This is a genomic window from Mesorhizobium sp. P3_A10 (assembly GCF_056403175.1).
In genome coordinates this window covers 448,322-504,469 of record NZ_JBFUFZ010000001.1, presented here as the reverse complement: position 1 = coordinate 504,469, position 56,148 = coordinate 448,322, and the positions used below count along the sequence as shown (strand labels likewise).

Genomic DNA, 56,148 nt, shown 5'->3' with positions numbered 1-56,148 from the left:
GTTCGACGAAGCAACCGGCGAGGTGGCCGCGGTGATCACCGATCTGGTGCAGCCGAACGGGCTGGCCTTTTCGCCCGACGAGAGCATCCTCTACGTGTCGGATACCGGCGCAAGCCATGTTCAGGGCCTGCCGCGGGCGATCAAGACCTATGATGTCGACGCGGACGGCCGCTCGCTGCGGTCGCGGGGCACCCTGGCCGAATGCGAGGCAGGATTGTTCGACGGATTCCGCGTTGATCGCGATGGCAACATCTGGGCCTCGAGCGCCGACGCGGTTCGCGTCTACGCGCCGGATGGGGCGCTGATCGGGCGCATCCTGGTTCCCGAAATCGTCTCCAATTTGTGCTTCGGCGGACCGAAGCGCAACCGGCTCTACATCACCGCCCAGACGTCGCTTTTTTCCATCTATGTCAACGCGCATCCTGCCGGTTTGGGCCCGGTGGCTGGGCACATCAGCCAGTGACCTGGCGCCCGAAGTCGAGTTCCGGAAGACCAGACAATTTTTTTGAAACCAAGGGAGGTACCAACATGCAACGCAGAACATTTTTGAAATCATCCGTCGCCTTGATGGCCATGACCATCGCTGCTCCAGTCCTGTTCGCCGGCCAGGCACGGGCCGACGCGATGGCCGACGCCATGGCGGTGGTCGAAAAATATGCGCAGAAAGTCACCGCCTGGGACGGCCCGACCACCGGCCCCAAAGCGCAGCCGGGCAAGACCATCGTCGTGCTCGCCGGTGACCTCAAGAACGGCGGCATTCTGGGCGTCACCACCGGCGTCGAGGAAGCGGCCAAGGCGATCGGCTGGGAGGTCAAGGTGATCGACGGCGCCGGTTCGATCGGCGGCCGCACCGCCGCCTTCGGCCAGGCGATGGCGCTGAAGCCGAATGGCATCGTCATCAACGGTTTCGACGCCATCGAGCAGGCGCCGGCGCTTGAACAGGCGAAGGCTGCCGGCATCCCGCTGGTTTCCTGGCATGCCGGACCTGTGATCGGACCTGACGAAAAGAGCGGCGTCTTCGCCAATGTCTCCACGGACGCCATGCAGGTCTCCACGGCTGCGGCCGACTGGGCCTATGCCGATGCCAAGGGCAAACCCGGCGTCGTCATCTTCACCGATTCGACCTACGCCATCGCCATCGCCAAGGCCGACAAGATGAAGGCGGAGATCGAGCGGCTGGGCGGCAAGGTGCTCGAATATGTCGACACACCGATCGCCGAGACCTCGCAGCGCATGCCGCAACTCACCACCTCGCTGCTGCAGAAATACGGCGATGCCTGGACGCATTCGCTGGCGATCAACGACCTCTATTTCGACTTCATGGGACCCTCGCTTGCCGCGGCAGGCAAGGTCGGCACCGACGCGCCGATTAATGTCGCCGCCGGCGACGGTTCGGAATCGGCCTATCAGCGCATCCGCGCCGGCCAGTTTCAGAAGGTAACGGTCGCCGAACCGCTCAACCTGCAGGGCTGGCAACTGGTCGACGAATTGAACCGCGCCATCGCCGGTGAAAAATGGTCGGGCTATCTGTCGCCGCTGCATGTGGTGACGGCCGACAATGTCGAGTTCGACGGTGGTCCGAAGAATGCCTTCGACCCCGAGAATGGCTACCGCGACCAGTACAAGAAAATCTGGGGCAAATAAGCACGCACGGAGGCGGGCGCATCACCCGATGCGCCCGCAAAGCCGACAGACGTCTCAAGCGCACAAAGTCAGGACAGCCTCGCCATGATCATTCGCTACGCCCTCTTCGAAGGTGAAATCCATCCCGGACAAGAGAGCGAATTCCGGCGCTTCGTCAGGGACAGGCTGGTGCCGCTATGGACACAGTTTCCCGGCGCCGAGGAAGTGCGCGTTCTCGACGGCACGACGCGCGACGAAGGTGCGCCCGCCTACGCGATGGCGCTGGCCATTCGCTATCCCGATATGGACGCCTGCAACCGGGCGCTTCAATCCGACGTAAGATTCCAAAGTCGGGAGGTGACCGGTGAACTGCTGAAGATGTTCACCGGCCGTGTGCATCACCATGTTTTCGAGGCCAACGAATACGCACCAGCCTGATCGCAGCCGGCTCTAAATATTTGTTTTTACGCAATTCCCTAGGGAAAGCGCTAAGCGCTTTTCCCGGGAAAACCGCTGCGCACTTTTCGTGGAATTGCTCTGGTATCATCGTTAATTGCCGGATACCCGTCACTGCGGCTAAGGTGGCCGGCCGAGACGGCGCGAGGACGTGATGATGCTCAACGTGGCAGACTATGGCGGCAAGGAAGCCGATGTCGTGCGCGCGCTGGAGGAAGACATCATCTTCGGCCAGCTGGAGCCCGGCGCGCGGCTGGTCGAGGATGTGCTGCTTTCCCGGTTTCCGGTGTCGCGCCACACCATTCGCCAGGCGCTCTATCAGCTCGAAAAGCTCGGTGTCGTCACGCGGGAGCGCAACAAGGGTGCGATGGTGCGGCGGCTGACGCCCGACGAGGTGCGGCAGATCTACGAAGTGCGCGAACTGCTGCAGCGCCAGGCGGCGCTGATGATCCCGCTGCCGGCAAGCCAGTCATTGATCGAGGAGCTGGTGGAGATCAACCGGGTCTACAACGCCCATGTCGACGCTCACTATCTGCGAGGCATCCACGAGGCCAATGACCGCTTTCACATGACCATTTTCGCGGCCTGCGGCAACGATTATCTGGTGTCGTCGATCGATCACTATATGCGGCTGAGCCTGCCGATCCGGGCCAATTCGCTGGCCGACCGCGAGAAACTGGAAGTGTCGCGCCAGCATCACGGGTTCATGATCGAGGCGCTGAAGCGGAAGGACAACTGGGTTCTGGCCCAGCTTTGCGTCGACCATCTGCAACCCAGCAAAATCTACTACCTCAAGGAGGTCGAGAAGGCGGGATCGTGACACAAGCCGCAAGCGCCAGCAGCGACTGCCGGGCCGAGGTCCGTAGCTGACGAGGGGGCTAATTCATGCGAATTTCTGATCCGCCAGTAGCGGCATTTCAACCGCGCGCCGCAATCCCGTCGCGACGACCGACACCCTGAATTTGCCGGCCAGTGCCCGGTCGAATATGGCGCCGACGATGATGTCGGCGTCGGCGTCGACCTCCTCGCGTATGCGGGTGGCGGCCTCGTCGACCTCGAACAGCGTCATGTCCATGCCGCCCGAGATCGAGACCAGGACGCCCTTGGCGCCGATCATCGAGGCTTCATCGAGAAGCGGGTTGGCGATCGCCGCTTCGGCAGCCCGCTTGGCGCGGCCTTCGCCAGTGGCTTCGCCGGTGCCCATCATGGCGCGGCCCATGTCGCGCATTACCGACTTCACATCGGCAAAATCGAGATTGATCAGGCCTTCCTTGACGATGAGGTCGGTGATGCAGCCGACGCCCGAATAGAGGACGCGGTCCGCCATGACGAAAGCGTCGGCGAATGTGGTCTTGGCATCGACGATCCTGAACAGGTTCTGGTTGGGGATGACGATCACCGTATCGGCGCATTCGCGAAGCCGCTCGATGCCCTCTTCGGCCGATTGCATCCGGCGTTTGCCTTCGAAGGTAAACGGCTTGGTGACGACGGCTACGGTCAGAATTCCCGCCGCCCGCGCCGCCTGCGCGATGACAGGCGCGGCACCGGTTCCGGTTCCGCCGCCCATGCCGGCGGTGACGAAACACATATGTGTCCCCGCCAGGTGGTCCATGATCTCGTCGATCGATTCCACCGCAGCAGCGCGGCCGACCTCGGGCAGGGACCCGGCACCCAGGCCTTCCGTGATGTGAGCGCCCAACTGGATCAGCCGTGAGGCCTTCGACATGGTCAGCGCCTGGGCATCGGTGTTGGCGACGATGAATTCCGCGCCCTGCAAACCTTCGGCGATCATGTTGTTGATGGCGTTGCCGCCACCGCCGCCGACGCCGACAACCGTTATCTTCGGCCTCATCTCGGAGATTTCCGGCCTGGTCGCGGTGTTCATTGCCGTTTCTCCCTGGAAAGCGGTGGTCGACATGATCGTTGCCGGCACCCGCACGAAAACTTGGTCGCAAGGGATGCCAGAATCAGGCTCGTGGCCATGCCACAGGGAATCAGAACGCGGAGTCTGCGGCAAGGTGCAATGCACGTTGCAGATGTCACACGGAAGGTGAATTCTGGGGTTTTGCCGGTGAAATGAACGACAATCTCGCGCCACATGGGTTATTGTGGCGCATTCGTCCCACGTCAAAGTCGTCTTCACCCAGGGTCAATCCATGGCAAATCCACCGCGCCGACCGACAAATCCGATGGAGGCCGCCGAAGCCGCCTTCAAACCAATCAAGAAGCCGGTGGCGCCGGTTCGTGAAGCATCAGCCGCGCCCAATGTCAGAGAACTTGTTTCAATCAGGATCGACCGGGCGGTGCTGGATTATTTCCAGGAGGATGGGCCCGGCTGGCAGGACCGGATCAACGACGCGTTGCGGCAGGCTATAGCCGGCAAGCCGATCGTCTAGCTCGTCTGCCTCGGTCAGTGCAGGCCGAATTCGCGCAGCAGTTCTTCGCGATAGCGCACGAACCGGCTTTCGCTGCGGTCGCGCGGGCGGGGCAGGTCGACATCGATCAACCGTGCCGCGCCGCCTTTCTCCTTGGGCAGGATCAGCACCCGGTCGGCAAGATAGATCGCCTCTTCCAGATCGTGGGTGACCATGACCATGGTGACGTTCTCCTCGCTCCAGATGCGGGCCAGTTCCTCCTGCATGCCGATCTTGGTCATCGCGTCGAGCGCGCCCAGCGGTTCGTCGAGCAGCAGGATTTCCGGCTGCACGGTCAGCGCCCGGGCGATGCCGACGCGCTGCGCCATGCCGCCGGAAAGCTGCCTCGGCCAGGCATCGGCGAATTCGGCGAGGCCGACAAGCGCGATGTAGAAGCGGGCCCTTTCCTCGGCGTCCGCCTTGGCCACGCCGCGCAATTCGAGGCCGAAAGCGACGTTGCCGAGCACGGTCAGCCAGGGCAGCAGGCGCGGTTCCTGGAAGATCACCGCGCGCTCGGCGCCGACGCCGTGAACCGGCTTGCCGTCGATGGCGACGCCGCCACTGTCGGCGGCCTCGAGCCCGGCAAGAATGCGCAGCAGCGTGGTCTTGCCAGAGCCGCTGGCGCCGACGATGACCAGGCATTCCCCGGAGCGGACGTCGAGGTTGAGCGTCCTCAGCACGGCAAGCTGACGCCCGCCGAGCGTGAAGGATTTGGAGAGGTCGCGGATCGAGACCTCTCCGCCGCGGTTGGTGCCGGTCATTTTAGCTCTCAGTTCGTCTTGGTTTCGCCGGGCCGGTACAGAATGTCGGCGGCCTTCAGCTTGCCCTTGCCCAGTCGACCGTCGCCTTCCAGCACAGCAACCCAGAAGTCGATGTCGCGGTCGGTCGCCTGCGCGCCTTCACGCAGGCCAAAGCCGGTCCAGTAGCGGGCGAGATCGCCATTTTCGCCGCGCTTGTTGAGGATGTCGGCCAGCACCTTGCGGGCTTCGTCCGGATTCTGCCGCGACCAGTCGGAGGCGCGTGCCGACTGTTCGACGAAGTTGCGGGCGGCGTCCGGGTTGGCGGCGATGAAGTCGCGCCTGAGCACGACAAAGCCGCCGGCGAGTTCGCCCAGCACGTCGGTGTCGTTGAACACGCCGCGCACGCCGCCATTGGCGACCAGCGCGCCGGCGAAGGTCGCCTGCCAGTAGCCCAGGCCGGCGATATCGACCTGGCGCGAGCGCAAGGTCTGTTCGAGCTGCGGCCCGGGCACGACGACAAGGTTGGCCGCATCCGGGGGCAGGCCGACGCTGTGCAGCGCCTCGCGCACCGTATAGTCGAGATGGGCGCCGAGCGTGTTGACCGAGATGGTCTTGCCGGCGATGTCGGCGATCGATTTGATCGGGCTGTCTTCGAGCACGTAGAAGACGCTTTTGACTTGCTTGTTGATGCCGTTGCTCGGATAGGCGGCGACGAAATCGTTGCCGCCGGAGATCGAGTTGATCACCGCGGCGGTGGCCGCCGAACCGAGGTCGACGCTGCCGGAGGAAAGCGCAAACAGCGATTCCGGGCCGCCGGCGGCATAGCCGACATTCTCCAACTCGATGCCGAGGTCCTTGAAGTAGCCAAGCTCGTAGGCCAGCTCATGCGGGGAGATGCCGCCTCGGCTGGCAAGGTAGCGAAATTTGACGGGTGAAGCTTCGGCAAAGGCGAAGCGGGGCAGGCCGGCGGCGATGATGCCGGCGGCAAGCGGTGCACCGGCAAGCAGGGAACGACGCGTGATTTTCATGATCCTATCTTTCCTAAGATGAGAGGAGGGGGACTGCTCAGTTGACGGGATTGCTCCAGCGGCACAGTCGCCGCTGCAGGACAACCAGCGCCTGGTTGGCGATCAGGCCTAGGCCGGCGAGGATGACGATCGCCGCGAACATCAGCGGGATCTGGAAATTGTATTGCGCGTTCATCACCTGGAAGCCGATGCCCTTGTTGGCGCCGATCATCTCGGACGCGATCAGCAGCAAGAGCGCCGTGGTGGCACTCAGCCTCAATCCAACGAAGATCGAGGGAATGGCACCGGGCAGCACGACGCGGCGGAACACGGTGAGCCGCGTCGCGCCATAGACGCGCGCCATTTCGAGCAGCTTTGGATCGACCTCCTTGACGCCGCTGGTGGTGTTGAGCAGCAGCGGAAATAGAGTCGCCCAGAAGATGACGAAGATCTTGGAGGTTTCGCCCAGCCCCAGAAGCAGAATGAACACCGGGTAGAGCGCCAGCGCCGAGGTCTGCCGGAACAGCTGCAGGATCGGGTCGAGCGCGGTTTCGACAGCGCGCACCTGGCCCATGAACAGGCCAAGCGGAATGGCGACCGCAACGGCGGCGGCGAAGGCAATGCCGGCGCGCTGCAAGCTGATGGCGATGTCGCCGAGCAAGACGCCGCCGGCGAGCCCTTTCCACAGGGCGGCAACGATCATGTCGACCGGCGGCAGCACCGCCGCATTGACCCACCCGACACTGCTCGCCACCTGCCAGAGCGCCAGGAACCCCAGAAGAACGCCGTAGCGCGACAGGAAACGGACGGCCGCCCGGCCGCCGGGTCGCAGGAAGTCAGTGTCTAGGCCGGTTCCGCTGCGGCGTGCGCCGATCGTGATTGGCCGCTCGATGTGCTGCAAAGTCATCGTCTTGCCCTTCCTTGGAAGATTGTTGGCGCGCCGGAGGATTATTCGGCGGCCAGTACGGTCGAGCGGGCTGATGTCCACGGGTTTTCCGGCCGCCTGAGGCCAAGGTTCTCGCGCAACGTCCTGCCTTCGTAAGCGGTGCGGAACAGGCCGCGGCGCTGCAGCTCGGGGATGACCAGTTCGACGAAGTCGTCGAGTGCGCCGGGCAGCCAGGGCGGCAGGATGTTGAAGCCGTCGGCCGCCTCGCTGGTGAACCATTCCTCCAGCAGGTCGGCCACCTCCGTGGCGCTGCCGACGATAGTGTAGTGGCCGCGCGCGGTCGCCACCCACTGGTAGAGCTGGCGGATGGTGAAGTTGTGCTCGTCGGCGATCTGACGGATCAGCGCCTGGCGGCTCTTCATGCCTTCGGTTTCCTTGCTCGGCGGCAGCGGGCCGTCGAGTGGATACCCCCTGATGTCGAGCGTCTGGCCCGCCAGCCCGTTGAGCAAAGCGACGCCATCCTCGGGCAGGATCAGATCGTTGAGCTGCTGATATTTGGCGCGCGCTTCTTCCGTGGTGCGGCCAACGAAGGGTGCTACGCCGGGCATAATCAGCACCTGGCTCGGATCGCGGCCGACAGCCGCCACGCGCGCCTTGATGTCGCGGTAGAATTCCTGCGCCGTCTCGAGCTTCTGATGGGCGGTGAAGATGACCTCAGCCGAGTGCGCGGCGAGCCCGCGTCCATCCTCGGACTGCCCGGCCTGCACCACCACCGGGTGACCCTGCACGGGACGCGGCACGTTGAGCGGACCCTTGACGCTGAAATGCTCGCCCTTGTGGTCGACGTCGTGCAGCTTGTCCTTGTCGTAGAAGCGGCCAGACTGCTTGTCGCGGATGAAGGCGTCGTCCTCCCAGCTGTCCCACAGCGCCTTGACCGTGTCGACATGCTCATGCGCCCTTGCATAGCGCTCGGCATGGTTGGGCTGGACATCGCGGTTGAAGTTCTGGGCGGTCTCGTCGCCGGCTGAAGTCACGACATTCCAGCCGGCCCGACCGTTGGACAACAGATCGAGCGAGGCGAATTTGCGGGCCAGCGTATAGGGCTCCTCATAGGTGGTGGACGCGGTGGCGATGAAGCCCAGATGCGTGGTCAGCGGCGCCAAGGCCGCAAACAGCGTGACCGGCTCGAAGCCGGCGATCTTGGCGTTGCCGCCTTCGCGGGCGCCGAGACCGACGGTCAAATTGTCGGCAAGGAAATACGCGTCGAACAGGCCGCGCTCGGCGGTCAGCGCCAGCTGTTTGTGGAACTCGAAATTCGTCGCGCCGTCGGCCGGCGCGTCAGGATGGCGCCATGCGGCGATATGCTGTCCGCCACCAGGCAGGAATGCACCAAGCTTGATCTGTCGGGACTTGCTGGGTCTGGTCATTGCGTTTTCCTTCTGGACGGTGCGGGAAGGGATCCTGGATTGTTGGTCCGTGGCGCGTTTCAGGCGGCAACACTGACACTGGCTGGCACCCCGATGATCCGGCTTGCCTCTGCTACCGCTTGCCGGGCGCGGGCCTGGATGGCCTCGGACACCAGCACGCCGTTGGCGAAGTCCTTGTCGGAGGCGTAGATCGCGGTCGGCAAGGTCAGTGCCTCGAAGAAGCCGAACAAAGGCCGCAGCTGGTGTTCGACAATCAGCGAATGACGCTCGCCGCCGCCGGTCGCCGCGAGAATGATCGGCTTTCCGCGCAGTGATGACGGGTCGAGCAGGTCGAAGAAATGCTTGAAGAGCCCGGTATAGCTGCCTTTGAAGGTGGGCGAGCCGACGACCAGTATATCGGCGCCCAGCAATTGCTCGACGATGTTGCGGGCCGACGGATCCAGATCAGCGATACGCCTTGCCTGCGGAAAGGACGGCCCGAGATCTTCGATGTCGAAGACGGTCGAAGCCGCGCCGATGTTTTGCGCCACTTCGCCGACGATGTGGCTGACGAACGCCTTGGTCTTCGACGGACGGGTCAGGTTGCCCGACACCCCCACCACCAGCTTTTTCGACATTTTAGGCTCCTCGCAAAGCACTCGATGTGCATTAAGCCTACCGATTTTATAGAATTAAATGAGCGAGGAGATTTCAAAACAAACCCGGCAAGCGGATTGAGTTTGCGGCAGATCGCCGTTGATTGGTTTTTTCGACGCGAAGGGCGACCTAGACGCTTTCGAGATAGGTCTCGATCTCGAAGTCGCTGACATTGAGCGCGAACGTGTTCAGCTCCTGGCGTTTGCAGGCGATGAAGGAGTCGCGCAGGATGGGTGGAAAAATCTCCGCCACATGCTGCCCGCTCTCGAAGCTGGCGATTGCCGAGGCCCAGTCCGGCGGCAGCTTGGCCGGCGGAAGGCCCTGCCCGTCATTGCCGGCGGGATCGCCCGGCGACAGCTGCCTCTCGATGCCGATCAGCGCCGCACCCAGGATCGCCGCCAGCACCAGGTATGGATTGGCGTCGGCTCCCGAGACGCGATGCTCGATGCGGCGGGCGCTGGTCGGCCCACCGGGAATGCGGATGGCGACCATGCGGTTCTCATAGCCCCAGGCAACTGCGGTCGGCGCATAGGAGCGCGGACGCAGCCGGCGGTAGGAATTGAAGTGCGGCGCAAACACCAGCGTGCTCTCGGCCATGGCAGCAAGCAAACCGCCGACCGCATGGCGCATTGTCTCCGAACCCTGATCGCTGCCGTCGTCGAAGACATTGCGGCCTTCGGTATCGGTCAGGCTGAAATGGACGTGAAAGCCGTTGCCGGCACGGTCGCCATAGGGCTTGGCCATGAAGCAGGCGGCAAAGCCGTGCTTGCGGGCGATGCCCTTGACGGTGCGCTTGAACAGCACGGCATCGTCGGCGGCGCGCAAGGCGTCGGCGACATGGTTCAGGTTGATCTCGAACTGGCCGACGCCATTCTCGGCGATCGCGGTATCGACGGGAATGCCTTGCGTGCGGCAGGCGTCGTAGACGTCGTGGATAAAAGCTTCGAAGTCGTCGATCTCGTCGATCGACAGTGCGGCGTCGGAATCGAGGCGGCGCCCGGTTACCGGCGACACCGGCCCGACCGGCCGCTGCGATTGCGGGTCGACCAGATAGAATTCAAGTTCCGTGGCAGTGACCGGGGTCAGGCCAAGTGCTGCGTAGCGATCGAGGATGCGGGCCAGCGCCCGACGCGGGTCACCCAGAAACGGCGCGCCGTTTTCATCGGCAAGCCAGAGCGGGACCAGGGCCGTCGGGTGTGCTGTCCAGTTGACAGGCAGGATGCCGCGGCCCGTCCACTGGCAAAGGCCATCGGCGTCGCCAGTCGAGAAAACCAGCGCGTTGCCTTCGATGTCCTCACCCCAGACGTCGAGCCCGATCAGCGAGAAAGGCATGCGCAGCTTGCCCTCCAGCGCCTTGCGTGCCTGTTCGACCGGGATGCGCTTGCCGCGCATGATGCCGTTCAGGTCGCACACCGCAGCCCTCAGGCTGTGGATGTCGTCCCTGCTTTCAAGCCAGTTCAAAACGTCCGCAATTGCATCGCCCAATTTCCAACCCCTGGTTTTTGAAGGCCGTAACCTCTTGGGTTACGATATCCCTGATAAAAATAGCTTCGTGAGTTTTGGAAAACCGCTCCGGCTGTCGCCAGATGCTTTTCCTTCATTTTTTCAATTCACTAGCCGGAATATCGGGAGGCATTTCAAAACCAATTGTGCGATTTGCGATCGCAACATAGCGACATTGCATGAGAAAGCCAAGCTGCCTTGAGGACGCTCTCTGCGTCATGCTTCAAGTCCGCGTTTCCGGAAACTTGACCTGCCGCAAGATATGCGCGGCACCTTCGTCGATATCGCGCATGATGGCGGCGCGCGCCCGCTCGCCGTCCTGAGCCTCGATCGCCGCAACCGCCTCCTCGTGATAATCGATGTCGAGAATGGAGGCGAGGTCGTCTTCGAAGCCCATGGCCAGGTTCCTGAGAAACGGGCCGATCTGCATCCATACCGTTTCGATCAGAAAGATCATCTGTTCGTTGCCGCAATGGCGATAGATCGAGAATTTGAAATCGTGGTTCTTGCGCAGATAGTCGTCGATGTCTCCCTTGCGGGCTGCCTGGGTCAACTCGGTACAGTGGCGGCGGATTGCCCGCAGATTGTTGCCGTTGATGAGCTTCGTCGCCAGTTCGGTCGCCGAGCCTTCGAGAAGGGTGCGCACAGCGGTCAGCTGCGAGAACCGTTCGGCCGAGATGATCGGCACCTCGACGCTGCCGTTCGGCATCGGGCTCAGCGCGCGCAGCGCCTGCAGCCGCATGAAGGCGCTGCGCACCGGCATGTCGCTGGTGCCCAGTTCCTTGGCCAGCTTGCGCGAGGTCAGTTTCTGGCCGGGCACGAACTGGCCCGACATCAAGGCCCGGACGAGTTCCAGATAGACTTTCTCATGCAGGGGAACGGTGTCGACGGCGGTCAACCCGATTTGTGTTTTGTCAGCCATCGGCCACGCGCTGCTTCTTTGTTCTGAAATCTACAGAGCTGGCGACATCCGCCGCCAGGTATCTTGCCCCGCCGAACGCGGCGTGAAGGCCGAAGTCAGCAATTTTCAAACCCATGATAGGCGCGGCAAGCGCAGCGCCGCAAGCCGCGCCGGGATTGTGTCGGGCGCCAGGACGAGCGTGGACGAAACTGCCCGTCGAGACATCAAATCTCTGGCGCTGCCGGTAGTCGCTGGCTCAATTCATCGACGAGAACACGCTTGTTTTCCGAGTAGTCGATGGGGACAACGACGAGATGGACGCCGCCGCCGGCGAACGCCTGCTCCAGAGAGGATCGGAGTTCGCCGATGGCGCTCACCCTGGTTCCCTTGGCGCCGTAGGCCTCGGCGTACCTGACGAAGTCGGGATTGCCGAATGTCATGCCGAAATCGGGAAACTCGTCGACCGCCTGCTTCCAGCGGATCATGCCAAAGGCGTTGTCCTCGATGAGCAGGACGACCAGGTTGAGCTTGAGCCTGACGGCGGTTTCCAGCTCCTGGCTGTTCATCATGAAGCCGCCGTCGCCGCAGACGGCCATGACGCGGCGTCCGGGATAGAGCATGGCGGCCGTCATCGCCGACGGCAGCCCGGCGCCCATGGTCGCCAGCGCGTTGTCGAGCAGCAGCGTGTTGGCGACCCGGGTGCGGTAATTGCGCGCGAACCAGATTTTGTACATGCCGTTGTCGAGCGCCAGAATGCCGTCCGCCGGCATGACCGCGCGCACGTCATGGACCAGGCGTTGCGGCGTGAAGCGGTCTTCGGTGGCGCGCGCGGCAATCCAGTTCAAGATGCCTTCGCGCAATGGCAACAAGGCTTGTGCGTTGGGGATGTTGCCTTCGACGCGCTGCGCGAGCAGGCTGAGCGAGGGGCCAATGTCGCCGATGACCTCGGTCTGCGGAAAATAGACCTGCTCGACATTGGCCGGCTGATAGCCGACATGGATCACCTTCGGCCCGTTGGCGCCCATGATGAAGGGCGGCTTCTCGATCGTATCGTGGCCGATGGTGATGATGAGGTCGGCTCGTTCGATCGCCTCATGCACATAGTCGCGTTCGGAGAGCGCCGCCGTGCCCATATAGAGCTCGGTTCCACCCGGCACGGTGCCTTTGCCCATCTGCGTGGTGAAATAGGGGATCTGAGTTCGCAGCACGAACTGGGCGAGGTCCGACGTCGACCTTGGTCGGGACGCCGCTGCACCCAGCATGATGAGCGGACGTTGCGCCTGCATGATCATCCGTGCGGCGCGATCAAGCGCAACCGGGCTCGCCAGGGGCAGTTCGACCGGGTGCGGGGGAACCAGGACCGCCTGTTCGCATTGCTCGGCCGCAATGTCTTCGGGCAGCTCAAGATGGACAGGCCCGGGACGCTCCTCCTCGGCCACGCGGAAGGCTTCGCGTACCAGGGACGGGATCATCTTCGGCGAGACGATCTGGCGCGAAAGCTTGGTCAGCGGCTTCATTGCCGCAACGATGTCGACAATCTGGAAGCGGGCCTGCCGTGACGACAGAATTCCCTTCTGCCCGGTGATCATGATCATCGGCATCGCCCCGAGCAGTGCATAGGCGGCGCCGGTCGAGAGGTTCAACGCGCCAGGGCCGAGCGTGGTGATGCAAACGCCGGGTCTGCCGGTGAGCCTGCCATAGGTCGCCGCCATGAATGCCGCAGCCTGCTCATGGCGGGTCAGGATGAGCTGGATCGACGATTTGCGAATGGATTCGACGACGTCGAGGTTTTCTTCGCCCGGAATTCCGAAGATGCGATCGACGCCCTCATTCTCGAGGGCGGCAATGAGCAGGTCAGAACCCTTGTACACGAAGCAACTCCTGGAATGAACGGATCGAGTGAGACATTTTACTGGCGATAGAAATACAACTGAATCAGTAGGTTGTCGGTCAACTCGCTTTCCGGTCGTTCAACCTCACTGAGACGCCGAGACTGTTTTGAACATCAATTGACGTTAAATTAACATCGCGATATGGTTCATTTGGCCTGTATGGTGCCGATTCCATTCTTGTACCCCGTCGCTCATTGGTTGTCGTCAAATCCATGCGAAGCCGCTGCATCGAAAAATTCATGACGCCGGGAGGGCGCTGATCATGCCCTGCCTGCTCGGGATCGACAACGGCCTCACCGTCACCAAGGCGGTGATCTTCGATGCCGATGGCACGCAACTGTCGGTGGCTCGGCGGCGGGTGCCGCAATCGATGCCGAAGGCGCGCTGGGTGGAGCGCGACATGGCTGGTCTGTGGCAAGCGACCACCGAGGCCATCCGCGAGGCGATTGCATTGTGCGGCCGGCCGCCCAGCGACATCAAGGCGGTGGCGGCGACTGCGCATGGCGACGGGGTCTATCTGCTCGACAAGGACCGCCGGCCACTGGGACCCGGGATCCTGTCGCTCGACAGCCGTGCGGGCGAGATTGTCGACAAATGGTCTCAAGGTTCGGTTTTCGACGAAGCGCTGGCGCTGACCGGCCAGGCGCCGCATGTGTCGGCGCCCTCGGCGCTGCTGGCCTGGATCCAGCAGAATGATCCCGACCGCTATGGGCGCATCGCTCATGTGCTGGCCTGCAAGGACTGGCTGCGCTTTTGCCTGACCGGCACGATCGGCACCGACCGGACGGAGGCCAGCACCTCATTCACGGATTTCCGCACGCAAGCCTTCGCGCCGGAGGCGATGCGCATCTTCGGACTGGACGACCTTTTCGATGCGCTGCCGCCAGTGGCGCATTCGGCCGACATCGTCGGACAGGTCACCGCCGAGGCCGCTGAAATGACCGGCCTGCCCAAGGGCACGCCCGTGGCCTGCGGCCTGCATGACGTGACCGCATCCGCACTTGGCATGGGCGGCCATGAGGAGGGCACGCTCGCCATCGTCGCCGGCACCTATTCCATCAACGAAGTCGTTTCGTCAAAGCCGCGCGTCGACCGGCGCTGGTTCTGCCGCAACGCCCTCGACGCCGGTCGCTGGAACAACATGGCGATCTCACCGGCCTCGACCGCCAACTACGACTGGTTTCTCGACACGTTCTGCCGCGCGGAGCAGGACAGGACGGATGGCGGCTCCATCCACGAATTGCTGGCAGCTGAAATCGACGCTGCGCTGAAAAAACCTTCGACCATCCTGTTTCATCCATATCTGTTCGGCTCTCCCTATGGCGATGCCGCCAGCGGCAGCTTTGTCGGCCTGCATGGCTGGCACAATCGCGGCGATATGCTGAAGGCGGTTCTGGAAGGCATCGTCTTCAATCACCGCACCCATGTCGAAGCCCTGCGTGACGGCTTTGCTGTCAGAGAGATCCGTCTGACCGGCGGCAGTTCGCGCAACCCGGTCTTCGTGCAGATGTTTGCCGACGTGCTGAACGCCCCGGTCACTGTCACCTCGACGGATGAGACCGCCGCCCTGGGTGCCGCGCTTTGCGCGGGTGCCGCGGTCGGCTTGTTCAAGACGCCGCAAGAGGGGGCAAGGCAGGTCGGCATGACGGCGCGGACATATCAGCCCGCGCCCGCCTCCAGCGCTGTGTTCAATGAGCGGTTTTCGCTCTACTGCCGCATCGCCGAGCAGATGAAGGCGCATTGGCCGGAGATCGAAAGGCTGGCGCGGCCAGGAGGGAACGCATGATCAAGGCCGACGAACGGCGCGAAGAGATCGCCGACTATGTGATCAAGCTCGGCCAGGTGCGCATCGACGATCTGGTCGAGCATTTCGGCGTGTCGCGCATGACCATCCACCGGCACATCGACCGGCTGGCGCAGCAGGGCGTGCTGCGCAAGCTGCATGGTGCGGTGACGGTTCAGCCGTCCGGTCTCTACGAAAGCGCCTTCCGCTACCGTGTGACGGTCAACAGGGCCGAGAAGGATGCGCTGGCGCGGGCAGCGCTGGACTATGTCGAAGCCGGCCAGGTGGTGATGCTCGACGATTCATCGACGGCAAACGCGGTCGCGACGCTGCTGCTCGACGTCAAGCCGCTGACGGTCGTCACCAACAGCGTGTCGACAGCTGCGCTGATGATCAATGTCGACGACATCGATTTCATCTGTCTCGGCGGCCAGTATCACGGCACCTACAACGCCTATATCGGCATCGTCTGCGAGAACGCCGTGGCGCAGCTGCGCGCCAATGTACTGATCTGTTCGGCTTCGGCGATCACCGGAACCACGGCTTTCATCCAGGATCCGAATGTCGTGCGGGTGAAGCAGGCGATGATGGCCGCATCGGTCAAGCGCATCCTTTTGGTCGACCACGCGAAGTTCGACCGGATCGCGCTGCATGTCTTCGACGATCTGACCAGTTTCGACGCCGTGCTGGTAACCGAGGGCCTGGGCGACGCGCAGGCGCAGAGCCTCGAGCGGGCCGGCGTGAAGCTGCGCATCGTCAAGACGAAGGCGCCATGAGCCCAACCGACGGAGCAGGCACGGACAACGCCGCCGGGCGTGTCGCTACCATGGCTGCGACCGGCGAGGTCGACGTCGTCATTCTTGGCGCCGGCATCAACGGGGCAGGCCTGTTTCGCGACCTGTGCGCGCAAGGCGTCAGCTGCCTGATCGTCGACAAGGGCGATTTCGGCTCGGGCACCAGTGCCGCGCCGTCGCGGCTCATTCATGGCGGTCTCAAATATCTCGAAACCGGCGAGTTCGGGCTGGTGGCGCAGTCGACGCTCGAACGCAATCTGCTTCTGCAAAACGCGCCGCACTATGTCACTCCGCTGCCGACCGTCATCCCGATCTTCTCGTGGAGCAAGGGCATGCTGGCGGCGTTGCGAACGCTGTTCGGCTCGACCAGCGCGCCGCGCAGCCGCGGCGCCATCCTGATCAAGATCGGCCTGATGATCTATGATTTCTACGGTTCACGAAATCAGGTCATGCCGCGCCACAGCATGATCGGGCGCCGGCAGGCGCTTGGCGAGATGCCGGCGCTCAACCCGGCGATCGTCGCCACCGGCACCTATTACGACGCCAAGATAAGCCACCCGGAACGGCTGGTGCTGGAACTGATCCTCGACGGGCTGCAGGCAAACACAGCGTCCGCCAGCGCGAACTATACGGCGCTCGAGACTTCAACCGATGGCGTGCTCACCTTCCAGCGGGAAAATGGCAGTGCCTTTTCGGTGCGGCCGAAGCTGGTGGTCAACGCGGCCGGTCCATGGATCGATGACGTCAATGCGTTGCTTGGCGCGCCATCGAAGATGATCGGCGGCACCAAGGGCTCGCACATCCTGCTGAAGCACGACGAGCTGGTCAAAAGCCTGGCCGGGCGCATGCTCTATTTCGAGGCCGATGACGGCCGCATCTGCCTCGTCTACGACTATCTCGGCCTGGCGCTGGTCGGTTCGACCGACATCAAGGCCGACAATCCGGACGCGGTGCGCTGCGAACCCGAAGAAGTCGACTATCTGCTCGAGAGCGTGCGCACGCTTTTGCCGGGCATGGCGTTCGAGCGTGACCAGATCGTCTATGCCTACAGCGGCATCCGACCCTTGCCGACGTCCGAGGCATCGACGCCTGGACTGATCAGCCGCGATCATTCGGCGCCGGTCGCCGAGCCGGACGCCAACAGGCCCTTTGCGGTCATTTCGCTGGTCGGCGGCAAGTGGACGACGTTTCGCGGCTTTGCCGAGGAAGTCACTGATACCGTTCTCGGCCGCCTGCAGCGCAGCCGCAAGGTGTCGACGCAGTCGATGCCGATCGGCGGCGGCAGGGATTTTCCGGCCAATGCCGCGTCGCGCGCAGACTGGCTGGCTGAGGCAGTGCAGGCAACGGGCGCCGGGGAGGGGCGCCTCGACCAATTGCTGTCGCGCTACGGGACCACAGCAATGCGGATTGCCAAGTGGGCGCCGAATGATGAGGGGCGCCTGCCGGACTCCGACGGCTACGGCAAGGCGGAAATCGACTACATCGCGCGCAACGAATTCGTCGAGCATCTGGCCGATATCGTCATGCGCCGCAGCACCTTGGCGATAGGCGGTTCGCTGACAAGTCGCGATTTACAGGAGATTGCGTTGATCGCCGCGCGTGCGTTGCAGTGGAACGCTGAGCGCCTTGCGTGGGAAGTCGAAGCCGCTGCTGTCGAGCTCGAGGACAGGAACCTGATGCGGCTGGGCTGATCGCGCCATCGCCGCGCCGATAACTTTTCCCGAGGCAACCCGATCGGTTTGCCCTGTTGCGCCGTGTGCGCGAATCTTCCCATCTCACAGCCAGATTGGGATTTTTCTGCCACCCGATATATTTAAGCAAAAACAGATGGTTAGAGACAATTTCGGCTACCGTTTCCGGCGCTTTGCCGTTATCATTGGCGCGAGATAACACAGATTGACGTTAATTTAACATCACCGTATGATCGCCTCATATGCTGACCTCCTAATAGGCCTGCGTTGGCTGCCGATCCGTCGGCTGAGGGCGCCATCCGCGGAGGGATTGACAGCGATGCAAAGGTATGAAAATTTTTGCACAGAATGATAATAATATCATCTCGGGGAGGAGATGGCTTGAAATCTGGTGGAGCCGCGAACCGCGACCATGAGTCCAGTCTCGCCACGCGCGCGGCCTGGCTTCACTATGCCGGCGGTCTGACGCAGGCCCAGGTGGCCAAGCGGCTTGGCCTGACCAGCCTCAAGGCGCACCGGTTGATCACCAAGGCCAACCAGGAAGGTTTGGTCAGGGTCTTCATCGACGGCGACGTCGCCGAATGCGTCGATCTGGAACAGCGCCTGACCGCCGCCTATGGGCTCGACTATTGCGAGGTGGTTCCCGATCTCGATCAGGACGAGCTGCCGCTGAAGGGTTTGGGCATTGCCGGCGCCCAGTTCCTGAAGCGCGAAATCGATCGCGGCGAAGACATGCTGATCGGCGTGGGCCATGGCCGCACGCTTGCGGCCAGCGTCGAGTATCTGACGCGCACCACTGCCGCCCACATCCGTTTCGTCTCGCTGCTCGGCGGTGTGACGCGCAAATTCGCCGCCAACCCGCACGACGTCATGCATCGCCTGGCCGAGCGGACCGGCGCGCAGGCCTTTGTCATGCCGGTGCCTTTTGTCGCCAACACGGCCGAGGACCGCGAGGTGCTGCTTGGCCAGCGCGGCATCAGCGATGTGTTCGCTCTCGCCGGCCGGTCCGACCTGATGTTCGTCGGAATAGGCACGGCCGAACGCGAGGCGTCGCTGGTCGCGACGGGCATGATCGAACCGTCCGAAATCGACGAGGTCAAGCGTGACGGCGGCGTCGGTGAATTGCTGGCGCATTTCTTCGACGACAAGGGGCGCCCGGTCGAAACGGCGCTGTCAGAGAGAATATTGGCGCTTCCCCGCGACCAGTTGAAGGGCCGCAGGATCGTCGCCGTCGCCGGCGGCAAGGTGAAGGTGCGGGCCATCAAGTCAGTGCTCGAAAGCCGTTATCTGAGCGGCCTGATTACCGATGAATGCACGGCCCGCGCGCTCGTCGAACTCGACGATGCAGCCGGTGCCACGAAGCGCCGCGCGAACGGAGGATCGACGAATGCGTGACAACGGAAAATCCGCATCGCTGGTGGATGTATCATGAGCGTGAAGGCTGCCTCCGCACCCGCCCGGCAGGCCTCGCCCGGTCTGCGCCGGGCACTTGCTGGCGCCGCGGTTCTGGTTCTGCTCGGCGCCATGGCGCTCGACACCAAGGTGGTGACGATCGGCTCCGCCGGCGACGTTCGCAACGCCGTCTTTTCGGCTGCCGACTATGGCAAGTCGGAATTCCCCAAGGTGCAGGCCGATGTCGAGGCGCGCGCCGCCGATGCAGTGACGGTGGCGGCCGCGATCGCCAAGGACAGGGCGACCGCCGAAAAGGAATATGGTGTGCCGGCGGGTGTCGGACCGGTCATCTCGGTCAAGTTCAGCGGCGTCGTCGGCGAGGGAAAGTCGGGCATCTACAAGGTCGCCGTCGACGGTTTGCCGGATACGTTGACCGTCCGTGTGCAGACAGGGCCGGCGATCAACGGAACCGAGCTCCGCGACGCCACCGGCAAGATCACCTTCGGTCAGTTCACCAACCAGATCGAGTATCAGGACGCCGGCTCGGCGCTGAACAACGAGATGAAGACGGAGGTGCTGGCGAAAGTCGATACCAGCGCCTTGACCGGCAAGACCATAGCGGTGGTCGGCGCCTTCAAGCTGGTCAATCCGAAGAGCTGGCTGGTCACACCGGTGAGGCTGGAGGTCAAATGAATTCGGCTTCCGGCACAGAGCCCGCCAATGGCGACGCCGTGCTTTCGGCGCGCAATGTCGTGATGTCGTATGGCGGCGTCCACGCGCTCAAAGGCGTGAACTTCGACATCCATCGCGGCAAGGTCACCACCCTGTTCGGGGAGAATGGCGCCGGCAAGTCGACGCTGATGAAGATCCTGTCCGGCGTGGTGACACCGACATCCGGCGACATCGTGCTCGACGGCAATCTCGTCAGCTTTTCCTCGTCTTCGGATGCGCGCGATCGCGGCATTTCGATCATCCACCAGGAACTCAGCCTGGCGCCGAACCTCAGCGTTCGCGACAACATCTTCATGGGTCGCGAACTGCGCACCAGAACCGGCCTCGACTTCGCCGAGGAGTCGCGCCAGGCGCGGGCGCTGATGGCCGACCTCGAAGAAGACATCGACCCGATGACCCTGGTCGAGGATTTGCGCCTGGGGCAGCAGCAGATCGTCGAGATCGCACGCGCGCTGTCGGTCGATTCCCGTATCCTGATCATGGACGAACCGACCTCCGCGCTCAGCGCGACGGAGGTGGAGGTGCTGTTCAAGGTGATCCGCGACCTGACCAGCCGCGGCGTCTCCATCGTCTACATATCGCATCACCTCGAAGAGGCGCTGCAGATCACCGACTATGCCGTCGTGCTGCGCGACGGGGCGATCACGGCGACGGCCGAGGCCAAGGACATCGATCTCGAATGGATCGTCCGCAACATGGTGGGCGAGAATTTCGACCTCGGCTCACCGCCGACCGGCCATGCGTTCGGCGCGGTGGCGTTGTCGATCGAGAATGTCAGCGTCACCGACGCTTCCGGTTCAGGCTATGTCGTCGATCATCTGTCGCTGGACGTCAAAGCAGGCGAGATCGTCTGCATCTATGGGTTGATGGGTGCGGGACGCACGGAATTGCTGGAGGCCGTCGCCGGACGCGTGCCGATGGCGGGCGGACGGGCGCTGCTGGAAGGCCAGGACGTCTCGGGGCTGACCATTGCCCAGCGCATCGCCAGAGGCCTTGTGCTGGTGCCCGAGGATCGGCAGCGCGACGGTCTGGTCCAGACCATGACCGTCGGCCGCAATCTGTCGCTTGCCAGCATCGAGGCATTCGCCAAGGGCCTGTTCCTGTCCCGGCCGAGGGAACGCGCATTGATCGACGAGTCGATCCGCAAGGTGACCATCAAGACCGCAGGCGGCAACGCCATGATCGGATCGCTGTCGGGCGGCAATCAGCAGAAGGTCGTCATCGGCAAGATGCTGACGACAAATCCCAAGGTCATCCTTCTCGATGAGCCGAGCCGCGGCATCGACGTTGGCGCCAAGGCCGAAGTCTTCCGGCTGCTCAGCGAGCGCGCGGCGCAAGGCCTGGCGGTCGTCTTCTCGACCTCGGAAGTCAATGAGTGCCTCAGCATCGCCCATCGCATCGTCGTCATGCGGCGCGGCAAGATTTCAGCCGAATTCGGCGCGAACGCCACCAAAGAGCAGATCATGGCCGCCTCCGGCGAAGCCGTGGTCGCCTGATCACAGAATTTCGGAGCCCCGATCATGACCGATGTCAGCCAGGCCAGCAAACAGTCCAGCCCCAGTACAGGCGGCGAAGGCTTCGACGTGGCCAAGCTGCTGCTCGAGGGACGGGCCTTCTTTGCCCTGATCGTCATCATCGTCGTCTTCTCGATCCTGTCGCCCTACTACCTCTCGGTGGCGAATTTCCTGACCATGGCCTCGCATGTCGCCATCTTCGGGATTCTCGCTGTCGGCATGCTGCTGGTCATCCTCAATGGCGGCATCGACCTGTCGGTCGGATCGACGCTCGGGCTTGCCGGCGTCGTTGCCGGTTTCCTGATGCAAGGCGTGACGCTGACCTGGCTGGGTGTCGTTCTCTATCCGCCGGTCTGGGTGGTCGCGGTGCTGGCCTGCATGCTGGGTGCTGCTGTCGGTCTGATCAACGGCGTGCTGATCGCACGGTTCAAGGTTCCGGCCTTCGTCGCCACGCTCGGCGTCATGTACATGGCGCGCGGCCTAGCGCTGCTGATGACCAGCGGCCTGACCTACAACAATCTCGGTGGCAAGCCGGAGCTGGGCAACACCGGCTTCGACGCGCTTGGCTTCAACCGCCTGTTCGGTGTGCCGACCGGCGTCGTGGTGCTGGCGGTGATCGCGCTGATCGGCAGCGTCGTCCTGAACCGCACCGCATTCGGGCGCTGGCTCTACGCCTCAGGCGGCAATGAGCGCGCCGCCGAACTCTCCGGCGTTCCGGTCAAGACGGTGCAGATTTCGGTTTATGTGCTTTCGGGCATCTGCGCCGCCATTGCCGGCCTGATCCTGTCCTCGCAGCTGACCTCGGCCGGACCGACCGCGGGCACCACCTACGAGCTGACGGCGATCGCCGCCGTCGTCATCGGCGGCGCGGCACTGACCGGCGGCCGCGGCAACATCCGCGGCACCTTGCTTGGGGCCTTCGTCATCGGCTTCCTGTCCGATGGTCTGGTGATCATCGGCATCTCATCCTACTGGCAGACAGTGTTCACCGGCGCCGTCATCGTGCTCGCCGTGCTCCTCAATGCCGTTCAGTATCGCCGCCGTAGCAAGCTTCCGGCTTCGACGGGCGGCCAACCAACTTCTCAGAAACGGGGGAAGGCCGAACCGGCCAATCCTGCCCAAGGGAAGACTGCCAGGTGACTGGAGCAACACCGCGTAAATCATTGGAGGAATGTACATGAAAATCGTGCTTAGAAGTTTGCTTGCCGCCGCGATGGTGGTTGGGTTTAGCGCAGCCGCATCGGCCGCGGGCCTGATCTCGATCATCGTCAACGATCCGGCCAACCCGTACTGGCTGACCGAAGGCAACGTCGCCAAGGCCGAGGCCGAAAAGCTTGGCTATACGGCCAATGTCGCTGCCCACAAGGGCGACACCAACACGGAAAGCAATCTGATCGACACCGCCATCACCAACAAGTCGGTGGCGATCATCCTCGACCCGGCCAATGCCGATGGTTCGGTCGGCGCGGTGAAGAAGGCGATTGCCGCCAACATCCCGGTTTTCCTCGTCAATGCCGAGATCAACCAGGAAGGCCTCGCCAAGGGTCAGCTCGTTTCCAACAACGCGCAGGGTGCAGCTCTCGGTGCCCAGCAGTGGGTGCAGGCGGTCGGTGAAAAGGGCAAGTATGTCGAACTGCTCGGCGCCCCGTCGGACAACAACGCCGCCACGCGCTCGAACGGCTACGCGACCGTGCTGAGCCAGTACCCGGATCTCGAAAAGGCAGCTTCGCAGGTCGCCGACTGGGATCGTACCAAGGGCCACGACAAGATGCAGAGCATGCTGCAGGCCAATCCCGACATCATCGCCGTAATCAGCGGCAACGACGAAATGGCGCTCGGCGCGGTTGCGGCGCTGAAGGAAGCCGGCAAGCTGGCCGGCATCAAGGTCGGCGGCTTCGACGGCTCGCCGGATGCGGTTGCGGCCATCAAGTCCGGCGAACTGCAGTACACCGTGCTCCAGCCAGTGGCCATCTTCTCGGCGAAGGCCGTGCAGCAGGCCGACTCGTTCATCAAGTCTGGCGCCACCGGTGCCACCAGCGAGAAGCAGCTGTTCGATTGCCTGCTCATCACCAAGGACAATGTGGACAAGTACACCGCACCGTTCGTGCTGTCGGAGTAAGACCTGCACAGGGGGTGTCCTTGCGGACACTCCCTGCCTCTTCTACGGCTTCCCTACAACAAAGACTGCGCCTTTGAATTGCCTTCATAACCATCCGGAACTTGCCGCATGAAAGACCTGCTGATCGGGATCGACGCGGGAACGTCCGTGATCAAATCGGTCGCTTTCGATCTTTCGGGGCGGCAGCTTGCCATGGCGTCAGTGACCAACTGCTTCGTCACGCTGGAAGGCGGCGGCGCCGAGCAGGACCTGGAGCAGACCTGGCGCGACATGGTGCTGACCGTTCGCGAGTTGGCGACGAAACTTCCCGATCTGGCGCCGCGAACCGCGGCGGTCGCGATCACCGGGCAGGGCGACGGCACCTGGCTGATCGATGGTGACGGCTTGCCGGTCGGGCGCGCCTGGCTCTGGCTGGACGCCCGCGCTGGACATCTGGTGGACGAGGTGCGCGGCGACGCCCGCGATCGCACGCGGTTCGAGATCACCGGCACCGGGCTCAATGCCTGCCAGCAAGGGGCTCAGCTCAGCTGGCTGAAAAGGAACAGCCCGGAAATCCTCGAGCGGGTCGCCACTGCCTTTCACTGCAAGGACTGGCTCTATTTCAAGATGACCGGCGAGCGCGCCACCGATCCCTCGGAAGGCACATTTACATTCGGCGATTTTCGCTCGCGCAGCTATTCCGATGAGGTGCTCGACATTCTCGATCTGACGACACATCGGCGACTGTTGCCGCCCATGCTCGAAGGCACGACCGACCATCATCCGCTTTCGCCATCGGCAGCCGGGGAGACCGGCCTGCTTGAGGGCACGCCGGTGGTGCTCGGTTACGTCGACATGGTCAGCACCGCACTCGGCGCCGGCCTCTACGATCCGAGCAGCAATGTCGGCTGCACGGTCATCGGCTCCACCGGCATCCACACGCGCCTGGCGCGCACTCCTGACGATGTCGTCCTCAACGACAACGCGTCGGGCTACACCATCGCCATGCCGGTTCCCGGCGCCTATGCGCAACTGCAATCCAACATGGCGGCGACGCTCAACATCGACTGGCTGCTTGGGCTGGCGCGCGACGTGCTGACCGCCAGCGGCGCAAAACCTTCGCGCGAAGAGCTGCTGAAGGCGCTCGATGCCTGGGTGGAAGGATCGGAGCCTGGATCGTTGGTCTACCAGCCCTATATCTCGCTCGCCGGCGAACGCGGACCGTTCGTCGATCCAAACGCACGCGCCAGCTTCATCGGCCTTTCGGTCAAGCACGGCTTTGGCGATCTGGCGCGCGCGGTTCTCGAGGGCTTGGCCTTCGCGGCCCGCGATTGCTACCAAGCGATGGGCAGCATGCCGAGCGAAATTCGCTTGTCGGGCGGTGCGGCGCGCAGCCCGTCGCTGCGCCGCATCATCGCTGCTGCGACCCGCGCGCAAGTCAGAACCAGCAGCCGCCAGGAGGCAGGTGCTGCGGGTGCTGCGATGATGGCCGCGGTCGGGCTCGGCGTCTATCGCTCCATGGATGAGTGTTGCGCCGAATGGGTGACGCCGCTGCTGGGCGAATGCGATGCCTATGACGAGGCGCTTTCCCAAACCTACGATGCGCTGTTTCCATCCTTCGTCGCGGCGCGCCAGGCGCTGCGGCCGGTATGGAAAGGTATGGCGCAGCGCAGAGGAGCAAAGTCTTGAGCGATATGTCTGATGTTGTCGATCTCTTCGTGATTGGCGGCGGCGTCAACGGCGCCGGCATAGCGCGCGATGCGGCCGGTCGCGGGCTGTCGGTCATCCTGTGCGAGAAGGACGATCTGGCGCAAGGCACCAGTTCGCGCTCCGGCAAGCTGGTGCATGGCGGCCTGCGCTATCTCGAATATTACGAGTTCCGGCTGGTGCGCGAAGCGTTGATCGAACGCGAGGTGCTGCTGGAGGCGGCGCCGCACATCATCTGGCCGATGCGCTTCGTGCTTCCGCACAGCCCCGACGACCGGCCGGCCTGGCTGGTCCGGCTCGGGCTGTTTCTCTACGACCATCTTGGCGGCCGCAAGCGGCTGCCGGGCACTCGAACGCTGGACTTGAGGATCGCGCCGGAAGGGGCGCCGATCAAGGACGAATTCAAGCGCGGCTTCGAATATTCCGACTGCTGGGTCGATGATGCGCGGCTGGTGCTGCTCAACGCGCTCGACGCCAGTCAGCGCGGCGCAAAAGTGTTCACCCGCACGGCCTGTATTGCTGCCCGGCGCGAAGGCGGCCTGTGGTCGATCGACATGCAGGACGGCCGCACGGGTGCGGTGACGAAGGTCCGCGCAAAGGGGCTGGTCAATGCGGCTGGGCCGTGGGTGAATGATATCGTCAACCGCGTGGCGGGGCAGAATTCCACCCGCAATGTTCGCCTGGTGAAGGGCAGCCATATCGTCGTGCCCAAATTCTGGGAGGGACGGCAGGCCTATCTCATCCAGAACAACGACAAGCGAGTGATCTTCGTCAACCCTTATGAAAACGACCTGGCGCTGATCGGCACCACCGACATTCCTTATGAAGGCCGGCCCGAGGAAGTGGCGGCCGAGGCCAGTGAGGTCGATTATCTGATCAAGGTGGTCAATCGCTACTTCAAGCGACAGCTGACGGCGCAGGACGTGGTCTACAGTTTCTCGGGCGTGCGTCCGCTCTATGACGACAATGCCGACAATCCGAGCGCGGTGACGCGCGATTACATCTTCGAGCTCGATGCCCCGAATGGCAGCGCGCCGCTGCTTTCGGTGTTCGGCGGCAAGATCACGACTTTCCGCAAGCTGTCCGAACATGCGCTGGAAAAAATCCAGCCGTTCTTCCCGGCGATGAAGAAAGCCTGGACGGCGAAAATTCCCCTGCCGGGGGGTGACTTGCCCAACGCGGATTTCGAGCAGTTTCTGGGCGATCTGCACGCCGAGTTTTCCTGGCTTAGCCCGTCGCTGGTAAAGCACTATGCCCGAAGCTACGGCACGCGCACACGCGCCCTGCTGAAAGGTGTCAAAGGCGAAGCCGATCTCGGCCGCCGTTTCGGCCCGGATTTCTACGAGCGGGAAGCTGTTTTCCTGTTCGACACCGAATGGGCGATGACCGCCGCCGACGTTCTGGAGCGCCGGACCAAGCACGGCCTGCATGTCAATGCGGCCGAGCGAAAGATATTCGAAGAGTGGTGCACCAAGACCATGGCGGCGGCAACCTGATGGCCTTCACGCTCTCCCTCAACACCAACCCGCTGGTCAATCGTTTCGCCGATCCCGACGATTTGATCGAGGCGATTGCTTATGGCATCGGCATTCGCGACGTGCAGCTGACGCATGAATTCGTCAATCCGGGCTGGCCTGCGGCAACGATTGCCAAATTCATTCGTCTGTTCAACAGCGCGCTGGCGCGGACCGGCGTGCGCATCACCTCAGGGATGACCGGTCCCTATGGCCGGCTCAATCATTTCGGCCATCCGGACGCCGATGTGCGCCGCTACTATGTCGACTGGTTCAAGACCTTCGCCGACATTTCCGCCGAGCTTGGCGCGTCGGGCATGGGCACGCAGTTCGCCATATTCACCTACAAGGATTTTGACGATCCGCAGCGGCGCGCGGCACTTCTCGACATTGCGCTCGAATGCTGGCGCGAGGTGGCCGAGCATGCCAAGGCGGCGGGCCTGACCTACCTGTTCTGGGAACCGATGTCGGTGGGCCGCGAATTTGGCCACACGATCGAAAGCTGCGTCGAACTGCAGGGCGCCATCGATGCGGCCAGGCTGCCTATACCGATGCAGATGATGGTCGACATCGACCATGGCGACGTGACCTCACCCAACCCTGACGACACCGATCCCTATGCCTGGGCGAAAGCTTTTCCATTGCAATCGCCAATTATCCACATCAAGCAGTCGTCGATGAACAAGGGCGGGCATTGGCCGTTCACGGCGGCGTACAACAAGGATGGCCGCATCATCCCGCAGAAGCTGCTCGACACCGTGCGGGCGGGTGGCGGAACCGACAATGAGATCTGCCTTGAACTTTCGTTCCGGGAGAGGGAACCGGTCGATCACCAGGTTGTTGCAATGATCCGCGAGTCTGTGGATTTCTGGGCGCCTTACATCGACAGCGGCCGCGACAGTCTCAAGCCTCGCGCCTGAGGGAAAACGCCGGCCCGAAGGCTGGGGCTGGCCCGGACATCATCCGGATTTCGGATCGAAGGAGAAAAGAATGACCCCATATTGGGTCGGCACGAGCTGGAAGATGAACAAGACGCTGGCGGAGGCGCTGCAATTCGCCGAGGCGCTGGCGGCCTTCGTGCCGGGCTTCGATGCGGCGATACAGCCTTTTGTCATTCCGCCGTTCACCGCCGTGCGGCAGGTGAAGGCGGCGCTTGCCAACACCCGCGTGAAGGTCGGCGCGCAGAATATGCATTGGGCCGATGCCGGTGCGTGGACGGGCGAGATTTCGCCGGTGATGCTGAGGGATTGCGGGCTTGACCTGGTCGAACTCGGCCATAGCGAGCGCCGCGAGCATTTTGGCGAGACGGACAAAACCGTGGGATTGAAAACGGCGGCGGCAGTCAGGCACGGCTTCGTGCCGTTGATCTGCGTCGGTGAGACGCTGGCCGAGCGTGAGGTCGGCCGCGCTGATGAAGTCCTGACCACGCAGGTTCTGGGCGCGCTGCAAGGCCTCTCGGACAATGAATTGTCGGCAGAAATCCTCTTCGCCTACGAGCCGGTGTGGGCGATCGGCGAGAAAGGCATTCCGGCCAGCGCAGACTATGCCGACAAGCAGCAGGCCCTGATCAAACAGGTCGCCGCGAGCCGGTTACCGGACGCCCCGCCTGTGCTTTACGGCGGCAGCGTCAATCCCGGCAATGCCGCCGAATTGATCGGCCAGCCGCATGTCGACGGCCTTTTCATCGGCCGCTCGGCATGGCAAGCGGAAGGCTATATCGACATTCTGAAAAAGGCGTCGGCCGCCCTCGCGCGCTGACAATGAAAACGAAGGAGTTTATTGCCATGAAGATCGCACTTGGGGCCGACAGCGCCGGCAAGCCGCTGCTCGATGTCATCGCCAAGCATCTCGCCACCAAGCCCGAGCTGCAGGTCGTCGATCTCAGCCAGGCCGGCTACTACGCCGATATCGCCGCCGCGGTCGGCCACGAAATTATCGACGGCAATTACGACCGGGCCATCCTGTTTTGCGGTACCGGCATCGGCGTCAGCATTTCGGCCAACAAGGTGCCGGGCATTCGCGCCGCGTTGACCCATGACACTTATTCGGCGGAGCGCGCCGCGAAATCCAACAACGCCCAGATCATCACCATGGGCGCCCGCGTCATCGGCCCCGAACTGGCGAAATCGATCGCCGATGCGTGGTTGGCCTCGGAGTTCGATCCGAACGGCCCCTCGGCCGGAAACGTGGATGCCATCGACAAGCTCGACGCGAAGCGCTGAAGATGGGTCTTTCCGGATAGAGTCAAGTTGAGCCTCTATCCTATTGTTTGAATATGATCTTTTCCCGAAAGGGATGGTCTAGCCGGTCAAGGCGACCCGCATCGCCTCGATCACGATTACGGCGGAGGCGGCGCCTGGATCCATATGGCCAAGCGAGCGTTCGCCGAGGCGGGAGGCCCGGCCCTTGGCGGCGATCATCGTCTTGGTCGCCTCCGCGCCGGCCTTTGCCGCCTCGGCCGCAGCCGCGAGGCTGCGGGCCAGATCCTTGCCGGCAGCCAGCGCCTCGCCCGCCGCCGTCGCGGCCGGCGCCCAGGCATCCATCATCGTCTTTTCGCCAGGCTCGGCCTTGCCGCGATCCTGGATGCCTTTGGCCATGGCCTGGAACAGGGCGACCGTGTCCGCGTCATCGAGCGTCACTTTGCCCTTCACCGCTGCAGCAGCGCGCATGAAAGCCGTGGCGTAGAGCGGTCCGGAGGAGGCGCCGACGGCGTTCAGGAACGATTTTGCCGCCGTATTCAGCAAGGTGGTTGGATCGGTCGCCTCGGCGTCCAAGGCCGCGACCGCATCGCGCGCCGCTGCAAATCCCAACTCCATGGCGATGCCGTGATCGGCGTCGCCGATCACGCCGTCAAGCGCGCACAGTCGGTCTCGGTCGGCTGACATGGCGCCGGCGATGGCCGCGAACATCCCGGCGAGGCGGGCGCTGTCGATTGTCGTCATCTGCTTATCCTCGGCTTACCCGGCGCGAAACATGGCGCAGTCGCAAGGGTGGTCCAGCATCGTCTGCAACTCGCCATCGAGCTGGTGCAGCGTGATCGAGGCGCCGGCCATCTCAAGCGAGGTGCAGTAATTGCCGACCCAGGTTGCATGGACGCCGACGCCGATATCGGCCAGCCTTTGCGACAGCCGCCGGTTCATGATGTAGAGTTCCATCAGGGGTGTCGACCCGAGCGAATTGACGAGAATAGCGACGCGGTCGCCGCGCGACGGCACCATTTCCTGCAAGATATGGTCGAGCATCGCGTCGGTGACTTCGTCGGCGCTTTTCAGCGGCCCGCGCGCGACGCCGGGCTCGCCATGGATGCCCATGCCGATCTCCATCTCGTCGTCGCCGATCTCGAAATTCGGCCGCCTTGTCTGTGGCAGCGAGCAAGGGGAAAGCGCGACACCCATGGTGAAGGTGTGATCGTTGGCCTTTGTGGCGATGCGCTCGCATTCCCCGAAAGACAGCATGCGGTCGCAAGCGGCACCCGCCGCCTTGAAGATGAAGAAATTGCCGGCGACGCCGCGGCGCTTGTGCCGTTCGCCGCGCGGCGCGGACGCCACGTCATCGGTGCTCAGAACCGTGCGCACTTCGATGTCGTCCATCGCTGCCATTTCGGCCGCCATGTCGAAATTCATCACGTCGCCGGCATAGTTGCCGTACATGAACAGCACGCCGGCGCCGCCGCTCGCCGCCTTGGCGCATTCGAGGATCGGATCGGGAGGAGGGGAGGCAAAGACGTTGCCGATTGCCGCCGCGTCGGCCAGGCCCTTGCCGACAAAGCCGAGGAAGGTCGGCTCATGGCCGGAGCCGCCGCCGATCACCAGGCCAACCTTACCGGGGCGCGGACCGTTTCTGGCTATGATGGAGCGCGGGCTGGCGGGCACGGCCTGAAGATGTCCTGGATGCGCGGCGAGAATTCCGGCCAGCATCTCGTCGACCGCCTTGCCGCCGTCATTGATGAGTTTCTTGGTTTTCAACAAATGTCCTCCCAGAATGCCGGTCGACCATGCCATCGCGGTCGTCAAAGGAAAAGACATGTGGACGGTTGGCTATGTCGTTCCCCCGAAATGGTGTCAGACCATACGTGCCTGCGGCCAAGATCGGGATTGCGTTGATGCATAGGCTGTGGATTTGTCTGATGCTGCCGGCGATCCCGGTGCAAAGGGTGGGGATCCCTCGAACATGGCTTTCAAAAGATTGCGAATATTCCTGGGGTTGAAGGACGACCCCAATTCTATCCCGCGCCACGCCAGCATTGGCCGATACTCAAAAAGCCTGAGCGGTGGATCGTTCGTGAACTGCAGCGAACAATCCCCGGTCGAAATCGGCGCATTCTGCGCCGTCGGGCCCGGCGTCAGATTCTTCTGCCAGGCCAATCATCCGACAGAGACAGCCGCGAATTACGCGCTTCAGCACCAGCTGTTCAAAACCAAGTCGACCTACGAATATCTGAGATCAAACGGCCCGATCAAACTCGGTCACGATGTGTGGGTCGGAACGGATGCCATCATCCTGTCCGGCGTGACCATCGGCGATGGTGCGGTGGTCGCCGCCGGCAGTGTCGTGACGAAAGACGTGCCGCCTTACGCCATTGTCGGTGGCAATCCGGCCAAGTTTATCAAGAAGCGGTTTTCCGACGAGACAATCGCGGCGATGCAGAAAATCCGCTGGTGGGACTGGCCCTTGGAAAGATTGATGCAGGAAAAGTCGGCCTTCGACTTGCCGGCCGAACAGTTCGTCGCCCGGTTTGGGGGCGGCTGAAGGCGCAGTCATAGATCGTCAGCCAACGTGTTAAAAACGCTCGCGATAGTCGCGCGGGTTGGTGCCCAGCACGCGCAGGAAGCCACGCCGCATCGTCTCTTCCGAGCCGAATCCGCAGCGCCTGGCGGTCTGGTTGACGGGCTGGCCCCGCTCCAGCATCCGTCGCGCCGCCTCGATCCGGATCTCTTCGACCGCACGGGCAGGTGTCCGGCCCGTCGCCTCCAGATAATGCCGCGAGAAGCTGCGCGGGCTCATATTGGCGTGGTCGGCCAGCTGCGTCAGCGACAGGTCGCCGGCCAGATTTTCGAGAACCCAGCCATGCAGCCGGTCGAAGCGTCCGTCGCCTTCCTGCAGCTTCAGGGTCTGGCTGAATTGCGCCTGGCCGCCGGGCCGTTTCAGGAAGACCACCAGCTCGCGCGCCACTGCGAGCGCCGTATGCCGGCCAAGATCGGCCTCGATGAGGGATAGGGCGAGATCGATGCCCGCCGTTACGCCGGCTGACGTCCAGACATTGCCGTCACGAATGAAGATCGGATCGGGTTCGAGGCGGACCGCGGGAAAGCGCCTGGCGAACTCGGCGCAGCGTCCCCAATGGGTCACGGCGCGACGCCCGTCGAGCAGGCCCGCCTGCGCCAGCAGCATGGCGCCGCTGCAGACGGAAGCCGTTCGCGTGGCATCGCGCGAGCGGCCGGCGATCCATTGGACCAACTCGGCATCCTCGCAGGCCGCGTTGACGCCCCATCCGCCGGGCACGATCAGCGTGTCGATCTCCAGTCCGTGCGCCGGCAGCGCCGCTGCCTCCAGCACGAGACCGGCCGATGTCCTGATCCGCGGCGAGGCGGCGACGACCACGACCTCGTAGGGAGCTGGCTCGCCGGCCTGCGTCCTGAAATCGTTGGCGCTGGCAAAGACCTGAAGCGGTCCGCTGACGTCGAGAAGCTGGATGTCGGGATAAGCAAGCACTTCGATACGGCGCATTGGGTTTGGCCTGAAACGAGGGGTGAATGGCAATCGTGCCAAAGCATGATGCCCTAGATTGCCTGAAGTCAACCCACGGAGATTTCCATGACCCTTCGTTTCGGCATCCTCGTCTTCCACAACGTCCAACAGCTCGACCTCACCGGCCCCTACGAAGTCCTGGCATCGGCCAAGGGTGCCGAGGTGGATCTGATCTGGAAGGATCGCAACCCGGTGATGTCGTCGACGCACCTCTCGCTTACCCCGACGGCGACCTTCGACGATTGCCGGCCCCTCGATGTGCTGTGTATTCCCGGCGGGGGCGGCGTCAACGCGTTGCTGGAGGACCAGACAGTTCTCGATTTCGTGTGGGAGCGCGCAGCACAGGCGCGCTACATAACCTCGGTGTGCAGCGGCGCCCTGGTGCTCGGCGCGGCCGGGCTGCTGAGGGGCAAGCGGGCGACGACGCACTGGTATGCGCATGATTTCCTTGAAGAGTTCGGGGCCATCCCTGTCGACGAGCGGATCGTGGAGGACGGCAAGCTCATTACCGCCGGCGGCGTTACCTCCGGGATCGATTTCGGGCTGGCGCTGGTTGCACGGCTGCTTGGACAGGAGGAGGCTGAGATCGTGCAGCTCTCGCTCGAATATGCCCCAGCGCCTCCGTTCCAGTCAGGCACGCCTGCCCAGGCTTCGCCTGCCGTGCTGGCGGAGGCGAAGGAACGGCTCGCGGGTTCGAGACGGGCACGCGAGGAAATGTTTGCCCGCTGGCGCAGCGCCGGTGCGGATCCTGCACCGTCGCGCGCTCACGGCTGAACCGGCCCGGTCGAATGGCGCATCTCCGCGCTATTCGACCTTGCTTCATTTTGGCGGTTGACTCGCCTCCTCGGTCTGTGCAGAAATTGGTTGGACCATTGAACCACTTTAGGCTCAACCTGCGTGACCGATTTCCTTCCGCCCATCCAGACGACGGCCCGCGACGATGCGGTGCTGAAGGCGTTGGCCGGCTTCGTCATGCAGGAGCAGCTCGAGCCCGGCGAGAAACTGCCGACCGAACGCATCCTGGCCGAGCGCCTCAAGGTCAGCCGCAACACGGTGCGCGAAGCGCTGACGCGCTGGGAGGGGCTTGGCCTCGTCGAACGCCGGCAAGGCAGCGGCACCTATCTCAAGGCGGCCGTCTCGCTCGACATGCTGCACATGCCGCTGACGCTCGCCGGCGGCAATGATTTCACCGGCCTGATGCGGACATTGGAAATCCGCCGCGCGCTGGAAGCCGAGGCCGCGGCCCTGTGCGCGGTTCGCGCCGACAAGGCCGACATCGCCGAGATCGAGCGCAAGCTCGACATCATGGAAGAGGCCTTTCACACCCGCGCCGGCATGTCGTCGGAAGAGGATTGGGAGTTCCACCAGTCGATCTACCGCGCCTGCGGCAATCCGCTGTTCGAGCAGATCATCGCCGCCATGCATGAACTGTTCCACCGCTTCTGGGAGCATCCGCTCGGCGTGCGCGATTTCGGCCACGCGAGCTTTCCCTACCATCGCACCATGTACAACTGCATCGCCGCGCATGACCCGGAGGGAGCCCGGGCCGAAGCGCTGAAGCTGATCGCCACCGTCGAGAACGATCTGAAGCGCGGCGCCGCCAAACTCAAACTTTCGGACCGCAAATGAACGAGCATCCTGCCAGTTTCAACATGGACTATATCTCGGAAGCGGCAACGTTGCTGGCGCATGACGATCCGTTCCCCGGTGGCGCGGTGGTGCCGCCGATCTACCAGACCTCGCTGTTTACTTTCGCCAACTATGCTGAGATGGCCGACACGTTTGCCGGCCGGCGGCGGCAGCCGATCTATTCGCGCGGCGACAATCCGACAGTGATGGAATTCGAGGCGCGGGTTGCCGCCCTTGAGGGTGCTGAAGCGGCGCGCGGCTTTTCCAGCGGCATGGCGGCAATCAGCGCCACGGTGCTTGCCTTCGTCGGCGCCGGCGAGCGCATCGTTGCCGTACGCAACTGCTATGGTGATGCCTACCGGCTGTTCGAGCGGCTGTTCCCGCGGCTCAACATCAGGGTGGACTATGTCGACGGCTCCGACCCGGACGCGGTCGCGGCGGCACTGCCCGGCGCCAAGCTGCTTTATCTCGAAAGCCCGACCTCGATGATGTTCGAGCTGCAGGACATCGCGCATCTGACGCGGCTGGCGAAAGAGCAAGGCATCGTCACCAGCATCGACAATTCCTGGGCGACGCCGGTGTTCCAGAAACCGATCACGCATGGTGTCGACCTGGTGCTGCATTCGGCCTCGAAATATCTTGGCGGCCATAGCGATACGGTCGCGGGTGTGGTCGCCGGCTCGGCGGCCCATATCGCTCGCATCAACGAGCAGACCTATTCCTCGCTCGGCGGCAAGCTGTCGCCCTTCGAGGCGTGGCTGCTGCTGCGCGGCCTGCGCACGCTGCCGCTCAGGCTGCCGCATCACATGAAGAGTGGGCTCACCATCGCCGAGCGGCTGAAGGCGCACGGGCAGGTCGAGCGCGTCAACCACCCGGCCTATTCCAACCATCCGGGCAAGGCGACTCTGGCCGGCTATGCCGGGTTGTTTTCCTTCGAAGTGACCGAGGATGTCGACATTCCGGCCTTCGTCGACGCGCTGAAGTTCTTCCGCATCGGCGTCAGCTGGGGCGGGCACGAGAGCCTGGTCGTCCCGGCAAAGGCCTCGCTCGAGCAGACGCCGGGCCTGAATTCGATGGCGCGCTTCGGCGTCAGCCCCCGAACCATCCGCTTCAACGTCGGATTGGAAAGTGTCGAGGATCTGTGGGCCGACATCGCCCAGGCCTTCGACAAAGCAAAAAAATAAACGGAGCAATTCAAAATGGGAGTACCTGACATGAAAAGACTGAGCATCATGCTTGCCACTGCCGCCGGCCTGGCAATCTCCGCCAGCGGCGCGCTGGCCGAGTCCACGCTGAAGATGGTCGAGGTCATCACCAGCCCGCCGCGCACCGAATTTTTGAAGAAGCAGATCGCCGAGTTCGAGGCGGCCAATCCGGGCGTCAAGGTCGAGCTGGTCTCGCTGCCCTGGGGCCAGGCGTTCGAGAAATTCCTCACCATGGTGCAGGCCGGCGACACGCCCGACATCGTCGAGATGCCGGAACGCTGGATGGGCCTCTATGCCAATAACGCGCAGCTTGAGGACCTCGGCCCCTACATGGCCAAGTGGGACGACGCCAAGACGCTGGGCGATCGCGCCAAGCAGTTCGGCTCGACGGTCAACAACACCCAGTTCATGATCCCCTACGGCTACTATGTGAACGCGCTGTTCTGGAACAAGAAACTGTTCAAGGAGGCCGGCCTCGACGGCCCGCCGGCGACGCTCGATGAGTTCGTCGCCGACTCCAAGAAGATCTCGGCCATCCCAGGCAAATACGGCTACTGCCTGCGCGGCGGCCCCGGCGCCTTCAACGGCATGCACATGTTTATGAATATCGCGGCCGGCAAGGGCGGCTATTTCAACGAGGACGGCACCTCGACCATAAACGATGAAGGCTCGGTCAAGGGCCTGCAGATGCTGGCCGACATGTACAAGGACGGCCTGGCGCCAAAGGATGCGGTGAGCTGGGGCTTCAACGAGACGGTCACTGGTTTCTATTCCGGCACCTGCGCCATGCTCAACCAGGATCCCGACGCGCTGCTCGGCATTGCCGACAAGATGAGCGCCGACGACTTCGCGGTGGCGCCATTGCCGGTCGGGCCGAGCGGCAAATCCTACCCGACGCTGGGTTATGCCGGCTGGGCGATGTTCGCCAATTCGCAGCACAAGGACGATGCCTGGAAGCTGATGGCGACGCTGCTTTCGCCGAAGGACAATCTGGAATGGGCCAAGGAAGTCGGCGTCGTGCCGATCCACAATGGCGCCGACCAGGATGCCCATTTCAAGACCGAGCAGTTCAAGGGCTGGTTCACCGAGCTGAGCGACACCTCCAAATATGAAATGGTGACCCCGCCGACGCATCTGGAAAACCTCGGCAATTTCGTCGACCAGGTGGCGATCAAGAACTTCCAGGAAGTGCTGCTCGGCCAGAAGACGGCCAAGGAAGCGGCCGATGCATGGGCCGCATTCCTGACCAAGGAGCAGCAGGACTGGCTGGCCAAGAACAAGAAGTAGTTCTTCTCCTTCTCCCCGTTCACGGGGAGAAGGTGTCACGAAGTGACGGATGAGGGGCGGCGCCATACTTTCGCAAGTTCGCGCTGCCCCTCATCTGGCCGCCGCCATCTTCTCCCCGTGAACGGGGAGAAGGACGCTTGTCGCCAGCCCCGACGCTCTTCCAGGAGACGATCCAGAACCGATGACCTATGCCGTGTCCGCAATACGACCCGCAGGCAGACCGCGAAAGAAGCGGCTGACGCATGCCGCTATCGAGCCCTGGCTTTATCTCAGCCCGGCGATCGTGCTTCTGGTGGTGGTGCTGGTGGTGCCGCTGATCGTCGGCATCAGCTATTCGTTCAGAAAGTTCTCAGCCTTCAAGTCGGAATATGTCGGTCTCGGCCAGTATCAGGCCATGCTGTCCGACCAGGTGCTGGGGCAGGCGCTGGTCAACACGCTTTGGTGGACGGTCGCCAGCCTGTTCTTCCAGTTCTTCCTCGGCCTCGGCCTGGCGTTGCTGCTCGACAAGCCGTTTGTCGGCCGCAAGTTTGTCCAGGCTGTGGTGTTCCTGCCCTGGGCGGTGCCTTCCTTCCTGTCGGGCCTCACCTGGGCGTGGCTGTTCAATCCGATCATCGGGCCGCTGCCGCACTGGCTTTATGCGCTGGGCCTGAAGGCCGAACCGACCAATGTTCTGTCCGATCCGGCGACCGCCATGTGGGGGCCGATCATCGCCAACATTTGGTTCGGAATCCCGTTCTTTGCCATCACGCTGCTGGCGGCGCTGAAGTCGATCCCGTCGGAACTGCATGAAGCGGCTGCCATCGATGGCGCCTCGCCATGGCAGCGCTTCAGCAAGGTGACGCTGCCCTTTCTGGCGCCGACCATCGTCATCACCGTCATGCTGCGCACCATCTGGATCGCCACCTTCGCCGACCTGATCTTCGTCATGACCGAAGGCGGGCCTGCCGGCTCGACCAGCACGGTACCGGTCTACATCTATGTCAGCGCCTTCAAATCGCTGGACAAGGGCTATGCCTCGGCGGTGGCGGTGCTGCTACTGGTGCTGCTCATCGTCTACGCGATCGCGCTGATCGCCATCCGCCGCTCGCTGGTGAGGCACGTCTGATGATTGCCGGACGCTCGACCTCCTCGCGCATTGTCAGCGGCATCGGCCTCTACGGCGCCATTGCCGCCTACATGATCTTCGCGCTGTTCCCGATCTTCTGGACGCTGAAGATATCGGTGACGCCGGAGCGGCTGCTCTACTCCGAAGGCATCACGCTGTGGCCGTCGCAGACCACCTTCCGCAACTTCATCACTGTGCTGGAAGCCTCTGATTTCCCGCGCTATTTCATGAACAGCGTCATCGTATCGGTGTCGACGGCGGCATTCGTCACCATCATCGCCACGCTCGCCGGCTACGCCATGTCGCGTTTCACCTTTCGCGGCAAGGCGACGCTGGCGATTATGCTGCTGCTCACTCAGACTTTTCCGCTGGTGATGGTCATTCCGCCGATCTACCGTGTCATGGGGCAGCTCGGCCTCACCAACAGCCTGGTCGGGCTGATCATCATCTACACCGCCTTCAACACTGCCTTCGCCACCTTCCTGATGCAGTCCTTCTTCGACGGCATTCCGAAAGACCTCGAAGAGGCGGCGATGATCGACGGCTGCACGCGCGCCCAGGCGATGCGCAAGGTGATCGTGCCGCTGACGCTGCCGGGCATGGGCGCAACGCTCGGCTTCGTCTTCACCGCGGCGTGGAGCGAGCTTCTGTTCGCACTGATGCTGATTTCCAGCGACGACCAGAAGACCTTTGCCGTCGGCCTGCTCACCTATATCGGCAAGTTCGCCGTCGACTGGGGGCAGATGATGGCGGCGTCGATCCTGGCGTTGATCCCGGTCTGCATCTTCTTCGCCTTCCTGCAACGCTATCTCGTCACCGGCCTCACCGCCGGCGCGGTCAAAGGATAATCGATGGCTTCCGTGACGCTGCAAAACGTCGAGAAGGACTATGGGTCGCTGCGCATCCTGCACGGCGTCGATCTCGAGATCGCCGACGGTGAGTTCGTCGTGCTGGTCGGCCCGTCCGGCTGCGGCAAGTCGACCCTTTTGCGCATGATCGCCGGGCTGGAGGAGGTTTCGGGCGGCGAGATCCGCATCGGCGACCGGCTGGTCAATGACGTGGCACCCAAGGACCGCGACATCGCCATGGTGTTCCAGTCCTACGCGCTCTACCCGCATATGGACGTGTCGTCGAATATGGGCTTCAGCCTGCTGTTGAAGAAGGCGGAAAAGTCGACGATCGACACACGGGTGGGCGCTGCCGCCAAACGGCTCGGCCTCGACGCTTTTCTGCAGCGCCTGCCGCGCCAGCTGTCCGGCGGCCAGCGCCAGCGCGTCGCCATGGGCCGCGCCATCGTGCGCGATCCAAAAGTGTTTCTGTTCGACGAGCCGCTGTCAAACCTCGACGCCAAACTGCGTGTCCATATGCGCGCCGAGATCAAGGCGCTGCACCAGCAGCTCAAGACAACTTCGGTTTATGTCACTCATGACCAGATCGAAGCCATGACCATGGCCGACCGCATCGTCGTCATGCATGACGGCTTCGTCCAGCAGGTCGGCCATCCGCTCGAACTCTACGACCGGCCGATCAACATGTTCGTCGCCGGTTTCATCGGTTCGCCGGGCATGAATTTCCTGCCGGCGACGGTCGACAAGGGCGGTAAGGTGGACGCGGTGCTGGCCGATGGCCAGAAGCTGCGGTTGCCGGACGGGTTGCCGTTGAAAAACGGCGACGCGCTCACCGTCGGGCTGCGGCCGGAACATATCCAGCTCGCCGAAGACGGTGCGCTCACGGCCGAAGTCGAAGTGGTGGAGCCACTCGGCCTGTCGACACAGTTCTACGTCAAGATGGCGGGACAGCAGGTCTGCGTCTTCGTCATGGGGCGCAGCAATGTCCGGCCGGGCGACAAGGTGCGGTTGTCCGCCGAGCCGGCGGCGCTGCATCTGTTCGATCCGGCAGGCGGCAATCGCATCGGATAGGGGGTTCGTGCCGGCTGAGACCATTCACATCGCTCGCCGAAAATCGCGGTCATCATCCGTTTGCGCGAACGCATGGAAAAATAGTTCGTCGTGGCGGCGCCGAAAGGCCTATCATTCCTTTTACCGCATTCGGAAGTCTATCAACCTGTAGACATTGAAGGCGGGCTTGCCCGTAGCGAGAAGGTGCCGCAGCATGCCCAATCCAACCGTCGTCGGCTTTTCCGGCAATTTCACCCGGCCGTCCAAGACGCGCGGCTTCGTCGAACAGGTGGTCAAGGATATTGCGCGCCAGCATGGCCTGTCGGCGAGCAGCTACGACGTGGAAGATCTCGGCCCGTCGCTCGGTAGCGCCAAATGGGCACGCGACCTCGACGGACAGGCGCGCGCCATCCTCGACAGCATCGTTAATGCCGATGTGCTGGTGGTGGGCTCGCCAACCTACAAGGGCAGCTACACCGGCCTGTTCAAGCACTTCTTCGATCTCTTCGATCCGGTTTCCCTAAGGGGCAAGCCGGTGGTGCTGTTGGCCACGGGCGGCGGCGAGAGGCATGCGCTGATCGTCGAGCATCAATTGCGGCCGCTGTTCGGTTTCTTCGAAGCGCTGGCCTTGCCGACGGCGGTCTACGCCACGGACAAGGATTTCACCGACGGGGTGCTTCGGTCGGAGGCCATCCTGAAGCGCGTCGCGCAGGCCGTGGACGAGGTCGGGTACGCGCTGTCCCATCGGTCTGCTGCCCAAAGGCTGGCAGCGGAGTAGGGCTGCCGTCACCCGCCTCAATGCGTCAATCGACTGTTGATTGATCCTAGTTCTTGTCAACCGGCTTGGAGCGCATTCTGGAAACCGTCTCGCGCTCGGCGCGCTTGGAGCGCAGCGGCGGCAGGCCGCGGTCGATCAAGTCCATGTCTTCCAGCACCATGTCGCCCATGCGCTTGAAGGCGATGTCGAGGGCGCCGGCGCGGTGCGCCGAGCGCAGGAAGCCGGGCAGGGTGCGAACTGGGTGGCTTTGCGCCAGTGGCTCTTCCGGGAAGACGTCGCTGGCGGCGACGATGTGGCCGCTGCGAACAGCGTCCATCAATGCCGGGAAATCGACGACGCCGGCGCGGCTGAGCAGGATGAAGGCGGCGCCCTTGCGCATGCTGGCGAAGGCGTCGGCGCCGAGAAAGCCCTGATTCTCAGAGGTCACCGAAGCGACGACGAAGACGAAGTCGCTTGATGTCAGCACCTCGTCGAGCGAGGCCGGCTCGACGCCATTCTCGATCAGGATCGACGGCGGCAGCCAGGGATCGAAGACTTTGGTCCGGGTGCGGAAGCCCGACAGCAGCCGGTTCAGCGCGCGGCCGAGATCGCCAAAGCCGATGATGCCGACATCGGCACCGGAGAGCAGCCGCGCCGTCTGGTTGCCGTCGCCGCCCCACAGCTCCTTGCCTTGCCGGAAGGCGAGGTCGGCGTCGACGATGTCACGGGCGAGGTTGAGCGCCATGGCAAGGCCAAGCTCGGCCACCGGCTCGGCAAAGACCAGACCGGTGGTGACGACATGGATGCCGCGCGCAAACAGCGTCTCATAAGGCATGTTGTTGAGCAGGTTGCTTTCGACATTGAAGACGCAGCGCAGCGCTTTCATCGCCTCCAGAGTCTGCGGCGTGATCGGCGGCTGGCCGACGATGTAGCGGGCTTCAGCCAGCACATCGGCCGGCAGCGCCGCCACGCCATCCGGCGTCGTTTCGACGATGCGGTATTTCGCCTTGAAGCGCGCCAGTTGCGGCGGCGTGAAGATGAGATCGAGCGTGCGTGGTTCCGGCACGCTGATGACCAGCGGCAAGATGCTGTTGGACATGACAATTCCTCCCTGCGCGATCCGCACCGCGCCACTCGAAACAAACTTCTACCTTGGATTAAACGATTTACAACTGCGAAAAATCGATTTATCCATTCACACGCGGGACAAGATGCAAGGTCCCGCCCTCGGGAGGAGGACCAATGGCGCATCGGCAAGCCCAGCAGCGGCGTCCGTCGATCCACGACGTGGCAAGCCATGCCGGCGTGTCCGCCGCCACCGTCTCCAAGGTCATGGCGGGCGTCACCACGGTCAAGCCCGAAAATGCGCAACGCGTCTTCGATGCCGTCGAACTCCTCGGTTACCGCGTCGACCCGCTGGCCTCTGACATGCGGCGGGCCAAGCGCCGCATCATCGGCGCCATCATGCCGGAATTCGAAAGCGAGTTTTTCGGCCAGATGGTGACCCAGCTCGAAAGCCTGGCCGAGCAGCGTGGCTATACGCTGGTGGCGGCGTCGAGCCGGGAATCGGAAGCGCGCGAAAAGGAGATACTGGAGCGCATGCATGACTGGCGGGTTGCCGGCGTGGTGCTGGCGCCGGTGCGCAACGAGCATGGCCCCGCAGCCGCCTTCATGAAGCTGAACGGCATGACCGGCGTGCTGATCGACCGCGTGCTGTCGGACGACGCCTTCGACACCGTGTCTGCCGACAGTGCGGCCGCGAGTGCCGAGGTGGCGCGCGACCTTCTCGGCCGGGGCCATCGCCACATATTGGTCGTCGGTCTTGGTGAACAGGCGGCCACGGTGCGCGCCCGCCTCGACGGGTTTCGCTCGACCGCGCTCAAATTGGCGCCGGATGTCCGCATCGATGTCGTGCTTGCCGAAACCGATGTCGAACCGCTCAGGGCGCAGTTGCGCGACTATTTCGATGCGGGCGCCAAGGGAGGCGAACGCCCGACGGCAGTCTACTCGCTGTTCCTCAAAGGCACGCTGGTGGCGCTTTCCGAATTCCGCCGGCGCGGCTGGCATTGCCCGAACGACATCTCGCTGGTCGGCTTCGACGACGCCGAATGGATGCAGGTGACATGGCCGGCCATCGCCGCCGTGGTGCAGCCGGTGCGCCAGATCGCCGTCCACGCGATGGACGTGCTGTTTGCCAGGATCGAAGGCGAGGAGGGGCCGCCCAAGGCGCGGCTCGAGCCTTGTCAGGTTTTGATGCGGGAATCCGTTGGCTCGCCAGGCAACGGCCCGCATTCCGGGGGAGGAAGCCGACAATAGCCCCCATTGTCGAAGACGGACCAGAAGCGCCGGACCTGGCTTTGGCTCGCGGCGCGTGACATCAACCGGAGGAGAAACGAAATGAAATCACTCGCACCGAAGATAAATCGATTTACTTTGGCTTTTGGCGTCGCAATGGCGCTTTCCGCCGTCAGTGTGGCCAAGGCCGAGGACGGCGAATATGGCGTGCTGATGAAGACGCTGGCCAACCCGTTCTGGGGCGCGATGGGCCAGGGCGTCGAGGACGGCGCCAAGGCAGCCGGGGTGAAATATTTCCAGCAGGCGGCCGACAGCGACCAGGCGGCCGAGCCGCAGCTCAATCTGTGCAACACCATGCTCGAGCGCAAGCCGGTGGCGATGATCACCGCCGCCATCAACTCGACCAATCTGCTGCCCTGCCTGAAGGCGGCGCAGGATGCCGGCATCAAGGTCGTCGACCTCGACGGCAATCTCGACCCAGCGGTGCTCGACAAGGAAGGCATCAAGATCACCTTCCGCATCGGCTCCGACAATGTCGCGGCAGGCGGGCAAGGCGCCGAATATCTCGTCTCCAAGCTCGGCAAGGACGCAAAGGGTCCGGTGCTGGTGATCGAAGGCCTGTCGGGCAACATCACCGGCGAGAAGCGCGCCAAGGGTTTTGCCGATAAGCTCAAGGAATTGGCGCCGGGGCTGGAAATCGTCGCCTCCCTGCCGGGTGACTGGGATCGCAACAAGGCGGCTTCGATCGCCACCGACACACTGACCGCGCATCCCGACCTCGTCGCCATTTTCTGCGCCAATGACGGCATGGCGCTGGGCGCGGTGGAATCGATCTACGCGGCCGGCAAGGGCGAACAGGTGACGATCATCGGCGTCGACGGCAATTCAGACGCGGTCAAGTCGATCAAGGAAGGCCGGCTCAACGCTTCCGTTGCGCAGCTTCCCTATCTCGTCGGCAAGCAGGCGGTCGAGAACGTCAAGAAGGCGCTCGCCGGTGAAAAGGTCGAGGAAAGCATCGCAGTGCCGACCCTGGTGCTGACCAAGGATGTGATCGAAGCCGGCAAGGAGCCGATGCTCGAATACGTGAAATAGTCCTCCCGGACTGGGCTGGCGCGGGTTTAGCCTGCGCCAGCCACTTTTTTTTAAAGGTGAGGCAAGATGGCTTCTGAAATGGCGCAGCCCGGTTTCTGGGCTCGGGTGCAGCGTGCGTCCGTCGAACGACTTCATATCCGCCTGGAATCGCTGGTGGTGCTGCTGGCGCTGAGTGCGGCGATGGCCGTGCTGTCGCCGTATTTCCTGTCGCTCAGCAATTTTCTCAACATCCTGCTGGCGACGTCGACGATCGGCGTGCTGGCCATCGCCGCCACCTTCGTCATCGGCTCGGGCGGGCTTGACCTGTCGCTCGGCTCGGTCATGGGGCTGGCTGGCGTCGCCGGCGCCTTCGTCGCCGTCAATCTCGGCTGGCCCTCGGTGTTCGCGGTCGTTGCCTGCATCCTTGCCGGCGGGCTTGCTGGATACATCAACGGGCAATTGGTCACCCGCGCGTTTGTGCCCGCCTTCATTGTCACGCTCGGCATGCTCGGCATGGCGCGTGGCCTCGCTTTGATCATTTCGCAGGGCAGGGCGATCTACGGATTGCCGGCGGCGATCGTCTATATCGGTCAGGGCCGGCCGTTCGGCATTCCAATGCCGGTCATCCTGCTGGTGCTCACCGCCATCGTTGCCCATTGCGTGCTCGCCTACACGCGCTTTGGCCGTCATACGCTGGCGCTCGGCGACAGCGAGGGCGCGGCGCGCGCGGCCGGCATCCGCGTCGAACACCATCGCCGCATCATCTATACGCTGTCGGGCGCGCTGGCCGGTCTTGCCGGATTGCTGTTCACCGCCCGCGTCAATGCCGGCGACCCGACTGCCGGCATCAACTATGAACTGACCGCGATCACGGCGGCGATCATCGGCGGCACCAATCTGTTCGGCGGCCGCGCCTCGATCCTTGGCACCATGATCGGCGCGCTGATCATGGGCGTGCTGCAAAACGGGCTGACGCTGCTTGCGGTGCAATCCTACTACCAGCAGATGGCAATCGGTGCCGTGCTGATCCTGGCGGTGTTCATCGACCAGTACCAGGTGCGCAAGGAGTCACGCGTATGACCCTTCTCACCCTGCACGGCATTCGCAAGAGCTTTGGCGCCGTCGACGTGCTGCATGGCGTCGACCTGTCGGTCGAGGCGGGCGAGGTGGTCGGCCTCGTCGGCGACAACGGCGCCGGCAAATCGACGCTGATGAAGACCATCACCGGCATCTACCGGGCTGATGCCGGCTCGATCGAACTCGACGGCAAGGATATTTTGCCGCTCGATCCCGGCCAGCGGCGTGAGCTTGGCATCGAGATGATCTACCAGGACCTGTCGCTGGCCAAGCAGCAGGACGTGGCCGCCAACATCTTTCTTGGCCGCGAGCCGACGAAGAAATTGTTCGGACTGATCCCGGGTATTGTCGACAAGGCCGAAATGGACCGCCAGGCGGCGAAGATGATCGAGCGGCTGGGGGCGCATCTGCCGTCGATAAACCGGTCGGTCGGTTCGTTCTCCGGTGGCCAGCAGCAGACGGTGGCGATCGCTCGGGCGCTGACCTTCAATCCCAAGCTGGTGATCATGGACGAGCCGACGGCGGCCCTTGCGGTGCGCGAGGTGCAGAGCGTGCTCGATCTGATCCGGCGGCTGAAGTCGGAAGGCATTGCCGTCATCCTGATCTCGCACAGATTGAACGACGTGCTGTCGGTCACCGACCGCATTGTCGTGCTGCGCCACGGCCGGGCCGAGGCGGACCTGATCACCGCCCGGACCAACATGAACGAAGTCGTCAGCCGCATCGTCGGCGGCGGCGATATCAGTGCCGCCGCGGCGCATGAACAACGAGGCTGACCGATGAATACATTTGGACTGCACACTTTCGCCATTGCCCCGGTGTGGGACCTTGACCTGATCGAACCGCAGATGGAGCGGCTGAAGGCTCTGGGCATTGGCCTGCTCGAGATCCCGCTGCTGCGGCCCGAGGAGATCGACACCAGGCGCACGCGCGCCTTCGCCGAACGCCAGGGCGTCGAGCTGATCCCGTCGCTCGGCCTGCCGCGCGCGCTCGATGTTGTCGAGCGGCCGGACGAGGCGCTGGCCTTCCTCGAACCGGCCTTCGAGGTGTGCGAAGCGGTGGGTAGCACGGCACTCGGCGGCGTCACTTATGGCACGATCGGCAAGACGTCAGGCCGCGCGCCGACGGCCGGTGAAATCGACGGCATGTGCCGCTTCCTCGCACGCGCCGCCAAGGCGGCAAAAGTGCATGGGCTGGAGCTCGGCATTGAACCTTGCAACCGCTACGAGACGCATCTGATCAACCGCGGCATCGATGCGGCAAGGATCATCGAGCGCGTCGGCGCCGACAACATCTTCATCCATCTCGACACCTACCACATGCATATCGAGGAGGAGAGCTTTGCCGCCGGCTTCGCGGCGGCGGCGCCTTATCTTGGCTATGTCCACGTCTCGGAGGCCAATCGCGGCGTGCCGGGACGCGGCATGCTCAACTGGGCGGCCTGCATGCAGGCGATCGCCGCCATCGGCTACACCGGCGCGATTACGCTCGAAAGCATGAACCACGTCGATGTCGACATTGCCGGCGGGCTCGCCGTGTGGCGGCCGGTGGCCGACAATCCGAGCGATGTCATCGAGGTCGGGCTGCCATTCCTGCGTGGGGAAGCGAGGAGGGCCGGGCTGACACTCGGCAGATAGCCATCTGCCCTTCTGCACCGTTCAGAACGGATAGTGCTGGTGCGGATCCTCGATGGTCATCCAGCGCAAATCGGTGAATTCTGCAATCGACGCCTTGCCGCCGAACCGGCCATAGCCGGAGCCCTTGACGCCGCCAAACGGCATCTGTGCCTCGTCGCCGACGGTCGGGCCGTTGATGTGGCAGATGCCGGCCTCGATGCGGGCGGCAACAGCCATGGCGCGTTTGATGTCACGGCTGAAGACGGCGGAGGAGAGACCGTATTCGGTGTCGTTGGCAACGCGCACGGCTTCATCCTCGCCTTTGACGCGGATCACCGGCTTGACCGGGCCGAAGGATTCCTCGGCATAGACGCGCATCGACGGCGTGACGTGGTCGAGCAAGGTCGCCTCGACCACGGTGCCCGTGCGCTTGCCGCCGGCGACGAGCTTGGCGCCTTTGGCAACCGCATCGGCCACGAGTTCCTCCATCTTGTCGGCAGCCTGGCTGCTGATCAGCGATCCCAGCACGACATGGCCGCGCGGGTCGCCCGCCGGCAGATGCGATGCACGGGCCGCGAGTTTTGTCACGAACTCGTCGGCGACTTTGTCGTCGACGATCAGCCGCTCGGTCGACATGCAGATCTGGCCCTGATGCATGAAGGCGCCGAAGGTTGCGGCATTCACCGCAGCATCGATATCGGCATCGTCGAGCACCAGCAGCGGCGCCTTGCCGCCGAGCTCGAGCAGCGCGGGCTTCAGATGCCGCCCGGCGAGTTCGGCGATGATCCGGCCGATCTTGGTCGAGCCGGTGAAGTTGACGCGCTTGACCGCGGGATGCGCGACTAGCGCCTCGACGATGCCGGCGGCGTCCTTAGGATCGTTGGTAACGACATTGATGACGCCCTTGGGCAGGCCGGCTTCGACCAGAACCTGGCCGATCAGCCGATGCGTGCCGGGGCACATTTCCGAGGCCTTGAGCACCACCGTGTTGCCGCAGGCGAGCGGCATCGCCACGGCGCGGGTGCCGAGAATGACCGGCGCGTTCCATGGCGCGATGCCGAGACATACGCCGGGCGGCTGGCGGATCGCCATGGCCAGCGTGCCTGGTTTGTCGGACGGGATGATCTCGCCCGAGATCTGCGTCGTCATGGCGGCTGCTTCACGCAGCATGTTGGCGGCCAGCATGACGTTGAAGCCGGCCCAGGGGCCAGTGGCGCCGGTCTCTTCCATCATCAGTTTCGTGAATTCACCTACCTTCGAGGCCATTACATCGGCCGCCTTGCTCAGCAGCGCGCGGCGCTCGCCAGGTCCAGTCTTCGACCATGTGGGAAAGGCAGCCGCGGCCGCTTCGACAGCGGCGTTGGCGTCGGCCACGCTCGCCGCTGCGGCACGCGTCGCCAGTTTGCCGGTGAACGGGTCCATGCGCTCGTAGGCCGCCGAGCCGGACGCATCCCTTTTATCGCCGTCGATCAGAAGTCCGATATCCATTATTTTTTCTCCCTCGCTCCAGTGGAGCGTTTTCTTAGAAGCCGAGCACTTCGGCATTGATTGAAGCTTCGAGACCGCCATCGACCGGCACGTTGGCGCCGTTGACCCAGCGCGCGCCGTCCGAGCACAGGAACAGCACCACAGGCGCGATGTCGCCGGATGTGCCGGCGCGGCCGACCCGGGCAATGTCGCTGTCGACGCGGGCGTCGCCGAGCACGGTGCGGAACTGTTTGAGGATCGGCGTCTCCACCGGGCCGGGGCTGACGGCGTTGACGCGAATACCACGGCTCCTGAACTGATCCTGGTGCGCGGCGCGGAATGTCCACAGGAGCAGCAGTTCCTTGGAAACGGGATAGCCTTCCTCGTTCTTGACGGCGTGGTCGGCGACCACCTTGGCGACATCGGGAAAGCCCTCGATGCCGACCATGGAAGCGGCGCGGTTGAGATTGGCGCGCCAGCCGAAGCCGGCGATCGAGGCGACGTTGACGATGGCGCCGCCTTCGCGGATTTTTGGCGCGAGGCCTTCCGAAAGCGCCCGCAGTCCGAAGAAGTTGACGGCGAGCGTTGCCGCCGCGCCGGTGTTGCCGGAGAGGCCGGCGACATTGCAGAGCGCATCGATGCGCTGCGGCAGCTGCGCAACCAGATCATCGACGCCGGCCTTCGATGAAATGTCGGCCTTGACGAAAGTGCCGACCTGTCCCGTGGGTTCACGAACATCGACGCCGATTACCTCGGCGCCGAGCTGTCCCGCCAGTTCCGCCGTGCGGGCGCCGATGCCGGAGGCGACACCGGTGATGAGGATGGTTTTGCCGAAAAGCATGCTCATGCCTTCTCCCGCTGTGATGTGGTTTGTGGCGACTGTTGCGTGTCGTCGCCCGACGGACCTGTCTCGATTGCGGGCAGCCTGACGCGGTAGCCGACCGGCAGCAGGCGCAGGCCGAAACGCTCCTCGATCGTTCCCCACAGGCCGCGCGGCAGCAGCAGCGAAAACAGCACGGCGGTGGCACCAAGCCCGACCAGGTACCAGACGCCGGCGCCGCCGAACCATGTCTCGATGAGGAAGAACACCAGCGCGCCCAGAATCGCGCCCTCGAACGTGCCGATGCCGCCGACCAGCACCATGAAGATCATGTAAGCGGTCCACTGGACGCTGAAATAGGTTTTGGGCTGGAAGGTGATGGAGGTCGCCAGCCAGAGTGCGCCGGCAATGCCGATGCCGAAGGCGGCCAGCACGAACAGCAGCCGCTTGGTGCCGGTGACGCGCACCCCAACCGAGGCGGCGGCATCTTCATTGTCCCGGATCGCGCGGATCGCCGCGCCCGTGCTGCCGCGCAGCAGGCCAAACAGGATGGCGAGCAGCGCCGTCATCGACGCCAGCGCCAGCCAATAAATCGTCGCCCGCCTGGTGCCGGAATCATAGACGTTGAGCGAGATCAGCGATGTCCCGGTTTCGCCCTGCACCAGCCGGTCGAGATTGACCAGCAGATGCGTCAGTGCTGCGATCACCCACATGCCGATGGCGAATTCGCCGTTCTTCAACCGCAGCATGAACAGCGAGAGCGGGATGGACACGGCACCGACAACAATGCCCGACGCAAAAAGCGCGACGAACGGGTTGAGGCCGGCATCGGCCAGGCGGATAGCGAAATAGGCGCCGAGCCCGAAGAAGACCTGCTGTCCCACAGAGACCAGGCCGCCAAAACCGGCCAGCGCGTTCCACATCGCGGCCAGGATCACGTAGATGAACAGCGCGGTCAGCCGGTCGACCGCACCGGCGGAGAGGAAATGCGGCGCAATCGCAAGCAATGCGATGATCACGGCGACGGCAATCGCGGCGATGCGCGAGGTCGCGGTGCCGCGCTCGATGACAGGCATGGTGGCAGGAGCGCTCATGCTGCACTCCGCAGGCGCAACAGGCCGCGCAGGCCAAGGCCGGACGCGGAAAGTCGCACGAACAGCACGACCAGGAAGACGGTATGGCCGCCGATCAGAAAACCTTGCGGGTGCACCTGAGCGCCGAGCGTCTGGGCGAGCGCCAGCACAATGCCGCCAATCAAGGTGCCCCACAGCGAGCCGGCGCCGCCGATGACCGCGGCTTCGAAGGCAAACAGCAATTGCGGCGCGCCGGCATAGGGGTCGAAGGTGGCGCGCATGCCCAGAAACGCGCCGGCAAGGCCGACCGTGACCATGGCGATCGATGCGGCAATGGCATTGGCGCGGCGCGCATCGACGCCGACCAGGCCTGCCGTATCAGGGTCCTCGGACGTCGCACGGATCGAGCGGCCGAGCCCGGTGCGGGTCAGGAACAGCTGCAGCCCGCCAAGCAGCACCACGGCTGCGGCGAAGGTGATGACGGCGAGCTTGCCGACATAGATGCTGCCTGGCCATTCCCAGGAATCGTAGGACAGGCTGCCGATGTAGGGCGCCAGCGAGCGCGTATCGGCGCCGAACTGTTCGAACAAAAGATTGTCGATGACGATGGCCAGGCCGAAAGTGGTGAGGATCGGCAACAGCGCGCCGCCGCGCGCACTGCGTTCCAGCAGGAAGCGCTGCAGCGCCCAGCCGATCGCCGCCATCGCGGGCTGCACGATGAGCAGCCCGACCAGCGGCGCGATGTGGAATTGCGAGGCGAGCCACCACAGCGCGTAGGCTGAAAGCACGGCAAGGCTGCCATGGGCGAGGTTGATGATGCGCATCACCGAAAACATGAAGGACAGGCCGCAGGCGATGATCGCGTAATAGCCGCCGAGCAGGATACCCTGGATGATCTGGTTGCTCATGCCGGCACGCTCCCGGCGCTCGCCTTGTGCAGGCCGAAATAGGCTTTGGTCACCTCGTCGCGCGAAATGCCTCTGCTCGGGCCTTCCAGCGCGACGCGCCCCTCGAGCATGCAGATGACCTTGTCCGATACCGAGAGTGCACGGTTGAGGTCTTGTTCGACGAGAATGATCGTCGTGCCGGAGCTGATCAGCCCGTGCAGCGAGGCATAGACGCGATCGACGATCAGCGGCGACAGGCCGAGCGAAACCTCGTCGAGCAGCAGCAGTTCGGGGTTGCTCATCAGCGCCCGGCCGATTGCCGTTGCCTGCTGTTCGCCACCTGAGAGATGACCTGTTTTGGCATGGCGGCGGGCCTTCAGATTGGGAAACGTGTCGAGCACCTTGTCGACGCTCCAGTCGCCGGGCCGGCCAGCGGTCTTGCCGAGCAAAAGGTTCTCCTCGACTGTCATCTGCACGAACAGTTTTCGCCCCTCCGGCACCAGGGCGATGCCTTTGCCGACGCGGCTGTGCGACGGCACGCCGGACAGATCGGCGCCGTCGAACAACACCCGGCCTGCCGACGCCGGATGCGCGCCGGCGATCGCCCTGAGCAGCGTCGTCTTGCCGGCGCCGTTGGCGCCGACCAGGGCCAGCGTCTGGCCACGCTCGACGCTGAAGCTGACGCCGCGCACCGCCTGCAGCAGGCCATGCCGCACAACCAGGTTCTCGACCGAAAGCAGGCTCATTTTGGGCCTCCGCCGAGATAGGCGCTGATCACCTGGGGATTGGCCATAACGGCTTGCGGGTTGCCGTCGGCGATGATCTTGCCGGCATCCATGCAGATCAGGCGCTCGGCCACTTGCAGAAGAATATGCACGATGTGCTCGATCCAGACGATGCCGATCTTGCGGCGGCGCAGTTCCTTGATGGTGTCGACGAGTTCGCCGGCTTCGCCATCGGTCAGTCCGCCGCCGATCTCGTCCAGCAAAAGTAGCGTCGGCTTTGCCGCCAAAGCCCGCGCCAGCTCCAGCCGCTTGCGGTCGAGCAGGCCGAGCGTTTCGGCGCGCCGGTTGGCGACGCCGAGCATGCCGCAAAGTTCCAGCGAGCCCAGCGCTTCCGCATAGGCCTCGTCTCGGCCGAGGCCGGCGCCGTGCGACGCGGCAACGAAGACATTCTCGAAAGTGGTCATGCCGCCGAACGGTTTTGGCACCTGATGCGTGCGCACCAGCCCGAGCCGGCAGCGCTGGGTCGCCGGCAGCGGCGTCACGTCGCCGCCCTTGAAGCTGACCGTGCCTGAACTTGGTGGAAAGGCGCCTGAGAGCACGCTGAGCAAAGTGGTCTTGCCGGCGCCGTTCGGGCCGACAATGCCGACCGCCTCATTGGCGGCCATGGCGAAGTCGATGTTGTCCAGCACCACAAGCGCGCCGAAGCGCTTGTGGATGCCGGCGGCATCGAGGATCGCCTGCTGTTGCGGATGGGTCACCAGGCGATCCTCGTCAGCGGTCCATCAGCCGTTGTAAGGCAGAAGCTTGGCCTCGACCGGTACCTTCGGGTCGGTGGCGTTGTCGGTCACCACATAGTCGAGCGCGAACTTGCTGCCTTCCTTGGCGGCCACCCATTGTGTGCCGATGATCGGGCCGGGCGACACATTGGCCACCGGTCCGCTGGTGAAGTCGACCTTGCCGATCATGGTCTCGGTCTTCAGCGTGCTCAGCGCCTTGGCCACCGCTGCCTTGTCCTTGACGTCGGTGCTTGCCTTCAGCGCCTCGAAGCCGGCGTCGAGCAACGACATCGAAGCGCCGAGCTGCTGCGTCCACTGCTTGCCGCTCGCCGCCTCATAGCCGTCGGCAAGCTCGGTGCCCGAAACGCCGGTCAGCGGCGACTTGTAGGGGAAGGCTTTGTGCCAGTAGGCGGCGCTCGAAATCTTCATGCCGAGATCGCCGAGCGCCTCGATGTCGGACGGGAACAGTCCGGTCTTGGCAACCTGGGCGATCTTGATCTGCTTGGTCAGGCCCTGTTGTGCCGCCTGGCGCCAGAACGCGGCGAAATCCGGCGGGATCGGGAAGGAGTTGAAGATCTCGACGCCTTCCTGCTTGAACATGGCGATCTGCGACGAATAGTCGGTGGTGCCGGTCTCGTAGGCGCCGGGATCGACGATGGTAAAACCTTCCTTGGCCAGCAGCGGCGCCAGATGGGCGCGGATGGCGTTGCCGTCGGCATCGTTTGGATACATGACGCCGACCTTCTTGTTGGTCTCGATCAGGTTCCATTGCGAGATGTAGGTCTTGAAGAACTCGCCGACGCCGAAACCGAAATGATAAGTCCATTTGAACGGTGACGGCTCGCCGGGCTTGGCGCCGCGGCCGAAATACCAGGCTTCCCAGGGCATGACGGTGGACAGGCAAGGCACGCCGGCGGCTTCGCAAGCATCGGCCACCGGATTGATGACTTCGGGCGTGGACACGGCCAGCATCAGGTCGATGCCCTGGTTGTTGATCAGGTCCTTGGCCAGTTGGCCGGCGCGCGACGGATCCGATTGCGTATCCTGGTCGAGGATTTCGACGCTGTATTTCTTGCCGCCGAGTTCGATGCCGCCGGCCAGAGCCTTGCGGGCAAGGTCGAGCACGTAGCCGTCGGTCTGGCCGAAGCCGGCGAGCGGGCCGGTGCGCGGGCTGACGAAGCCGACCTTGAGCGTGTCACCCGCCGCGAAGGCTTTGCTGCCACCGAAAGCGAGTGCCGCGCCGCCGGCGATCGATGTGGCGATGAACTGGCGCCGCGAGACGCCGCGAATGACGGATTTGACTGGAGTCATGTGGTTGGTCCTCCCTTTTTCTGGCGGCGCCGTGAGGCGAACCGCCGGTTCGCTCAAAGCTTCTGCTGCCCGTTGAATTCATCCATCGCAGCATTGCCGTTCGCCCGAATCCGGCGACGGTGCAGCGGTACGCCGCCGATGCTGACGAATGGCACGATTTCGATCCTCCGACATCACAGTGCACTAGGCGTTTGGTTCGGTAAAATGATATTTTGCGGTGTTTTACTAACTCGGGGGTTATGAATTCTTCGAGGCAAGGTCGCCCTGTTTCCGTCGACGCCCGAGTGTCTCAGGCGTTTTGGCTGGCGGCTTCGCGGATGGTCTGCAGCATGATGGAGAAGGCCGGCGAGGGGGCGGTGTCGGTGCGCATCGTCAGCCCGACCGGCCCCTTGGTTTCCTCCGTGTTGACGCGCAAGGCGACGAACGCGCCACTGCTGATTTCATTGGCCACGACGCCGGCCGAGATGATCCAGACGGCGTCGCTCTGGCGCATGAAGGCGCGGCCGAAGGAATCCGAGACGGTTTCGATCTCCGTTGCCGGCGCCGTCATGCCATTGGTGATGAACAAGCGGTCGACGAAGGGACGGATGACCGATTCCCGTGTCGGCATCAGCACCGGGAACTCGTCGAGCCTGGCGAACACATCCGTGCCCGGCTGCAGCAGCGGATGGCCGGCGCGCACCACGAACAGCACCTGCTCGGAATAGAGATGTTCGAAGAAGAAGCCGGTCATCTTTTCCGGCGCCGCCAGCCGCCCGACGACGAGATCGAGCGCGCCGACGCGCAACTGTTCGAGCAACACCGCGTTCTCGCCGGTTACGATCTTGATCGCGGCCCCGGTATTCTCCCTAAGGAACAGGCTCATCGCGAGCGGCATCACCCGCGCCGACACCGTCGGCAGCGCGCCAATGCGGATCGGATGGCGGTTGATTGCCCCGTCCTGGCGCACGGAATCGACGCCGCGCTTCAGCGCGGTGATTGCTGTGCCGGCGTGGCCAAGGAAGATTTCGCCGAGCCGCGTTACCCTTATGCCGCGGCCGTCGCGTTCGACGACGGCGACACCGAGCGCCTCTTCCAGTTCCCGCAATGTCTTGGTCACCGCCGGCGCGCTGACATGCAGAAAATCGGCTGCTCTGGCCACGCTCCGCTGCCGCGCTACTTCGAGGAATGCCTGCAGATGGCGGAACCGGATGCGGCTTTCGACCATGGTTTTTCATAACCCCTGAGTTAATGAAACGGCGCAAAATATCATTTTACCGAACCAAATACCTAGTGCAATGTGAAGATGGAGGATCGAAATCGTGCCATTCGTCAACATTGGCGGCATCACGCTGCACCATCGCCATAGCAAGGCGAACCGCAGCACGCGCCCGATCGTGTTCATCAATTCGCTCGGCACCGACTTCCGCATCTGGGATGCGGTGTCCTCTGAATTGAGCGGGGAAATGCCCATGCTGGTCTACGACAAGCGTGGCCACGGGCTCTCCGATATCGGCGGCATCCGCTCGATCGACGATCATGTCGACGATCTCTCCGGCCTCATCGATCATTTCGGGCTGACGAATGTCGTGCTTTGCGGCCTGTCGGTCGGCGGCCTGGTCGCGCAAGGCTTCTGTGCCAGGCGCCCGGAGATCGTCGATGGCCTTATCCTGTGCGACACGGCCCACAAGATCGGCACGACCGACAGCTGGAACACACGCATCGCAACGGTCGAAAGCAAAGGCATCCAGGCCATCGCCGATACTGTGCTGAAGACGTGGTTCACTCCAGCCTTCCACTCAGCCCGCGTGGCCGAGCTTGACGGCTATTGGAACATGCTGACCAGGCAGGCGCTCGCCGGTTATGTCGGGACATGTGCCGCGGTTCGCGACGCGGATTTCACCGAAATTGCGCAGCACATCAGCGTGCCGACGCTTTGCGTCGTCGGCGATCAGGATGGCTCGACTGGCCCCGATCTCGTCCGCTGGCTGGCCGACCTTATCCCCGGCGCGCGCTTCGAAATCATTCGCGATGCCGGGCACATTCCCTGCGTCGAGCAGCCCGGGGCACTGACCGCCTTGATCCGCGATTTCGTCGCATCGCTTCCCGATCGAAAGCAAACTCATGGATGACATGTCCAAGACCACAACCACATACCAGACGGGACTGGCGGTCAGGCGCTCCGTGCTTGGCGACCCGCATGTCGACCGGGCAGCGGATGCCGCCACCGATTTCGACCGGCCGTTCCAGGATCTTATTACCGAGGCGGCGTGGGGAACCGTCTGGTCGCGGCCCGGTCTGTCCAAACGCGAGCGCTCGATCGTGACGCTGGCGCTCCTAGCAGCCCTCGGTCATGATGAAGAGGTCGCCATGCATGTGCGCGCCACCGCCAACACCGGCGCCTCGCGCGACGATATTTGCGAAGCGTTCCTGCATGTCGCCATCTATGCCGGCGTGCCTGCGGCAAACCGGGCCTTCAAGATCGCCAAGGAGGTATTCTCGGAGATGGACGAAAGCCAGAATGTCCATGCCCGCTAAGTCCGGTTCGAACCGGACGCCGGAGACCGGCGCCTTCTTCCAGCGCGACCGGACATGGCATCCGCCGGCCCTGACGCCGGGCTACAAGAGTTCCGTGCTGCGCTCGCCGCAGAAGGCGCTGCTGTCGTTCGACAACACGCTGTCGGAGATTGCTGGTCCCGTGTTCGGCCACGC

General features: G+C 63.5%; 57 protein-coding genes (2 of these 57 only partly in view). 35 read left to right on the top strand and 22 right to left on the bottom strand.

What is annotated here, in order from left to right; all coding sequences use genetic code 11:
- The 4 genes from AC1DXU_RS02425 to AC1DXU_RS02410 all read left to right on the top strand — a co-directional run.
- A protein-coding gene (locus AC1DXU_RS02425) for an SMP-30/gluconolactonase/LRE family protein (RefSeq protein ID WP_477363902.1) crosses the window boundary here: on the top strand, nt 1-463 show its 3' portion. Its footprint begins 473 nt before the window's first position; 463 of the gene's 936 nt are visible here — the last part of the coding sequence; the start codon falls outside the window, past its left edge; it ends in the stop codon at nt 461-463.
- 65 nt (nt 464-528) lie between these two features.
- The gene (locus AC1DXU_RS02420) at nt 529-1,644 is read left to right on the top strand and encodes an ABC transporter substrate-binding protein (protein ID WP_477363899.1); all 1,116 of its coding nucleotides are present in this window, start codon (nt 529-531) and stop codon (nt 1,642-1,644) included.
- Between the two features lie 84 nt (nt 1,645-1,728).
- Nucleotides 1,729-2,061, top strand: a complete 333-nt coding sequence (locus AC1DXU_RS02415; protein WP_477363897.1) for a hypothetical protein — start codon at nt 1,729-1,731, stop codon at nt 2,059-2,061.
- A gap of 175 nt (nt 2,062-2,236) precedes the next feature.
- A complete protein-coding gene (locus tag AC1DXU_RS02410) occupies nt 2,237-2,899 on the top strand; it encodes a GntR family transcriptional regulator (RefSeq protein ID WP_477363894.1) in 663 nt (220 codons plus the stop codon).
- 63 nt (nt 2,900-2,962) lie between these two features.
- On the opposite strand, the gene ftsZ is transcribed toward AC1DXU_RS02410, so the two are convergent.
- Nucleotides 2,963-3,964 carry a cell division protein FtsZ gene (gene ftsZ, locus AC1DXU_RS02405; protein WP_477363891.1) on the bottom strand — a complete coding sequence of 334 codons (1,002 nt, stop codon included), beginning with the start codon at nt 3,962-3,964 and terminating at the stop codon, nt 2,963-2,965.
- Between the two features lie 271 nt (nt 3,965-4,235).
- Between ftsZ and AC1DXU_RS02400 the strand changes: the two genes are divergently transcribed.
- Nucleotides 4,236-4,475, top strand: a complete 240-nt coding sequence (locus AC1DXU_RS02400; RefSeq protein WP_477363888.1) for a BrnA antitoxin family protein — start codon at nt 4,236-4,238, stop codon at nt 4,473-4,475.
- Nucleotides 4,476-4,489: 14 nt separating this feature from the next.
- Here the strand turns inward: AC1DXU_RS02400 and AC1DXU_RS02395 are convergent, their stop codons facing one another.
- From AC1DXU_RS02395 to AC1DXU_RS02355, 9 genes are all read right to left on the bottom strand, one after another.
- The gene (locus AC1DXU_RS02395; protein ID WP_477363885.1) at nt 4,490-5,254 is read right to left on the bottom strand and encodes an ABC transporter ATP-binding protein; all 765 of its coding nucleotides are present in this window, start codon (nt 5,252-5,254) and stop codon (nt 4,490-4,492) included.
- An 8-nt stretch (nt 5,255-5,262) separates the two neighbouring features.
- Entirely contained in the window at nt 5,263-6,261 is a 999-nt protein-coding gene (locus AC1DXU_RS02390) for an ABC transporter substrate-binding protein (protein WP_477363882.1), read from the bottom strand.
- Nucleotides 6,262-6,298: 37 nt separating this feature from the next.
- A complete protein-coding gene (locus tag AC1DXU_RS02385) occupies nt 6,299-7,147 on the bottom strand; it encodes an ABC transporter permease (RefSeq protein ID WP_477363879.1) in 849 nt (282 codons plus the stop codon).
- 41 nt (nt 7,148-7,188) lie between these two features.
- On the bottom strand, nt 7,189-8,553 hold the full coding sequence (locus AC1DXU_RS02380) for an LLM class flavin-dependent oxidoreductase (RefSeq protein WP_477363876.1): 1,365 nt from the start codon (nt 8,551-8,553) through the stop codon (nt 7,189-7,191).
- A 59-nt stretch (nt 8,554-8,612) separates the two neighbouring features.
- Nucleotides 8,613-9,170, bottom strand: a complete 558-nt coding sequence (msuE, locus tag AC1DXU_RS02375; RefSeq protein ID WP_477363873.1) for an FMN reductase — start codon at nt 9,168-9,170, stop codon at nt 8,613-8,615.
- A gap of 148 nt (nt 9,171-9,318) precedes the next feature.
- Complete coding sequence (locus AC1DXU_RS02370; RefSeq protein ID WP_477363870.1) at nt 9,319-10,674, bottom strand: glutamine synthetase family protein; 1,356 nt, start codon at nt 10,672-10,674, stop codon at nt 9,319-9,321.
- 241 nt (nt 10,675-10,915) lie between these two features.
- Nucleotides 10,916-11,614, bottom strand: a complete 699-nt coding sequence (locus AC1DXU_RS02365; RefSeq protein WP_477363867.1) for a GntR family transcriptional regulator — start codon at nt 11,612-11,614, stop codon at nt 10,916-10,918.
- The gene (locus tag AC1DXU_RS02360; RefSeq protein WP_477363864.1) at nt 11,607-11,729 is read right to left on the bottom strand and encodes a hypothetical protein; all 123 of its coding nucleotides are present in this window, start codon (nt 11,727-11,729) and stop codon (nt 11,607-11,609) included. The genes AC1DXU_RS02365 and AC1DXU_RS02360 overlap by 8 nt, the downstream gene beginning before the upstream one ends.
- Nucleotides 11,730-11,817: 88 nt before the next feature.
- The gene (locus AC1DXU_RS02355) at nt 11,818-13,464 is read right to left on the bottom strand and encodes an acetolactate synthase large subunit (RefSeq protein ID WP_477363861.1); all 1,647 of its coding nucleotides are present in this window, start codon (nt 13,462-13,464) and stop codon (nt 11,818-11,820) included.
- Nucleotides 13,465-13,747: 283 nt separating this feature from the next.
- On the opposite strand from AC1DXU_RS02355, the gene AC1DXU_RS02350 reads away from it, so the two are divergent.
- From AC1DXU_RS02350 to derI, 13 genes are all read left to right on the top strand, one after another.
- Entirely contained in the window at nt 13,748-15,271 is a 1,524-nt protein-coding gene (locus tag AC1DXU_RS02350; protein WP_477363858.1) for an FGGY-family carbohydrate kinase, read from the top strand.
- A complete protein-coding gene (locus AC1DXU_RS02345) occupies nt 15,268-16,044 on the top strand; it encodes a DeoR/GlpR family DNA-binding transcription regulator (RefSeq protein WP_477275274.1) in 777 nt (258 codons plus the stop codon). The genes AC1DXU_RS02350 and AC1DXU_RS02345 overlap by 4 nt, the downstream gene beginning before the upstream one ends.
- The gene (locus AC1DXU_RS02340) at nt 16,041-17,753 is read left to right on the top strand and encodes a glycerol-3-phosphate dehydrogenase/oxidase (RefSeq protein ID WP_477363855.1); all 1,713 of its coding nucleotides are present in this window, start codon (nt 16,041-16,043) and stop codon (nt 17,751-17,753) included. Before AC1DXU_RS02345 ends, AC1DXU_RS02340 begins: the two co-directional genes overlap by 4 nt.
- 381 nt (nt 17,754-18,134) lie before the next feature.
- Entirely contained in the window at nt 18,135-19,148 is a 1,014-nt protein-coding gene (locus AC1DXU_RS02335) for a sugar-binding transcriptional regulator (protein WP_477363852.1), read from the top strand.
- A gap of 33 nt (nt 19,149-19,181) precedes the next feature.
- Nucleotides 19,182-19,838 carry a DUF2291 family protein gene (locus tag AC1DXU_RS02330; RefSeq protein WP_477363849.1) on the top strand — a complete coding sequence of 219 codons (657 nt, stop codon included), beginning with the start codon at nt 19,182-19,184 and terminating at the stop codon, nt 19,836-19,838.
- Nucleotides 19,835-21,373, top strand: coding sequence for a sugar ABC transporter ATP-binding protein (locus tag AC1DXU_RS02325; RefSeq protein ID WP_477312331.1), 1,539 nt, complete (start codon nt 19,835-19,837; stop codon nt 21,371-21,373). Before AC1DXU_RS02330 ends, AC1DXU_RS02325 begins: the two co-directional genes overlap by 4 nt.
- A 24-nt stretch (nt 21,374-21,397) precedes the next feature.
- Nucleotides 21,398-22,531: an ABC transporter permease gene (locus tag AC1DXU_RS02320; protein WP_477363846.1), complete on the top strand. Its 1,134-nt coding sequence runs from the start codon at nt 21,398-21,400 to the stop codon at nt 22,529-22,531.
- A gap of 37 nt (nt 22,532-22,568) precedes the next feature.
- Nucleotides 22,569-23,510: a D-ribose ABC transporter substrate-binding protein gene (locus AC1DXU_RS02315; protein ID WP_454576318.1), complete on the top strand. Its 942-nt coding sequence runs from the start codon at nt 22,569-22,571 to the stop codon at nt 23,508-23,510.
- Nucleotides 23,511-23,618: 108 nt separating this feature from the next.
- A complete protein-coding gene (locus tag AC1DXU_RS02310; protein ID WP_477363843.1) occupies nt 23,619-25,178 on the top strand; it encodes an FGGY family carbohydrate kinase in 1,560 nt (519 codons plus the stop codon).
- Nucleotides 25,179-25,183: 5 nt separating this feature from the next.
- Entirely contained in the window at nt 25,184-26,692 is a 1,509-nt protein-coding gene (locus AC1DXU_RS02305; protein ID WP_477365940.1) for a glycerol-3-phosphate dehydrogenase, read from the top strand.
- Nucleotides 26,692-27,630 (top strand): sugar phosphate isomerase/epimerase family protein, encoded by a 939-nt coding sequence (locus AC1DXU_RS02300; protein WP_477365937.1) that lies wholly within the window; start codon nt 26,692-26,694, stop codon nt 27,628-27,630. Before AC1DXU_RS02305 ends, AC1DXU_RS02300 begins: the two co-directional genes overlap by 1 nt.
- A 70-nt stretch (nt 27,631-27,700) precedes the next feature.
- Nucleotides 27,701-28,468: a triose-phosphate isomerase gene (locus AC1DXU_RS02295; protein ID WP_477363840.1), complete on the top strand. Its 768-nt coding sequence runs from the start codon at nt 27,701-27,703 to the stop codon at nt 28,466-28,468.
- A 26-nt stretch (nt 28,469-28,494) separates the two neighbouring features.
- Complete coding sequence (gene derI / locus AC1DXU_RS02290) at nt 28,495-28,932, top strand: D-erythrulose-4-phosphate isomerase (RefSeq protein ID WP_352583466.1); 438 nt, start codon at nt 28,495-28,497, stop codon at nt 28,930-28,932.
- A 78-nt stretch (nt 28,933-29,010) separates the two neighbouring features.
- Here derI and dhaL read toward each other — a convergent pair whose 3' ends face one another.
- A complete protein-coding gene (dhaL, locus tag AC1DXU_RS02285; protein WP_477363837.1) occupies nt 29,011-29,652 on the bottom strand; it encodes a dihydroxyacetone kinase subunit DhaL in 642 nt (213 codons plus the stop codon).
- Nucleotides 29,653-29,667: 15 nt separating this feature from the next.
- Entirely contained in the window at nt 29,668-30,675 is a 1,008-nt protein-coding gene (locus AC1DXU_RS02280; protein WP_477363834.1) for a dihydroxyacetone kinase subunit DhaK, read from the bottom strand.
- Nucleotides 30,676-30,991: 316 nt separating this feature from the next.
- On the opposite strand from AC1DXU_RS02280, the gene AC1DXU_RS02275 reads away from it, so the two are divergent.
- The gene (locus tag AC1DXU_RS02275) at nt 30,992-31,459 is read left to right on the top strand and encodes a CatB-related O-acetyltransferase (protein ID WP_477363831.1); all 468 of its coding nucleotides are present in this window, start codon (nt 30,992-30,994) and stop codon (nt 31,457-31,459) included.
- Between the two features lie 30 nt (nt 31,460-31,489).
- Here AC1DXU_RS02275 and AC1DXU_RS02270 read toward each other — a convergent pair whose 3' ends face one another.
- A complete protein-coding gene (locus AC1DXU_RS02270; protein WP_477363828.1) occupies nt 31,490-32,437 on the bottom strand; it encodes a GlxA family transcriptional regulator in 948 nt (315 codons plus the stop codon).
- An 87-nt stretch (nt 32,438-32,524) separates the two neighbouring features.
- On the opposite strand from AC1DXU_RS02270, the gene AC1DXU_RS02265 reads away from it, so the two are divergent.
- The 8 genes from AC1DXU_RS02265 to msuE (AC1DXU_RS02230) all read left to right on the top strand — a co-directional run bounded on the left by AC1DXU_RS02265 (nt 32,525) and on the right by msuE (AC1DXU_RS02230) (nt 40,360).
- Nucleotides 32,525-33,232, top strand: coding sequence for a DJ-1/PfpI family protein (locus tag AC1DXU_RS02265; RefSeq protein WP_477363825.1), 708 nt, complete (start codon nt 32,525-32,527; stop codon nt 33,230-33,232).
- Nucleotides 33,233-33,355: 123 nt separating this feature from the next.
- The gene (locus AC1DXU_RS02260; RefSeq protein WP_477363822.1) at nt 33,356-34,087 is read left to right on the top strand and encodes a FadR/GntR family transcriptional regulator; all 732 of its coding nucleotides are present in this window, start codon (nt 33,356-33,358) and stop codon (nt 34,085-34,087) included.
- Entirely contained in the window at nt 34,084-35,271 is a 1,188-nt protein-coding gene (locus tag AC1DXU_RS02255) for a PLP-dependent transferase (RefSeq protein WP_477363819.1), read from the top strand. Before AC1DXU_RS02260 ends, AC1DXU_RS02255 begins: the two co-directional genes overlap by 4 nt.
- A gap of 30 nt (nt 35,272-35,301) precedes the next feature.
- Complete coding sequence (locus tag AC1DXU_RS02250; protein ID WP_477363816.1) at nt 35,302-36,579, top strand: ABC transporter substrate-binding protein; 1,278 nt, start codon at nt 35,302-35,304, stop codon at nt 36,577-36,579.
- A 181-nt stretch (nt 36,580-36,760) separates the two neighbouring features.
- The gene (locus tag AC1DXU_RS02245) at nt 36,761-37,684 is read left to right on the top strand and encodes a carbohydrate ABC transporter permease (RefSeq protein ID WP_477363813.1); all 924 of its coding nucleotides are present in this window, start codon (nt 36,761-36,763) and stop codon (nt 37,682-37,684) included.
- A complete protein-coding gene (locus tag AC1DXU_RS02240; protein ID WP_477363810.1) occupies nt 37,684-38,532 on the top strand; it encodes a carbohydrate ABC transporter permease in 849 nt (282 codons plus the stop codon). The genes AC1DXU_RS02245 and AC1DXU_RS02240 overlap by 1 nt, the downstream gene beginning before the upstream one ends.
- Nucleotides 38,533-38,535: 3 nt before the next feature.
- Nucleotides 38,536-39,603: an ABC transporter ATP-binding protein gene (locus AC1DXU_RS02235; protein ID WP_477363807.1), complete on the top strand. Its 1,068-nt coding sequence runs from the start codon at nt 38,536-38,538 to the stop codon at nt 39,601-39,603.
- 193 nt (nt 39,604-39,796) lie between these two features.
- Nucleotides 39,797-40,360 carry an FMN reductase gene (msuE, locus tag AC1DXU_RS02230; RefSeq protein WP_477363804.1) on the top strand — a complete coding sequence of 188 codons (564 nt, stop codon included), beginning with the start codon at nt 39,797-39,799 and terminating at the stop codon, nt 40,358-40,360.
- Nucleotides 40,361-40,406: 46 nt separating this feature from the next.
- Here msuE (AC1DXU_RS02230) and AC1DXU_RS02225 read toward each other — a convergent pair whose 3' ends face one another.
- Nucleotides 40,407-41,438 carry a hydroxyacid dehydrogenase gene (locus AC1DXU_RS02225; RefSeq protein ID WP_477363802.1) on the bottom strand — a complete coding sequence of 344 codons (1,032 nt, stop codon included), beginning with the start codon at nt 41,436-41,438 and terminating at the stop codon, nt 40,407-40,409.
- 143 nt (nt 41,439-41,581) lie between these two features.
- Here AC1DXU_RS02225 and AC1DXU_RS02220 point away from each other — a divergent pair, with 143 nt between their 5' ends.
- The 5 genes from AC1DXU_RS02220 (at nt 41,582) to AC1DXU_RS02200 (ending at nt 46,419) form a co-directional block, all read left to right on the top strand.
- Nucleotides 41,582-42,655, top strand: coding sequence for a LacI family DNA-binding transcriptional regulator (locus tag AC1DXU_RS02220; RefSeq protein WP_477363799.1), 1,074 nt, complete (start codon nt 41,582-41,584; stop codon nt 42,653-42,655).
- 81 nt (nt 42,656-42,736) lie between these two features.
- Nucleotides 42,737-43,726: a sugar ABC transporter substrate-binding protein gene (locus AC1DXU_RS02215; protein WP_477363796.1), complete on the top strand. Its 990-nt coding sequence runs from the start codon at nt 42,737-42,739 to the stop codon at nt 43,724-43,726.
- Between the two features lie 66 nt (nt 43,727-43,792).
- A complete protein-coding gene (locus tag AC1DXU_RS02210; protein ID WP_477363793.1) occupies nt 43,793-44,785 on the top strand; it encodes an ABC transporter permease in 993 nt (330 codons plus the stop codon).
- The gene (locus AC1DXU_RS02205) at nt 44,782-45,558 is read left to right on the top strand and encodes an ATP-binding cassette domain-containing protein (protein WP_477363790.1); all 777 of its coding nucleotides are present in this window, start codon (nt 44,782-44,784) and stop codon (nt 45,556-45,558) included. The genes AC1DXU_RS02210 and AC1DXU_RS02205 overlap by 4 nt, the downstream gene beginning before the upstream one ends.
- Before the next feature lie 3 nt (nt 45,559-45,561).
- On the top strand, nt 45,562-46,419 hold the full coding sequence (locus tag AC1DXU_RS02200; RefSeq protein ID WP_477363787.1) for a sugar phosphate isomerase/epimerase family protein: 858 nt from the start codon (nt 45,562-45,564) through the stop codon (nt 46,417-46,419).
- A 21-nt stretch (nt 46,420-46,440) separates the two neighbouring features.
- Here AC1DXU_RS02200 and AC1DXU_RS02195 read toward each other — a convergent pair whose 3' ends face one another.
- The 8 genes from AC1DXU_RS02195 to pcaQ form a co-directional block, all read right to left on the bottom strand.
- Complete coding sequence (locus AC1DXU_RS02195) at nt 46,441-47,886, bottom strand: aldehyde dehydrogenase (protein WP_477363784.1); 1,446 nt, start codon at nt 47,884-47,886, stop codon at nt 46,441-46,443.
- Between the two features lie 34 nt (nt 47,887-47,920).
- Nucleotides 47,921-48,706: a coniferyl-alcohol dehydrogenase gene (locus tag AC1DXU_RS02190; RefSeq protein ID WP_477365934.1), complete on the bottom strand. Its 786-nt coding sequence runs from the start codon at nt 48,704-48,706 to the stop codon at nt 47,921-47,923.
- A 2-nt stretch (nt 48,707-48,708) separates the two neighbouring features.
- Nucleotides 48,709-49,779, bottom strand: coding sequence for a branched-chain amino acid ABC transporter permease (locus AC1DXU_RS02185; protein WP_477363781.1), 1,071 nt, complete (start codon nt 49,777-49,779; stop codon nt 48,709-48,711).
- The gene (locus AC1DXU_RS02180) at nt 49,776-50,666 is read right to left on the bottom strand and encodes a branched-chain amino acid ABC transporter permease (protein WP_477363778.1); all 891 of its coding nucleotides are present in this window, start codon (nt 50,664-50,666) and stop codon (nt 49,776-49,778) included. The genes AC1DXU_RS02185 and AC1DXU_RS02180 overlap by 4 nt, the downstream gene beginning before the upstream one ends.
- Nucleotides 50,663-51,391, bottom strand: a complete 729-nt coding sequence (locus AC1DXU_RS02175) for an ABC transporter ATP-binding protein (RefSeq protein ID WP_477363775.1) — start codon at nt 51,389-51,391, stop codon at nt 50,663-50,665. The genes AC1DXU_RS02180 and AC1DXU_RS02175 overlap by 4 nt, the downstream gene beginning before the upstream one ends.
- Entirely contained in the window at nt 51,388-52,131 is a 744-nt protein-coding gene (locus AC1DXU_RS02170) for an ABC transporter ATP-binding protein (protein WP_477365931.1), read from the bottom strand. The genes AC1DXU_RS02175 and AC1DXU_RS02170 overlap by 4 nt, the downstream gene beginning before the upstream one ends.
- A gap of 21 nt (nt 52,132-52,152) precedes the next feature.
- Nucleotides 52,153-53,457, bottom strand: a complete 1,305-nt coding sequence (locus AC1DXU_RS02165) for an ABC transporter substrate-binding protein (protein ID WP_477363772.1) — start codon at nt 53,455-53,457, stop codon at nt 52,153-52,155.
- 289 nt (nt 53,458-53,746) lie between these two features.
- Nucleotides 53,747-54,664, bottom strand: a complete 918-nt coding sequence (gene pcaQ / locus AC1DXU_RS02160) for a pca operon transcription factor PcaQ (protein ID WP_477363769.1) — start codon at nt 54,662-54,664, stop codon at nt 53,747-53,749.
- A gap of 94 nt (nt 54,665-54,758) precedes the next feature.
- Here pcaQ and pcaD point away from each other — a divergent pair, with 94 nt between their 5' ends.
- The 3 genes in view from pcaD to pcaH are tightly spaced (each overlapping or abutting the next) and all read left to right on the top strand, a layout consistent with a single transcriptional unit that may run on beyond the window.
- The gene (pcaD, locus tag AC1DXU_RS02155) at nt 54,759-55,568 is read left to right on the top strand and encodes a 3-oxoadipate enol-lactonase (protein ID WP_477363766.1); all 810 of its coding nucleotides are present in this window, start codon (nt 54,759-54,761) and stop codon (nt 55,566-55,568) included.
- A complete protein-coding gene (gene pcaC, locus AC1DXU_RS02150) occupies nt 55,561-55,974 on the top strand; it encodes a 4-carboxymuconolactone decarboxylase (protein ID WP_477363763.1) in 414 nt (137 codons plus the stop codon). Before pcaD ends, pcaC begins: the two co-directional genes overlap by 8 nt.
- Nucleotides 55,964-56,148: the 5' end (the start) of a protocatechuate 3,4-dioxygenase subunit beta gene (gene pcaH / locus AC1DXU_RS02145; RefSeq protein ID WP_477365928.1), read on the top strand. It continues 571 nt past the right edge of the window; the window shows 185 of its 756 coding nt (coding positions 1-185); its start codon is at nt 55,964-55,966; the stop codon falls past the right edge of the window. The genes pcaC and pcaH overlap by 11 nt, the downstream gene beginning before the upstream one ends.

Bases quoted from the DNA above. Each gene is read 5' to 3' on its own strand.
- AC1DXU_RS02255 (WP_477363819.1), top strand. From the start codon at position 34,084: ATGAACGAGCATCCTGCCAGTTTCAACATGGACTATATCTCGGAAGCG.
- msuE (WP_477363804.1), top strand. From the start codon at position 39,797: ATGCCCAATCCAACCGTCGTCGGCTTTTCCGGCAATTTCACCCGGCCG.
- AC1DXU_RS02190 (WP_477365934.1), bottom strand. From the start codon at position 48,706: ATGCTTTTCGGCAAAACCATCCTCATCACCGGTGTCGCCTCCGGCATC.
- AC1DXU_RS02195 (WP_477363784.1), bottom strand. From the start codon at position 47,886: ATGGATATCGGACTTCTGATCGACGGCGATAAAAGGGATGCGTCCGGC.
- pcaC (WP_477363763.1), top strand. From the start codon at position 55,561: ATGGATGACATGTCCAAGACCACAACCACATACCAGACGGGACTGGCG.
- AC1DXU_RS02205 (WP_477363790.1), top strand. From the start codon at position 44,782: ATGACCCTTCTCACCCTGCACGGCATTCGCAAGAGCTTTGGCGCCGTC.
- AC1DXU_RS02235 (WP_477363807.1), top strand. From the start codon at position 38,536: ATGGCTTCCGTGACGCTGCAAAACGTCGAGAAGGACTATGGGTCGCTG.
- AC1DXU_RS02305 (WP_477365940.1), top strand. From the start codon at position 25,184: ATGTCTGATGTTGTCGATCTCTTCGTGATTGGCGGCGGCGTCAACGGC.
- AC1DXU_RS02410 (WP_477363894.1), top strand. From the start codon at position 2,237: ATGCTCAACGTGGCAGACTATGGCGGCAAGGAAGCCGATGTCGTGCGC.
- AC1DXU_RS02325 (WP_477312331.1), top strand. From the start codon at position 19,835: ATGAATTCGGCTTCCGGCACAGAGCCCGCCAATGGCGACGCCGTGCTT.
- AC1DXU_RS02365 (WP_477363867.1), bottom strand. From the start codon at position 11,614: ATGGCTGACAAAACACAAATCGGGTTGACCGCCGTCGACACCGTTCCC.
- AC1DXU_RS02330 (WP_477363849.1), top strand. From the start codon at position 19,182: ATGAGCGTGAAGGCTGCCTCCGCACCCGCCCGGCAGGCCTCGCCCGGT.
- dhaL (WP_477363837.1), bottom strand. From the start codon at position 29,652: ATGACGACAATCGACAGCGCCCGCCTCGCCGGGATGTTCGCGGCCATC.
- AC1DXU_RS02270 (WP_477363828.1), bottom strand. From the start codon at position 32,437: ATGCGCCGTATCGAAGTGCTTGCTTATCCCGACATCCAGCTTCTCGAC.
- AC1DXU_RS02215 (WP_477363796.1), top strand. From the start codon at position 42,737: ATGAAATCACTCGCACCGAAGATAAATCGATTTACTTTGGCTTTTGGC.
- AC1DXU_RS02400 (WP_477363888.1), top strand. From the start codon at position 4,236: ATGGCAAATCCACCGCGCCGACCGACAAATCCGATGGAGGCCGCCGAA.
- AC1DXU_RS02395 (WP_477363885.1), bottom strand. From the start codon at position 5,254: ATGACCGGCACCAACCGCGGCGGAGAGGTCTCGATCCGCGACCTCTCC.
- AC1DXU_RS02360 (WP_477363864.1), bottom strand. From the start codon at position 11,729: ATGGGTTTGAAAATTGCTGACTTCGGCCTTCACGCCGCGTTCGGCGGG.
- AC1DXU_RS02165 (WP_477363772.1), bottom strand. From the start codon at position 53,457: ATGACTCCAGTCAAATCCGTCATTCGCGGCGTCTCGCGGCGCCAGTTC.
- AC1DXU_RS02185 (WP_477363781.1), bottom strand. From the start codon at position 49,779: ATGAGCGCTCCTGCCACCATGCCTGTCATCGAGCGCGGCACCGCGACC.
- AC1DXU_RS02310 (WP_477363843.1), top strand. From the start codon at position 23,619: ATGAAAGACCTGCTGATCGGGATCGACGCGGGAACGTCCGTGATCAAA.
- ftsZ (WP_477363891.1), bottom strand. From the start codon at position 3,964: ATGAACACCGCGACCAGGCCGGAAATCTCCGAGATGAGGCCGAAGATA.
- AC1DXU_RS02415 (WP_477363897.1), top strand. From the start codon at position 1,729: ATGATCATTCGCTACGCCCTCTTCGAAGGTGAAATCCATCCCGGACAA.
- AC1DXU_RS02390 (WP_477363882.1), bottom strand. From the start codon at position 6,261: ATGAAAATCACGCGTCGTTCCCTGCTTGCCGGTGCACCGCTTGCCGCC.
- AC1DXU_RS02180 (WP_477363778.1), bottom strand. From the start codon at position 50,666: ATGAGCAACCAGATCATCCAGGGTATCCTGCTCGGCGGCTATTACGCG.
- derI (WP_352583466.1), top strand. From the start codon at position 28,495: ATGAAGATCGCACTTGGGGCCGACAGCGCCGGCAAGCCGCTGCTCGAT.
- AC1DXU_RS02265 (WP_477363825.1), top strand. From the start codon at position 32,525: ATGACCCTTCGTTTCGGCATCCTCGTCTTCCACAACGTCCAACAGCTC.
- AC1DXU_RS02320 (WP_477363846.1), top strand. From the start codon at position 21,398: ATGACCGATGTCAGCCAGGCCAGCAAACAGTCCAGCCCCAGTACAGGC.
- AC1DXU_RS02300 (WP_477365937.1), top strand. From the start codon at position 26,692: ATGGCCTTCACGCTCTCCCTCAACACCAACCCGCTGGTCAATCGTTTC.
- AC1DXU_RS02210 (WP_477363793.1), top strand. From the start codon at position 43,793: ATGGCTTCTGAAATGGCGCAGCCCGGTTTCTGGGCTCGGGTGCAGCGT.
- AC1DXU_RS02240 (WP_477363810.1), top strand. From the start codon at position 37,684: ATGATTGCCGGACGCTCGACCTCCTCGCGCATTGTCAGCGGCATCGGC.
- pcaQ (WP_477363769.1), bottom strand. From the start codon at position 54,664: ATGGTCGAAAGCCGCATCCGGTTCCGCCATCTGCAGGCATTCCTCGAA.
- AC1DXU_RS02220 (WP_477363799.1), top strand. From the start codon at position 41,582: ATGGCGCATCGGCAAGCCCAGCAGCGGCGTCCGTCGATCCACGACGTG.
- AC1DXU_RS02380 (WP_477363876.1), bottom strand. From the start codon at position 8,553: ATGACCAGACCCAGCAAGTCCCGACAGATCAAGCTTGGTGCATTCCTG.
- AC1DXU_RS02200 (WP_477363787.1), top strand. From the start codon at position 45,562: ATGAATACATTTGGACTGCACACTTTCGCCATTGCCCCGGTGTGGGAC.
- AC1DXU_RS02340 (WP_477363855.1), top strand. From the start codon at position 16,041: ATGAGCCCAACCGACGGAGCAGGCACGGACAACGCCGCCGGGCGTGTC.
- AC1DXU_RS02385 (WP_477363879.1), bottom strand. From the start codon at position 7,147: ATGACTTTGCAGCACATCGAGCGGCCAATCACGATCGGCGCACGCCGC.
- AC1DXU_RS02350 (WP_477363858.1), top strand. From the start codon at position 13,748: ATGCCCTGCCTGCTCGGGATCGACAACGGCCTCACCGTCACCAAGGCG.
- AC1DXU_RS02315 (WP_454576318.1), top strand. From the start codon at position 22,569: ATGAAAATCGTGCTTAGAAGTTTGCTTGCCGCCGCGATGGTGGTTGGG.
- AC1DXU_RS02420 (WP_477363899.1), top strand. From the start codon at position 529: ATGCAACGCAGAACATTTTTGAAATCATCCGTCGCCTTGATGGCCATG.
- AC1DXU_RS02225 (WP_477363802.1), bottom strand. From the start codon at position 41,438: ATGTCCAACAGCATCTTGCCGCTGGTCATCAGCGTGCCGGAACCACGC.
- AC1DXU_RS02175 (WP_477363775.1), bottom strand. From the start codon at position 51,391: ATGAGCCTGCTTTCGGTCGAGAACCTGGTTGTGCGGCATGGCCTGCTG.
- AC1DXU_RS02345 (WP_477275274.1), top strand. From the start codon at position 15,268: ATGATCAAGGCCGACGAACGGCGCGAAGAGATCGCCGACTATGTGATC.
- AC1DXU_RS02295 (WP_477363840.1), top strand. From the start codon at position 27,701: ATGACCCCATATTGGGTCGGCACGAGCTGGAAGATGAACAAGACGCTG.
- AC1DXU_RS02250 (WP_477363816.1), top strand. From the start codon at position 35,302: ATGAAAAGACTGAGCATCATGCTTGCCACTGCCGCCGGCCTGGCAATC.
- AC1DXU_RS02245 (WP_477363813.1), top strand. From the start codon at position 36,761: ATGACCTATGCCGTGTCCGCAATACGACCCGCAGGCAGACCGCGAAAG.
- msuE (WP_477363873.1), bottom strand. From the start codon at position 9,170: ATGTCGAAAAAGCTGGTGGTGGGGGTGTCGGGCAACCTGACCCGTCCG.